Annotated in this window: 40 protein-coding genes, 1 tRNA gene and 6 pseudogenes; 32 read left to right on the top strand and 15 right to left on the bottom strand. The window is 57.7% G+C overall.

Features of this window, described 5'->3' with window-relative positions; genetic code table 11:
* Positions 1-276 precede the first annotated feature (276 nt).
* Complete coding sequence (locus I6F12_RS10765) at positions 277-561, bottom strand: Dabb family protein (RefSeq protein ID WP_225156178.1); 285 nt, start codon at positions 559-561, stop codon at positions 277-279.
* 306 nt (positions 562-867) lie between these two features.
* On the opposite strand from I6F12_RS10765, the gene bioB reads away from it, so the two are divergent.
* The 8 genes and pseudogenes from bioB to I6F12_RS10805 all read left to right on the top strand — a co-directional run bounded on the left by bioB (position 868) and on the right by I6F12_RS10805 (position 12,392).
* A complete protein-coding gene (gene bioB / locus I6F12_RS10770; protein WP_225156179.1) occupies positions 868-1,905 on the top strand; it encodes a biotin synthase BioB in 1,038 nt (345 codons plus the stop codon).
* 1 nt (position 1,906) lies between these two features.
* Positions 1,907-2,261, top strand: a pseudogene (gene panD / locus I6F12_RS10775) (aspartate 1-decarboxylase).
* 74 nt (positions 2,262-2,335) lie between these two features.
* Positions 2,336-3,490, top strand: coding sequence for an 8-amino-7-oxononanoate synthase (locus I6F12_RS10780; RefSeq protein WP_225156180.1), 1,155 nt, complete (start codon positions 2,336-2,338; stop codon positions 3,488-3,490).
* Complete coding sequence (gene bioD, locus I6F12_RS10785; protein WP_225156181.1) at positions 3,487-4,116, top strand: dethiobiotin synthase; 630 nt, start codon at positions 3,487-3,489, stop codon at positions 4,114-4,116. Before I6F12_RS10780 ends, bioD begins: the two co-directional genes overlap by 4 nt.
* A 1-nt stretch (position 4,117) precedes the next feature.
* The gene (locus tag I6F12_RS10790) at positions 4,118-5,380 is read left to right on the top strand and encodes an adenosylmethionine--8-amino-7-oxononanoate transaminase (protein WP_225156557.1); all 1,263 of its coding nucleotides are present in this window, start codon (positions 4,118-4,120) and stop codon (positions 5,378-5,380) included.
* Positions 5,381-6,839: 1,459 nt separating this feature from the next.
* A pseudogene (panB, locus tag I6F12_RS10795) lies at positions 6,840-7,707 on the top strand (3-methyl-2-oxobutanoate hydroxymethyltransferase).
* A 1,489-nt stretch (positions 7,708-9,196) separates the two neighbouring features.
* Positions 9,197-10,924, top strand: coding sequence for a methyl-accepting chemotaxis protein (locus tag I6F12_RS10800; RefSeq protein ID WP_225156182.1), 1,728 nt, complete (start codon positions 9,197-9,199; stop codon positions 10,922-10,924).
* A gap of 880 nt (positions 10,925-11,804) precedes the next feature.
* On the top strand, positions 11,805-12,392 hold the full coding sequence (locus I6F12_RS10805) for a GNAT family N-acetyltransferase (protein ID WP_225156183.1): 588 nt from the start codon (positions 11,805-11,807) through the stop codon (positions 12,390-12,392).
* Between the two features lie 687 nt (positions 12,393-13,079).
* Here the strand turns inward: I6F12_RS10805 and I6F12_RS10810 are convergent.
* On the bottom strand, positions 13,080-13,316 hold the full coding sequence (locus I6F12_RS10810; protein WP_225156184.1) for a hypothetical protein: 237 nt from the start codon (positions 13,314-13,316) through the stop codon (positions 13,080-13,082).
* Positions 13,317-13,971: 655 nt separating this feature from the next.
* Between I6F12_RS10810 and I6F12_RS10815 the strand changes: the two genes are divergently transcribed.
* The 6 genes and pseudogenes from I6F12_RS10815 (at position 13,972) to I6F12_RS10845 (ending at position 19,534) form a co-directional block, all read left to right on the top strand.
* Complete coding sequence (locus tag I6F12_RS10815) at positions 13,972-14,172, top strand: hypothetical protein (RefSeq protein ID WP_225156185.1); 201 nt, start codon at positions 13,972-13,974, stop codon at positions 14,170-14,172.
* 2,312 nt (positions 14,173-16,484) lie between these two features.
* Entirely contained in the window at positions 16,485-16,703 is a 219-nt protein-coding gene (locus I6F12_RS10825; protein WP_225156186.1) for a molybdopterin cofactor-binding domain-containing protein, read from the top strand.
* Between the two features lie 509 nt (positions 16,704-17,212).
* Positions 17,213-17,325 (top strand): annotated as a pseudogene (locus I6F12_RS10830) (transposase); the annotation flags it as partial.
* Between the two features lie 247 nt (positions 17,326-17,572).
* Positions 17,573-18,355: a tonB-system energizer ExbB gene (gene exbB, locus I6F12_RS10835; RefSeq protein WP_225156187.1), complete on the top strand. Its 783-nt coding sequence runs from the start codon at positions 17,573-17,575 to the stop codon at positions 18,353-18,355.
* A 4-nt stretch (positions 18,356-18,359) separates the two neighbouring features.
* Positions 18,360-18,785, top strand: coding sequence for a TonB system transport protein ExbD (gene exbD, locus I6F12_RS10840; protein WP_225156188.1), 426 nt, complete (start codon positions 18,360-18,362; stop codon positions 18,783-18,785).
* On the top strand, positions 18,782-19,534 hold the full coding sequence (locus I6F12_RS10845; RefSeq protein ID WP_225156189.1) for an energy transducer TonB: 753 nt from the start codon (positions 18,782-18,784) through the stop codon (positions 19,532-19,534). Before exbD ends, I6F12_RS10845 begins: the two co-directional genes overlap by 4 nt.
* 25 nt (positions 19,535-19,559) lie before the next feature.
* Here I6F12_RS10845 and I6F12_RS10850 read toward each other — a convergent pair whose 3' ends face one another.
* Entirely contained in the window at positions 19,560-22,484 is a 2,925-nt protein-coding gene (locus tag I6F12_RS10850; RefSeq protein ID WP_225156190.1) for a TonB-dependent receptor, read from the bottom strand.
* A 461-nt stretch (positions 22,485-22,945) separates the two neighbouring features.
* Here I6F12_RS10850 and mntR point away from each other — a divergent pair, with 461 nt between their 5' ends.
* Positions 22,946-23,419 (top strand): manganese-binding transcriptional regulator MntR, encoded by a 474-nt coding sequence (gene mntR, locus I6F12_RS10855; protein ID WP_225156191.1) that lies wholly within the window; start codon positions 22,946-22,948, stop codon positions 23,417-23,419.
* 425 nt (positions 23,420-23,844) lie between these two features.
* Positions 23,845-24,303: a restriction endonuclease gene (locus I6F12_RS10860; RefSeq protein WP_225156192.1), complete on the top strand. Its 459-nt coding sequence runs from the start codon at positions 23,845-23,847 to the stop codon at positions 24,301-24,303.
* A gap of 740 nt (positions 24,304-25,043) precedes the next feature.
* Here I6F12_RS10860 and I6F12_RS10865 read toward each other — a convergent pair.
* The gene (locus I6F12_RS10865; protein ID WP_225156193.1) at positions 25,044-25,502 is read right to left on the bottom strand and encodes a hypothetical protein; all 459 of its coding nucleotides are present in this window, start codon (positions 25,500-25,502) and stop codon (positions 25,044-25,046) included.
* Positions 25,503-25,830: 328 nt separating this feature from the next.
* Here I6F12_RS10865 and I6F12_RS10870 point away from each other — a divergent pair, with 328 nt between their 5' ends.
* From I6F12_RS10870 to I6F12_RS10885, 4 genes are all read left to right on the top strand, one after another.
* Positions 25,831-28,173 (top strand): AAA family ATPase, encoded by a 2,343-nt coding sequence (locus tag I6F12_RS10870; protein ID WP_225156194.1) that lies wholly within the window; start codon positions 25,831-25,833, stop codon positions 28,171-28,173.
* On the top strand, positions 28,166-30,043 hold the full coding sequence (locus tag I6F12_RS10875; protein WP_225156195.1) for a UvrD-helicase domain-containing protein: 1,878 nt from the start codon (positions 28,166-28,168) through the stop codon (positions 30,041-30,043). The genes I6F12_RS10870 and I6F12_RS10875 overlap by 8 nt, the downstream gene beginning before the upstream one ends.
* Positions 30,044-30,632: 589 nt before the next feature.
* Positions 30,633-30,962, top strand: a complete 330-nt coding sequence (locus tag I6F12_RS10880; protein ID WP_225156197.1) for a hypothetical protein — start codon at positions 30,633-30,635, stop codon at positions 30,960-30,962.
* Position 30,963: 1 nt separating this feature from the next.
* Positions 30,964-31,383 (top strand): hypothetical protein, encoded by a 420-nt coding sequence (locus tag I6F12_RS10885; RefSeq protein WP_225156198.1) that lies wholly within the window; start codon positions 30,964-30,966, stop codon positions 31,381-31,383.
* Positions 31,384-31,776: 393 nt separating this feature from the next.
* Here the strand turns inward: I6F12_RS10885 and I6F12_RS10890 are convergent.
* From I6F12_RS10890 to I6F12_RS10905, 4 genes and pseudogenes are all read right to left on the bottom strand, one after another.
* Positions 31,777-31,854 (bottom strand): annotated as a pseudogene (locus tag I6F12_RS10890) (HNH endonuclease); the annotation flags it as partial.
* 80 nt (positions 31,855-31,934) lie between these two features.
* On the bottom strand, positions 31,935-32,183 hold the full coding sequence (locus I6F12_RS10895) for a hypothetical protein (protein WP_225156199.1): 249 nt from the start codon (positions 32,181-32,183) through the stop codon (positions 31,935-31,937).
* 494 nt (positions 32,184-32,677) lie between these two features.
* Positions 32,678-32,753: transfer RNA gene (locus tag I6F12_RS10900), tRNA-Ile, on the bottom strand.
* 641 nt (positions 32,754-33,394) lie between these two features.
* Positions 33,395-33,883: a hypothetical protein gene (locus I6F12_RS10905; RefSeq protein ID WP_225156200.1), complete on the bottom strand. Its 489-nt coding sequence runs from the start codon at positions 33,881-33,883 to the stop codon at positions 33,395-33,397.
* A 242-nt stretch (positions 33,884-34,125) separates the two neighbouring features.
* Here I6F12_RS10905 and I6F12_RS10910 point away from each other — a divergent pair, with 242 nt between their 5' ends.
* Entirely contained in the window at positions 34,126-34,302 is a 177-nt protein-coding gene (locus tag I6F12_RS10910) for a hypothetical protein (protein WP_225156201.1), read from the top strand.
* A 229-nt stretch (positions 34,303-34,531) separates the two neighbouring features.
* On the opposite strand, the gene I6F12_RS10915 is transcribed toward I6F12_RS10910, so the two are convergent.
* Positions 34,532-34,720: a cold shock domain-containing protein gene (locus I6F12_RS10915; protein ID WP_225156558.1), complete on the bottom strand. Its 189-nt coding sequence runs from the start codon at positions 34,718-34,720 to the stop codon at positions 34,532-34,534.
* 849 nt (positions 34,721-35,569) lie between these two features.
* Positions 35,570-35,962 carry an avidin/streptavidin family protein gene (locus tag I6F12_RS10920; protein WP_225156202.1) on the bottom strand — a complete coding sequence of 131 codons (393 nt, stop codon included), beginning with the start codon at positions 35,960-35,962 and terminating at the stop codon, positions 35,570-35,572.
* A 749-nt stretch (positions 35,963-36,711) separates the two neighbouring features.
* On the opposite strand from I6F12_RS10920, the gene I6F12_RS10925 reads away from it, so the two are divergent.
* The 4 genes from I6F12_RS10925 to asnB all read left to right on the top strand — a co-directional run bounded on the left by I6F12_RS10925 (position 36,712) and on the right by asnB (position 41,470).
* Positions 36,712-37,251, top strand: coding sequence for a hypothetical protein (locus I6F12_RS10925; RefSeq protein ID WP_225156203.1), 540 nt, complete (start codon positions 36,712-36,714; stop codon positions 37,249-37,251).
* A 661-nt stretch (positions 37,252-37,912) separates the two neighbouring features.
* Positions 37,913-38,524: a CDP-alcohol phosphatidyltransferase family protein gene (locus tag I6F12_RS10930; RefSeq protein ID WP_225156204.1), complete on the top strand. Its 612-nt coding sequence runs from the start codon at positions 37,913-37,915 to the stop codon at positions 38,522-38,524.
* Positions 38,525-38,553: 29 nt separating this feature from the next.
* Positions 38,554-39,339 carry a formyltransferase family protein gene (locus I6F12_RS10935; RefSeq protein WP_225156205.1) on the top strand — a complete coding sequence of 262 codons (786 nt, stop codon included), beginning with the start codon at positions 38,554-38,556 and terminating at the stop codon, positions 39,337-39,339.
* A 238-nt stretch (positions 39,340-39,577) separates the two neighbouring features.
* Positions 39,578-41,470 carry an asparagine synthase (glutamine-hydrolyzing) gene (gene asnB / locus I6F12_RS10940; RefSeq protein WP_225156206.1) on the top strand — a complete coding sequence of 631 codons (1,893 nt, stop codon included), beginning with the start codon at positions 39,578-39,580 and terminating at the stop codon, positions 41,468-41,470.
* A 384-nt stretch (positions 41,471-41,854) separates the two neighbouring features.
* Here the strand turns inward: asnB and I6F12_RS37150 are convergent, their stop codons facing one another.
* From I6F12_RS37150 to aepX, 5 genes are all read right to left on the bottom strand, one after another.
* Positions 41,855-42,367 (bottom strand): peptidase C39 family protein, encoded by a 513-nt coding sequence (locus I6F12_RS37150; protein ID WP_346656309.1) that lies wholly within the window; start codon positions 42,365-42,367, stop codon positions 41,855-41,857.
* A gap of 2 nt (positions 42,368-42,369) precedes the next feature.
* Complete coding sequence (locus I6F12_RS37155) at positions 42,370-42,798, bottom strand: peptidase C39 family protein (protein ID WP_249786942.1); 429 nt, start codon at positions 42,796-42,798, stop codon at positions 42,370-42,372.
* 805 nt (positions 42,799-43,603) lie between these two features.
* Complete coding sequence (locus tag I6F12_RS10950; protein WP_225156207.1) at positions 43,604-44,137, bottom strand: ABC transporter permease; 534 nt, start codon at positions 44,135-44,137, stop codon at positions 43,604-43,606.
* Between the two features lie 1,141 nt (positions 44,138-45,278).
* Positions 45,279-46,052 carry a phosphocholine cytidylyltransferase family protein gene (locus I6F12_RS10960; protein WP_225156208.1) on the bottom strand — a complete coding sequence of 258 codons (774 nt, stop codon included), beginning with the start codon at positions 46,050-46,052 and terminating at the stop codon, positions 45,279-45,281.
* 318 nt (positions 46,053-46,370) lie between these two features.
* Positions 46,371-47,228, bottom strand: a complete 858-nt coding sequence (aepX, locus tag I6F12_RS10965; protein WP_225156560.1) for a phosphoenolpyruvate mutase — start codon at positions 47,226-47,228, stop codon at positions 46,371-46,373.
* A gap of 629 nt (positions 47,229-47,857) precedes the next feature.
* Here aepX and I6F12_RS10970 point away from each other — a divergent pair.
* From I6F12_RS10970 to I6F12_RS11000, 7 genes and pseudogenes are all read left to right on the top strand, one after another.
* A pseudogene (locus tag I6F12_RS10970) lies at positions 47,858-48,016 on the top strand (helix-turn-helix transcriptional regulator); the annotation flags it as partial.
* A gap of 831 nt (positions 48,017-48,847) precedes the next feature.
* Positions 48,848-48,961 (top strand): annotated as a pseudogene (locus I6F12_RS10975) (PLP-dependent transferase); the annotation flags it as partial.
* A gap of 431 nt (positions 48,962-49,392) precedes the next feature.
* Positions 49,393-50,121, top strand: coding sequence for a hypothetical protein (locus I6F12_RS10980; RefSeq protein ID WP_225156209.1), 729 nt, complete (start codon positions 49,393-49,395; stop codon positions 50,119-50,121).
* The gene (locus I6F12_RS10985; RefSeq protein ID WP_225156210.1) at positions 50,111-51,640 is read left to right on the top strand and encodes a hypothetical protein; all 1,530 of its coding nucleotides are present in this window, start codon (positions 50,111-50,113) and stop codon (positions 51,638-51,640) included. Before I6F12_RS10980 ends, I6F12_RS10985 begins: the two co-directional genes overlap by 11 nt.
* A gap of 2,305 nt (positions 51,641-53,945) precedes the next feature.
* Positions 53,946-54,221 carry a winged helix-turn-helix domain-containing protein gene (locus I6F12_RS10990; protein WP_225156211.1) on the top strand — a complete coding sequence of 92 codons (276 nt, stop codon included), beginning with the start codon at positions 53,946-53,948 and terminating at the stop codon, positions 54,219-54,221.
* A gap of 756 nt (positions 54,222-54,977) precedes the next feature.
* The gene (locus tag I6F12_RS10995; RefSeq protein WP_225156212.1) at positions 54,978-55,760 is read left to right on the top strand and encodes a class I SAM-dependent methyltransferase; all 783 of its coding nucleotides are present in this window, start codon (positions 54,978-54,980) and stop codon (positions 55,758-55,760) included.
* A gap of 62 nt (positions 55,761-55,822) precedes the next feature.
* On the top strand, positions 55,823-57,073 hold the full coding sequence (locus tag I6F12_RS11000; RefSeq protein ID WP_225156214.1) for an MFS transporter: 1,251 nt from the start codon (positions 55,823-55,825) through the stop codon (positions 57,071-57,073).
* The last annotated feature ends 598 nt before the right edge of the window (positions 57,074-57,671 follow it).

Here is a 57,671-nt window from a genome sequence, read left to right on the forward strand (position 1 = left end):
GTCTTGCTCTTGGCGCCGGCACAGGCCAGCTGTTTGTGAGCCTAAAGAGCTTAGAGGAGGAAAATCAGCCGAGACGAACTCGCCATGCATATATTGGGAAGTTTTTCTTCTTTTGCCGCAGAACTTCCTCAGGAGGCGCCTCGTCAGAGCAATGAACTAGCTAAATCCGGACTTGCCCTTCGCCCGAAGACCGAAAAACCAACTGTTTGACGCCCTCCTCCTGTGTGACACCCCTAGTGTGCTTTCGCCCAGCCGTCTTTCAGGAGCCCGTATCCATTAGACACTATAGTCCGCCGCGAACCGTAGCTCCCGAAGAGGTCGCACACGCCTGATTGATTCCTGGTATAAATGATGCCCCTTGTAAGCTGCGAGTTCGGCGTCGCTGTCGAATTCGCCGTAAACGATGACATCGATATCGTTCCCGAGTGCATCGCTCTTGCGATTGCGAGCAATCTCCAGCCGACGCGGATGTGGGATTTTCGTGAGGATCGATAGACCTTCGATTATGCCCTCAATTTGAGCTTGGTCCTTGGCGGTGAATAACACGATGTGACGAATCATGGATAATCGGCGGTCCCGGGGAGTGTAGCTGGGTTTACTATCTCGAACGTGAGCTCGCTGCAATGGCGGCGCTGGCGCGCAGCCCGCGGTTGGTGCTCAAGCCTTTGCCGACGAACGGCCGCAACATGTTCTCGCTCAGAGTCGAAATCGATATTGCGTAGGGCTCTTTTCGCAGGAATCATGCAATTTGGATGCATTTCCGCCGTCTTTGATCGAGAGCGCGCCCTTATACCTTTGCCCTCGAAAAAAAAGCGAGCTCCAATCGAGTTTAAGAAGATTTCCTACCAAGCTGACAATGATGAATGCATGAATCCAGCCGCACAAGTCAGGCACTACAATCACGATAACAAAGGGCTTGTCCGCTTTGATTGGACGGTCGTCGAGGCAGAAGCTTTGTATGGGCTGCCGTTTGCAGACCTGATATTCCAGGCGCAGAACGTTCATCGCGAGAGCTTCGATCCAAATCACGTCGAGACCGCTAGCCTACTTAGCATCAAGACAGGGGGCTGTCCGGAGGATTGCGGCTATTGCTCCCAGAGCGCGCACTTCGCTACAGATCTGAAGGCCACCCGCCTGATGGATGGTGGCGATGTACTGGCCGCAGCAAAGCGCGCCAAGAATGCAGGTGCAACTCGCTTCTGCCTGGCTGCGGCTTGGCGTAGTCCAAAAGAGCGCGATCTTGATCAGGTGTGCGACATGGTCAGAGCCGTGAAAGGTCTTGGCATGGAGAGCTGCGTCACGCTCGGTATGCTGACCGCGAGCCAGGCGGCAAAGCTCTCTGAAGCTGGGCTCGACTTCTACAACCATAACGTCGATACCTCGCCTGAATTTTACGGCAGCATCATCAGAACCCGTACACTAGCAGATCGCATCGATACCCTAGCGCACGTTCGCGGCGTCGGAATCAAGATCTGCTGTGGAGGCATCATTGGGATGGGCGAGCGCATCGAGGATCGTCTCGGCATGCTCGTGCTGCTTGCAAATCTGCCAAGCCATCCGGAAAGCGTGCCGATCAACCTATGGAATGAGGTCAAGGGCGTGCCGGTCAATGAAACCGCCCAGCGTCCTGATCCGATTGCCGTGGCGCGCCTGATCGCGACTGCTCGAATCATGATGCCAAAGAGCGTGGTCCGGTTGTCGGCCGGACGACAATATATGACGGACGAACTGCAAGCTCTGTGCTTTTTGGCTGGCGCGAACTCAATCTTCATCGGTGATACGCTGCTGACGACAGAAAACCCCAAGTTGGATCGCGACGCGCACTTGTTCGCGCGGCTCGGCATCACGTCTGAGCTTGCCGAGCGAAACAGCGCAGACGATCGAGGCGCTGACGGGCGAGTGTGAAGTGAACATCACCCTCATGAAGGGCAAAATCCATCGTGCTTCCGTGACCGAAGCCGATCTTCACTATGAAGGATCAATCTCGATTGATCGTGCGTTGCTGGACGCGGCGGGGGTCCTGCTCTATGAGCGCGTTGAGATCTGCAACATGGATACGGGGGGCGCGCTTTGCAACCTCTGTCATCGAAGCACCGCGTGGGTCCGGTATCATCGGCTTGAATGGTGCTGCGGCACGATTCGCGATGCCAGGAGACAAAATTACTGTCATTGCTTATGCATCCTTTGACGAAGCCGAAGCAGAGGTATTCCAAGCGCGTGTCGTGCTCGTTGACCGCAACAATGGCATCCTCATCCGTTAAGACCTGAGTGGCATGTTCAAGATCGTCGTCGGCTGCTATCGCCAAAACGCCGGCAGCATGGGGTGGAATGCGCAATGAGCTCGTCGCGAATGGATAAATTCGGACCCTATGTCAAGGAATTGCGCGCGCTGCAAGATGACAACCGCTTGCGCGGTCTCAATTCGCGTGCGGGAATTGATTTTTCATCTAACGATTATCTGCAGCTTGCGAGTGCATCGCGTATGAAAAAGGCCGTCTTGGCGGCCATCGAACGTGGCACGCCGCTCGGTTCGGGCGGTTCGCGACTTCTGCGCGGCAATTGTGAAGAGCATGAATGCCTCGAAGCGGAAGCCGCCCAGTTCTTTGGCGCAGAGACGGCGCTGTTTTTTGCGAGCGGTTACATCGCAAACTTTGCGGTACTGACAACGTTGCCGCAGCGCGGCGATCTGCTCGTCCTCGACTCTCTGGTTCACGCCAGTATTCATGAAGGCGCGCGAGCTGGTAGGGCCGAGTTTCGCCTAGCTGGCCATAACGATGTCGGAGCCATCGAAAGTGCGATCCGCGACTGGCGTGCGGATGGAGGAATGGGACGTGTCTGGATCGTCACGGAAAGCCTCTACAGTATGGACGGCGACTTCGCCCCCCTGGATGATCTGGTCGCGCTCGCCGATCGCCTCGACGCTTTCCTGGTCGTTGACGAGGCCCATGCTACGGGCGTTTACGGTGAGCAGGGCCGAGGGCTCACCAGCCAGTACGGTCGCCGTGAAAATCTCCTGGTGATACATACCTGCGGCAAGGCCTTGGGAGTGGCGGGAGCGCTTGTCACTGCTTCCGGTGTACTACGCGACTTTATGATCAATCGTTGTCGTCCGTTCATCTTCGCGACCGCGCCATCACCCTTGATTGCCGTTGCCGTCAGCGAGGCACTGCTTATCTTGCAGCGGGAGCCCGAGCGTCAGCGGCGCCTCGCAAGGCTGGTTGCACTCACGCATCGGAAGATGGAAGCCCGCGGCGTGCGATGTCCGTCCAGCTCGCAGATCCTCCCATACATGGTCGGCGACAATGCTCATACAATGCGGCTCGCCTCTGCGATGCAGGATCGGGGCTTCGATATTCGCGGAATTCGGCCGCCCACAGTGCCGGCGGGGACAGCGCGGTTGCGAATTTCACTGACGCTGAACGTCAACGAGGATGATGTGGTCTCAATGGTCGATGCGCTCGCTGACGAGACGAAGGGAACGGCTCGATGAGTTTGCGGATCGTGGTGACCGGAACAGATACCGGGATTGGGAAGACTGTGTTCGCCGCAGGCTTGGCCGATCTTCTCGGCGCGAGTTATTGGAAGCCGATACAAGCCGGCCTCGACGGAGAAACCGATACCGAAACGGTCACAAGGTTGGCTCGTCTCTCAGACGATCGGGTCGTGCCGGAGCTCTATCGGCTTCGAACGCCCGCATCGCCCCACCAGTCTGCCGAAATGGACGGGGTTCGCATCGACCCAGCTTCCATATATCCGCCAGACACGGAAGGACGGCCTCTTGTCATTGAGGGCGCCGGCGGACTTATGGTCCCGCTAAGTGGTGAAACACTCTACATCGACGTGCTTGAGAGGTGGCAGCTTCCGGTCGTGGTTTGCGCGAGCACAAAACTCGGTACAATCAATCACTCGCTGCTGTCGATCGAGGCTCTTCGAAGGCGGCAGATCACGATTCTGGGTATTGCGTTCATCGGCGAGCGCAACCCGGAAACTCAGACTGCCATTCGTGAGATCGGCCGCGTGCGCTGGTTGGGACGACTGCCTCTGCTTTCGCCTCTCACGCCAGAGGCGCTTCAGACGGCATTCAAGTCTTCATTCCGTGCTGACGATTTCAGTTGAAATGCCGAACCCGAGCTCGCCAATTTGGCATCCGTTTACGCAACACGCGCTTCAAGGCGAGATGACAAGGATCGCGCGCGGTGAGGGGGCTTATCTTCACACTGCCGACGGCCGACATATCATGGACGCAATCTCGTCCTGGTGGGTCGTGACCCACGGTCATTGTCACCCACATATCGTCAGTGCCATCCAAGACCAGGCGGGCAAGCTCAATCAGATTATCTTTGCTGGTTACACCCATGAGCCAGCCGAGGAGCTTGCGGCGCAACTCCTGCAGCTCACGCCGCCTGCTCTTGAGTACGTCTTCTTCTCAGATAGCGGTTCGACGAGTGTCGAAGTCGCGCTGAAAATGGCGCTCGGCTATTGGAATAACATCGGCAGACAGCGGAGTCGCATTGTGGTGATGCAACACTCCTACCATGGCGACACGGTAGGAGCGATGTCGGTCGGAGCCCGTGGCGTGTTCAATGCAGCCTATGAGCCTCTTCTCTTTGACGTCACATCAATCCCGTTCCCGGCAACAGGCCGCGAGCGGGACACGCTCAGTGCGTTATATTCAGTGTGTCGGGAGCAGATGCCGGCGGCCTTCATTGTTGAGCCGCTGATTTTGGGGGCGGGCGGAATGCTGATGTACCCGGCCTGGGTGCTACTGGAGATGAAGCGGATCTGCGAAGACTGGGGCGTTCTCTTCATTGCAGATGAGGTCATGACGGGCTGGGGTCGAACCGGAACGCTGTTTGCGTGCGAGCAGGCCGACGTCACTCCAGATATCGCCTGTTATTCGAAAGGGCTCACTGGTGGATCGCTTCCGCTCGCAGTGACGCTCTGTCGCGCTGATATTTTCGACGCGCACTATTCGAAAGATCGCAATTTGACGTTCTTCCATTCGAGTTCATATACGGCGAACCCGCTTGCCTGCGTCGCCGCAAAGGCCAATCTGGATCTTTGGCGGAGCTCCGATGCGCGCACGCGCGTGTCAACCCTCGCATCCATGCAAGAGGACGCAATCCAGCCGTTTCAGACAGATCCGCGCTTTGCGAACGTTCGTCGGACCGGCACCGTCACTGCGCTTGATCTGAAAACAAATGACGCCGGCTATCTCGCCGGCATCGGTCCGAAACTTCAAGCCTTCTTCAAGGACCGAAATCTCCTCCTGCGTCCGCTCGGGAATACGATCTACGTGATGCCACCTTATTGCGTTACAGCCGCTGATATTGATCAGATTTATGCGGCGATCAGGGAAGCTGCCGATAGGTTCGCTTGATGTACGGCGAGCAAAAACAGCGAAAGATCCGGAATGATCTCTTGCGGTGGATACCCTCAAGTAGAGCCGAAATATTGCAGGATTTGCGCGGCCAAATGCCATTCTTGCAATATTCGGGATCAAAATAACAGTTTATAGGTGGGGAAGTTTGACGCAACTGCTCTCAGAGGCCCCGCCAAGAAGGTGCGCATCAGGATCATTTTGCTGCGCCTGCTGGTTCGTGCATACCCGAGAATCGGAATTGGCGACGCCGCACATGATGTGCGGGCGCTGTGACGTAGAAGTGGAGAGTGCATGGGACTGATCTGGTGGCGCCGATAGGAGGCAAACATGCGCAATAACTCTCACGCTCTCCATGGTGGTTCAGGAAGGTGCTGCGCTATTTGTGGCGGGAAGTTCGGTTGGCGCGACATCGCCCGACAGGCCATCGAGTCGAGCGAGGCGCTTTCAGGGGTGGTGTGGAAAATTAAGTGACACGGACCTCGGCAACAATCGTTGAGTTCAATGCTTACGGGCTGAACATTGGCGCTACGGCTATGCTGTCATCTGGCCGACCTTGCGCGACCGCCTCCAATGATGCGCTCACATCGTACTATTTCTTTTGGCTTTCTCTCGCATGGATTCCGTTCGCCAAGATGGGTCTGTCTGCAGAACGGGACACTTCCTGACCAATCGACAGGGACGGGTGTGATGCTGGAAGCAGCTTCCGACTCATTCTTCGGCATTTGCCGCAGACAGGCTGCGGGTTGAGCGCTATTATGGTATTGGCCACGAACGGCTTGCGAACTCTAGCCTGCCGCCCACGCTCTCCGGAACTCGCATCGATCAGCCTTGCCGAGGTGGGCGGGCAAGGAGGCCACAGGAACTACTGCTGAAGCGGCAGAATCGGTTCTTCGAAGTTGGTCTGGCCGCATAGCGCAGTCTGTCGGATGGCAATCATCGACCGCCTTCGCTTGCATTCAACACTCGGGAAAGGCATGGCGGCCTCCGGTGAGCTCCATGCGGATGAGATAGATGGTGGGTAGAGCTATGGCTTGAGCGGGGATGCCATGTCCGATCGATTTTCAACTTACGAAGTCTCGCTTGAGCGTTGCCGTCGAAGGTGGTCGTGGTCCATCTCCGCGGCGAATGGCTCGTTGGTCGTGGCGGGAACGCAAAGCAGCCGAGCCGCGGCGCGCTATGAAGCCAACAAAGCTCTCTTCCTGTTGTTGCAAAGTGCGGCGTATCGACGGCAGCTTCCGTGTGGTTCGAGCAAATAAAACTGTATCGTCGCGCTTTGGAAGGTGCCTTGATCGATGCTCCCGCGTGGAGGTGAAGGCGCTCTCCTCTTCTATCAACGTTTACGGTCCGAGATCAGTGTCGCAGGATTTCCACGCATGAGCCACACTTAAGAGTCGCCTTTGCAAGCGTCACCGTTCCAGTCCTGCAGCAATGGAAAACGGAGGGACGTCCCGTCGCGATGACGACAGCTTACGATGTGGTCACGGCGCGCATCGCCGACACAGCGGTCGACATCATTCTCGTCGGTGATAGTGTCGGCAATGTCTACCTGGGCGTCGACGATACGCTTCCCGTCAGCATGGCAATGATGAATCATCACCTGGAAGCAGTCTCGCGCCAAGGCCTCGTGCCTTGATTGTGGCCGACATGCCCTTTCTCAGTTCTCTTCTCAGCCTCGCTGAGACAGTACGCATGCCGGAGGTTTCCTGCAGCGGGGGGCGGCGCCGTGAAACTCGAGGGCGGCGCCAAGCTTGTTGGGATCGTGCGCGCTTTGGTGGATTGCGACATCCCGGTGATGGGGCATCTTGGTTTTACCCCTCAGAGCGTCAATGTCATGGGCGGCTTCAAGGTGCAGCGAAGGGCAAGAGCCGAAGCGTTACGTCTGCTCGCTGATGCTCACCGTCCAGGAGGCCGGCTACTTCGCTTTGGGCCTCGAGGGCATTCGGGCCGAGCTCGCGGAACGCACAACCGATGCGCTGACCATACCCACCATCGGGATTGCAGCCGGGCCAAGCTGCTCGGGCCAGGTGCTCGTGCTCCACGACGTCTTAGGGCTGGTCGAAGGTAAAAGGCCAAATTTCGTTGGCGCCTACGCGAATGGGGAGGTTCTACAGGAGGCGCTGGTACGCTGGGCGGTCGATGTCCGTCAGGGCACATTCCCTGGGACCAGGAATGCTACCGGGTTCCCGAGGAGCTCCGCGAGACCATCGCGAACTGAAAGGCTCCAACACGAACGGAGTGAGGACGAAATGCAAACAGTAGAACTGAGTAGGGTCGACGAAAATGCAATGCCAAAGACGCCACCAATGCCGGCGATCAAGTCCTAGAGCCCACTCAGAAGAACCCCGTGATGGGGAAATTGGATGATAACCGGCGCGCGCGCGCGGAAATTTGAGCGTCGATAGGTTATTGATTGCACCAAATCAGTACCAAGAGCGCACTAATGTGCAGCATTACACCCCGATCTTCGCTGGTCGGATAGTGTGTCTGGAAGCGGCACGGGGGAGAAGGACATGGTTCGCCATTTGTACCGGCTCCGAATGCGCACATGCGCAGCTGCATTGCGGCAGCACAGCAGGCGCGAAATGCTGCAAAAAGTCCGGTTTCATTATAGTCTCGTGCAGCTTGGGAATGAATTGAAATCCTCGGACAAACGCTGTACCGCGGCCGGACATCCATCTTAGAGCTTGAACGGGGCGCGATCGAAGTCGTTCCTCACAGCCTCGCTCCCCAAGATCCCGCGGAGCCCGATGGCATTGCCGTCTACTGGAACGCGGATCAACGCCCTGACCTTCACCAGCTCTCCAGCCCTGCGCTGGAGCGGCCATTCGCCTGGTCGACAACGCCCGCAGGCGTGTGAAGCGCTAGTCTGTACGCGATCGCCTCCTTGACATGGCTGCGTGCGTTCGCCACCCGCCCCAGGGCGGCCTGGCTCACTGACGCCCTAGCAGCTTCCGCAGTGGTTGCAGCACGATCGTGGGCTCCAACATCGGGCCACAACTTAGGTCGAAAATTGTGCGATTGACGTGAGCGATCTGCTTTCGTCGGATTGCGAAAAAAGGCCGTGCGAAAATTCCGCACGGCCAAGTCAGGGAGGAAAACGCCCCAAAGGGCGGCTGAAGAGAGCATCAAGTGAGTGCCCACACTCACTGGGAGCTCCAAGCTTGCGCCTACGGTCAAGTCGCGCAAGACGGATGTTGAAATATCCGTTTCTTGCGCTGATTGAGCCCGAATTTAGCGCAGGCGTCGCATGTTTTATGCGAATTTGATCGTTTAGATGCAGTTATTGCGTGAGACGCTCAATTCAAAATGATCATGTCATCCCGCGCTCTGTGTTCGTCAACTAACGCAACAGCAGTTAGGTCGTGCACCGGCACGGGGCGCGCGCGTTTTGCGCACGAGTTCATGATTCGAAAATCAATCTAAATTAGGCAGCGCTCTTTGTTGATTGGCGAAGCAGGTTGAGCCAGTCCGATCAACGTGCGCGTTACTTGCTGACCTGCGATTGTCAGCACTGCTCAAACAGATCAGGTCACATCGAGGGACAAAAAGTGAGCAAGAATTCCTCCGGCACTCGCGAACGTCCGTCCGTCCAATGGGGCTTTCGAATCGGATTGCGCGAGCAGATGGCAGTGCTCGGGATTTCTGGTGTGCTGGTCATCGGCGTAATCTGCGCCGCAGCTCTGCACTACGCGAGTATCGTTCAACGAGAGGCGAGCGCGAGCAATGAATTGAAAGCCCCGTGTCGTTTCATTGTCACAAAGCTTTCTGGAGTCTGGCCAAATCGCGACCGAGTTCCTCCGCAAGCCCACTGAAATGTCGGTCAAGACACATGCGGATCTTCTTGATCGCCAGCTCGAAGATTCAGGTCGGGTCGAAAAGCAGATCGGGGAGTTGCCCGACGATGATGCTGCGGCAGGCGCCTCCCTGCGGCCGGTAATTAATCTCTATGCGACCCGCTTTGGAAACGTCGTTTCAGCGCAACGCAACCTAGGCTTCAATGAGAATGACGGATTTCAGGGCAAGTTGCGCACAGCCGTGCACGCCGTCGAGGAGCGATTGAGCCAGGTGAAGCAGCCGCGCCTGACGATCTTGATGCTGATGATGCGCCGCCATGAGAAGGATTGTATCTTACGGGGCGAAGAAAAATACGGCGATCAGCTTTCCGCCAGACAGATGGAGTTCCAAACCGAACTTGCTCAGGCAAGCCTGCCTACGGAGGAAAAATCCCAGCTTCTCGAGCTGATGCGGGCGTACAAGGCAAATTTTATCTCATTCATGGTGACGCAGCAGACGCTCAGCGATCAGGTGGATGATCTTCGACAGATTTACGGCCGCATTCGACCGGCAACCGCAAAGGTCATGTCCGCGGCAGACGCGCATGCGCACGCTATGGAGACCCGAGCCGGAGAGATTCGGCAGAGGCTGGTCTGGCTCATTCGACTTGCAACGCTGCTCGCGGGCCTGTTCAGCATGCTCTTCGGACGGCGCATTGCCAAAACCGTCGCCTCGACGACCGCGGCCATGCGCCAGCTAGGTGAGAGTCGGTTCGATGTAGTTTTGCCGGGCCTTGGTCAAAAGGATGAGCTCGGCGATATGGCCGAAGCGGTAGAAATGTTCCAGCTGAGAGCTCGTGAAAAGCTGCAGGCGGAGCTTGATGTTAAGGTCGAACGGGACCAGGCTGCTGCTGACCTGCGTAAGGCCGATATCGCTCGGCTTGCTGGCGAATTCGAAGCAGCCGTAGGGCAGGTGATCGAAGCCGTTTCGGCCGCCTCGACGGAGCTGGAAGCCTCGGCCCGGAGCCTTACCTCTTCCGCGGTTGAGAGCCGCCAACTCTCGATGGAGGTTGCCTCATCATCCGACGACGCGTCCGCCAACGTTCAACGCGTAGCGACCTCGACAAGCGAGATGGCTATAACTATCGTTGATGTAGGGCGGCAGGTCGAGGAAGCAGCGGAAATGTCGCGCGAAGCGGTCCGTAAGACCGAGCTCAGCGATCAGCGCATGGTTGGTTTGGCGTCCGCGGCAGAGCAGATCGGCAGCGTCGTTCAACTTATCGCGGCGATCGCGCGGCAGACCAATTTGCTCGCGTTGAACGCGACAATCGAGGCTGCTCGCGCGGGCGATCTCGGCCGAGGCTTTGCAGTTGTCGCCGAGGAAGTCAAATCCCTCGAGATGCAAACCGCTCAAGCGACCATCGAGATTGGCAAGCAAATCAACGATATTCAGGCTGCGACAACTGAAGCCGTCGGCGCGACTATCGAAGCCGGCGATATCGTCGCTCGCATTTCCGACATCGCTATGACTTTTGTCGAAGCCATCGGCGAGCAAAAAGAGACCAGCAAGAATGTCGCGTTCAACCTGCAGGAAGCTGCGAGTAAGACCACTCAGGTGGCGGCGAGCGCCGGTGAAGTCACGCATCGCGCGAGGGCAACAGGAGGGGCTTCGATGCAAGTGTTGAGGTCTGCCGAACTGCTGTCTGAGGAAAGCTCAAGGCTGAAGCGCGAACTTGGTGGTTTCCTCAGAAGAATCCAAGCGGCATAGTTGGATCAATCGCAAGCTCGCATCTTGCTCGGTGACGTAAGCGCGGTACGGCTGAACCACCGAGACGGCGCCGCGGGGCGAAGCAAGTTCGCAGCGGGCTTCTCCAAGGGAGACGAGTCTCTTTCGTCTTCATGATGCGGCGCGATCACAGGTGCCTAACAAATCCACACGACCTGACGCTACAGCAGACGAAGGCGTAGAGTATAGTCTCGTCAACCTGCGTCAATAATTGCCGCGCCACTCGGGCTGGCGACCTAAATCCTCGCGCGAGCGCGATCTTCCGGGTAGGCTTAGCAGTACAGCGAATTCCTGTCGCCCCGCGATCAGCTGCGGGCTTCGTAACATTATTTGGCGATCTAGATTTACAAACGGATCGAGGGAAAATCGACATGGAGGCGAGAACGCTCTCGGAGAGGCGGATTGGCTCGCCCTGCAAAAAAAATCTGCACATCGTGAATCTTAGAAAGCTGATTTTCCGGTTGCGCTGAAAAAGAGTTCGTCTTCGACTGGCTTGGCCGGTTAGTCTCTGTGACTCTTCGTTCGTCATAGTGCTCTCCTGAGAAAGCGCTGATGAGCTGGAATGAGGTCGTTGACGAATCCGTGTAGGCGGTAGGCGCGAGCAAAACTATGGTTCGTGTTGTCACGAGTACACAATCGGGTTGAACGTTCGGATGAATGAGAAGGCGTCGCGTTCACTTTCAAGCCTTTCGTTGTCCTTACAGCCGTCGGCGACATCAACGCTTATTGTCTCCCTGTTGTGAACAGGGCGTCATCTGAGCGTCAATATGGAGGCATATCTGCACAAGCACGTATGCGGCGGCACCTTTTGGTCTACGCCGGCGGTGCGGGGCGTGTTCTGGTTGATGAAGGAGCTTGTGAAATGGTGAGCACGCGTGAAGTTTCTGTCGATGACGCCACAACCGTGAGCCAGATGGTTGGGGCTCTACTTACAGAACTCGGCGCTAGCGACGTGCAGGCCGAACTGGATGCTCGGCTGGTGGCCGACCTGCTTGCCACGAAAGAGCGCATTCATGGATTTCTCGGTTTTGTCGAAGAGCGCGCTGTGGGCATTATCATGGTGGCGGAAAGTATCTCGCTTTTTGCGCGCGGCCCCTACGGAATCATCACTGAACTATATGTCGTGCCGGACCACCGCTCGTCTGGGGTGGCGATGAGCCTCATCGAGGCGGCCGTGGCCCTCGGTACCGCAAAGGGCTGGGGGCAACTTGAAGTCGGGGCTCCCAAGCAACCGGTGTGGAGTCGCAGTCCGAATTCAGCGTTGTATTTGAAGGCCGGCTTTGCTGAAATGGGTCCGCGCCTTAAGTTGCCCCTCCACGACGTAACTGGTTCACGAACTCCGGCGAAACCTCCGCCCCCTTCGCGATTAGAGCGTAGGCGACGACATGTGCTGCGCCGCCAAAATCCGGACACAGCTGTTGCACGGGCGGGTTGGCCTGCGCCCAATTAACGTGGTGAGGCTTGCAAGGCAGGGCCGACAACTAGGGCAGGGACCGCTGCCAACCTGCTACATTCCATGGTATGGAGTTCGCCGGCGCGGGGCCTTAGGCGCCGCGGCTGGCGTCTGTTGTGTCGCTCCTATACGGAGAACCACCATGCGGGTTGCAACAAGCTGGAAAACGTTCTCCTATGGCACGATCGCATGCGCGTCGGATAGCGGACCTGCCATCCACGCAGGTCAATAGAGGGGGGCCAGAGCCCCTCTCGAAGTGGCAGCAGGGGCTTGGCAGCGAAGTCGGGACACCCGATTAGATTATGAGATTGCGGAGCAATAGCCTTCAGGAGGATGGAGGAGGACGGTGCTCGGACTTTGTGAATTTCAGGGCACGCCTTTTCATGGTCGCGGTTTCTTGGTTTTGGATCTTTCCGGTAGTTTAGGACGTGACCGCTCAGACGATCCAATTGACTCTCCCTCTTGATTCCTTTTCATCGGTCCCTCTCTAACAAGGGGCTTACGCCCGAGTGAATCATCAAAACATCAGGGGCCGAGATCGCGCAAAGAATACGCCGCGCATTCAGAAGATTGTCGGACTACACCCAGGATCCTTGTTGGTCTGCCAGGCAAGCGTTCTGCAGCCGGTGCCTGATCGCGCTAAGTCTGTTGCCCAGCTTGCCCACCTCCTGAACAGCAAGGTCTCTAAAAACAAACCGATCGAGCTTTTCCTGTTTCGCGGCGATAATCGCGCGACGTTTGCTGGCGTTGTCTGCCAATGAAAGATGTATGACCCGGGCATCTCGCGTGCATGGCCTGATGACGCAGCAATCTCTTCCTCTCCAGCAGCTTCGATTGCATGGTGACGAAAGATGAATCATCCTTCATCAGCTTTGCAAGCACGTTGACCGGAACACCCTTGTTCTCGTCCAGGTCCGCCAACCATCAAGAGCATCATTTGCGTCCCGGTAATGCCAAGCGCAGCAGCGCGCGGCGATGAAGAAGATCATTCAGGCACGCATTGATCAACCGGATCTCGCGCGTGAAGCGACGGACCTCCTCGCCATCCTCCGCAGGCCTGTTTCCGGGTGTCTTGTAGGGCGGACGAGATCGGCGCCATTGTATGCAAGGTGCTCGATCCTCAACTTTGTTTGGGTTCAGAATTCGACAGAGACCAGGCTGTTGGGCCGACCGACTGTGAGCTGGGAGTACTGGGCGTAGGTCACTTCCTATTGCTCCGCTCCCGGCAGTCGCCGTTTCGATGCACATGCGCCGCAACTTCGCACGATCGCCAAGGTGGAATTCTCCGAAGATCCCCGCTCCAGCGCAGAATTTTGGCGTTTAGGGACGCCGCGCGTGCGATGGCCGTCTCGCTAGGGCTGCAAGACTACAAGTGAAGAGTGAAGCATCGGAATTGGCCCAGCAGGCCGTAGCCACATGCCGTGAAAGGGGAGGCGGAGGCACAGGGAGCAGGGAGCAGGGAGCTGAGGCAGACGATCGATCGAACGAAAAAGCGGTATTGGATCTTCGATTACTCGATCAATTCAACTAGGAAGCGCGCTGTGCTATCATCGCCTTCAAGTTGGGGGATTCTCCGATGTTGGACGCCACTACCACAGCACTTCTGCGGGAGATCCTCGAAACCGTCTGTGTAAACGTGCCTGGGAGTGATGGTGGCGTGCGGGCACATGTCGCCTCGAAGCTTCTGGAAGCCGCCAGCAAAGGTGAGAGGACGCGCGAGCGTCTCGAGCAGATTGGCCTCGATGCGCTTCGCCACGCGCCGAGCATGTGGCGGTAGGCGACTCTAATGATGCTGTACATCAGGGGAACATTACGAATCTCAGAGTTGACCGTCTCCGAGGAAGAAGGCGCTCCACGCAATCTTAGGCCAGACCGCTTACAAGAGCTCATTCAGTGAAAACTTAGCGGCGTGGGCAGATTAAAGGCAGCCTTGCACTCAACCGACCAGGCTCCGTGCACTCGGTACACTTAGTACCCTGTCGATGATGTGATATGGCGTCAGGAAGTCGAACTTGTGAGAGTTACCAGAGTCTCAGCTCCCACGTGCTGTCATCTTGCTCCCGTTCCGGGGATCACCGCCGCGATGAGGTCGGGTTCCCGCAAGCAGGCCGGTTTCGAACGAGTTGCAACTGCCATAGACGGCGGCCATTCGGAAAGTTGAGCTTAACAGGAGCTTAGAGGCCAAATGCTTCGACGTGGGGCTTAGGTGCCGCTGCGCCAGTTCTGCATTCGTAAAATGACCTGGCTGACCCAGGCGAGGGCGGGCCGAGTGCTCGCGACGAAAGCTGCGGTGCAGATCGAAAGTATTGTGTCGCTATGTTTCCTCGGAAGTCCAGCGCGTAAGTTGCTGCGGCTCCAGACGTCGTGGAGCTATGGTGCATTGGCCGGTGGCATGGGCGCAGTCGGCAGCGGCACGAAGTCAGTATGGAGCTGAACGCGTGCGGACACCAGGATCGCAAAGGTCACAAGAAGAATGAAGAAGCCGCGCATTTGACGAAATCAATCCGAAAGCCATGTAGCAACTATGAAACGGCTCGCTCCGATGCTTTCACAAGGGCCGCGAAGCGATAACTACGAACCCGCGGCTCGTGAGGCGCGAACACCTTCGGTTCGCAAAAGCCGGTAATGGTTATGCTGGTAGTCCTGCCGCGAAACAGCAAACTCGTCCCTGAGAACGACGAAAACATGCATCACCAATCGAGAAGCGAAGGAATTTTGCATCGGATTTGAACAAAAATGCTGATCGGGCGGGAAAGCAGCGGTGGCTGTATTTTTGCTTCTTGGCGCAATCGAGGAACGGCTCCATGCGCGATCACGACTTTGTTTCGGGTAGCCTCTTGGCCCTGACCGCTGTCGGTATCGCGCTTCTCTGCTCTAGCTTGCTCGCATTTGCCTTGATTTAGAGCGCCGTAGCTGCAGCCAGGGAAGCCGCAGAGTTCTGGCTTCCGAGCGAGGCAACAAGCGGATCCTGGAATACTCGTGCTGGACACAGCACTGCCTCCAAGAAGTGCATGGACTGCTTCGGACACGACGAGAGCGCGATCGCTAGTTCGATTTGAGCTAGCGGCGGCACCTCGATGGCAGCAGATCTTTCTGGAGCCGCAAGAGCTGTTTGAGTGACCCCGAAAAGAGATTTTTTCAATATTCGCGACGACGGCCAATTCATCCGCCACGATGCAGGTGCGGAGCTACCCATATCAAGGCTGCGCGCGAAGAGGCGACCACTGCTCTCGGAGATAGCCCGCCAATGGGCTAGAAGCAGGCCGCATCACTGCATGCCGGTTGAAGTATGCAATGACATTGGCCCTGTCTTGCAGCTGGCGTTTCCAGCGTCCAAGGGGACGTGGATGAACAACACGTTCCCATCCGGAGCGTTGATGCTGTATCAACGAGACAACCACAAGGGTGTTGTCTCGTGAATTGCCGGAAGCGGCAGCGCCAAGGCGTTTTCTGCTGCTGCGGCGGCTGGAAGATCAAAAACAATATCCCCGTCGTGTTACGCTAGAGGAAACCGAATTGGATGGTTCGAGACTGAAATTGACGAGTGGCTCGCGGAAAAGTTAGCCGGCAAGAAAGTGGCCGGCTCGATGAGCAGAAAGACGGCGAGGGGTCGGCCATTTTCGCCGCTAATCGTCATGGACGCAATACTAAGTTGTTCCGCCGCGACGAGCTGGGGGAGCAACATGGTCAACGCATTTCGCAACACAGTCATTGCTGTCACTTTTATCGCAGGCGCCAGCGTCAGCATTTTGTGGGATTTTAACGGCTACATCGCCTGTGGCCTTGCGCTAGTAGTCTCATTCGCGGCCGGCTATTGCGTCGAGCGCGCCTTCATCAATCGGTCCCATGCGAGAGCAGAGGACCGACACGACGGTACATGATCTATCCAAGCTTGTCCGATGAGCGACTTGAGACACGTCGGACGGTTCCCGCTGATCCGCCTCTATACCGGTGCGCGTGCCGGCGCCATAGCCACTGCTTCTCCGCTTCGGGCCGAAGGGAGATCATTTGTTGGCCTAGAAAGCGGATTTTCAACCGCGCAAAGTCAAGCAAAAGTACGGCAGCGCCAGGCTTTGGAGGCGAGCGCGCATGCCGGTCGTCGAGGTTGATGTTGAGACCGGCAAGGTCAAGTTTCTCGACTATGTCGCCGTGCATGATTGCGGCCCGATGGTAAACCCGATGACACTCGCAGGCCATGTCCGCGGCGGTACGGCGCAGGGAATCGGTTCAGCAGTCTGTGAAGAGTACAAGTACGGCGACGATGGCCAGTTACTGAACGCAAACTTCGCCGACCCATATCCTGCCTAGTATCAACGAAGTGCTTCCAAATGTCCGGGTTGGCCACGTGGGAACGCCATCCCCTTTACCGAATACGGGATCAAAAGGCGGTGGCGAGGGTGGCAGAATGGGCGCTCCGCCCGCCATAGTCAGCGCAATCGAGGACGCGTTGAAGCCCTTCAGAGTCAAGGCGGACTTCTTGCCGTTGACGCCGGCGAAGCTGCGCGACCTAATTCGTGAGGCGACGGTGAGCGAGTAGCGCTTCGAACGTTGCCGAGCAAGTCCGAACCGCGCAAGCGCGCAAGTAGATCGCGCACACGGGCGGCTTTTAGCGGGGCATCAAAGCCGCCGGGCCAGTTTACGCTGCCCGTCGATGGGAACAACGTCGCTCGCAGATTGCCCGCAGTCAAACACGTACAAAAGCCGACGACAACTCGACCTGGATCTCCGCGGCCATCTACGCTGGTCGTAGCAACGAGGGCGTGACCTTGCCCGCGGCTTAATTCAGTTTGAAGCTGGCCCAAGGCAAGGACCAGAGCATGAAGCATAGTTGCTTTTCGGAGGGCAGATCATCGGAATCTTAAAGGAGCATGAGGGCAGCGTTTCGGTCGCCGATCTGTGCCGGAAGCATGGCGTCAGCGACGCCAGTATGGACCTTGGCCACGCAGCCATGGCCCGGCGGCGGAACGCGATGAGCGCGAGGTCGGTGAAGTCGCGTCGTTCTTCTCCCATCTTAGCATTTGCAGCAATACGTAGCGGATGCTACATGATGATGTAGAAGCATCATCGCAGTATCTTCCTGGAGGCCTGGTTCAATGCGGTTGTTGACAGTATCGCGCGGTTGCGCCGGTCCAGCTGTGCCGGTAAGGAGGCCTCGAACCAGCAGTCTTGGCCGCGTCATGATCGTCATGCTCTGTTTGGCCGCCGCCATGGAACCGATATACGCGCAGAGCCCGTCCGAAGGCGCGGCAATCGGAAGCGCCGTCCTGCCTCGCGACCTCAGTCCCTGGGGCATGTTCTTGCAAGCCGACGTTATCGTAAAGGCGGTGATGATTGGACTGGCTTTTGCCACCCTTGTGACTTGTACGGTATGGCTGTCCAAGACGATTGAGATTCTCAGTGCCCGGAGGAACGTGAGGCGCTCGCTGCACGAGCTCGCGAAGGCCAGAAGCATCGAAGATGCGGTGCGGACGGTGCCCCCGGGGCCCATAGCGCGGTTGCTGGACGGCGCTGTCGCGGAGCTGGGCCTAAGCACCGATCGCATGGACAGCGAGGGCATCAAGGCTCGCATCACGTCCCGATTGCAGCAAATCGAGGCTGGCGCAAGCCGGCGCATCGCATTCGGCACCGGCGTGCTGGCGACAATCGGTGCGACCGGGCCCTTCGTTGGCCTGTTCGGCACGGTCTGGGGCATCATGAACAGTTTTGTAGGCATATCGAGGTCCCAGGCCACTAATCTGGCAGTGGTCGCGCCCGGCATTGCCGAGGCGTTGCTGGCGACCGCGCTCGGGCTCGTCGCGGCGATTCCGGCGGTGGTGATCTACAACCTGTTCGCCCGTCAGATCGCTGCCTACCGGGCACTACTCGGTGACGGCGTTGCGGAGATCGTGCGGCTCGCAGGCCGCGATCTCGACGGCGGCGCGATTGTCGTGCGACGACCGCAGCTCGCGGCCGCGGAGTGATCCCGTGGCGGTTAATCTCAGCCAGTCCGGCACCGAGCTCGCCGAGATCAACGATATCAACGTGACGCCGTTCATCGACGTCATCCTCGTATTGCTCATCATCTTCATGGTGGCGGCGCCGCTCGCCACCGTCGATGTCGCCGTGGACCTGTCGGCTTCGAACGCGCAGCCGCATGCGCGTCCCGATAAGCCGGTCTATCTCACGGTGAGGCCCGATCTTTCGCTCTTCGTCGGCGAGGCGACAGTGAGCCGCGCGGTGCTTGCCGCCGCGCTCGATGCCGCGACCGAGGGCCGGAAGGACAGCCGGATATTTTTGCGCGCCGACAAGGCCGTTCCCTATGGCGAGGTGATGCAGGTCATGAATGGCTTGCGGAGTGCCGGTTACCTCAAGGTTGCGCTGGTCGGCCTGGAGCAGTCGGCTGCGCCATGACGGTTCTTGCGGCTGAAGACGCCTCGGAGCTGAGGCGCTGGACTTTCTCGGGGCTTGTCGTGGTCACGCTGTACGGCGGTCTCACGGCCTCGCTGGTCGCATGGGGCGAGCCGGACTATCTGGAGCCGGACGAATCCTCCGGCGCGGTTGTTGTGGATCTTGCGCCGATGTCGGCCGCGCCCTTTACGATGCCCACAGATGTTGCGCCAGGCCCCGAGCAGACGCCTGCCGAGGCCCGACCAGAGGCGAAGCCCGACACGCCGGCACTGGAGGACACGCCGGAGGTGCCGCCGGCCCATAATCCCGAGGCTGTCGTCGATGCGCCGACCACGGCGCAGCCCGAAGCCGTGCCCGAGCAGCAGGCCGCCGCCGCCACGACGGCACCGGCTGCGGTTGCAGACCGCGTCGGGCCGGTGACCACGGCACTGACGCAGGGGCGGCCGGACCGCAAAGCGGAGCAGGCGATCGCCACCTGGCGTTCGCAGATCCTCGCCTTGATCGAGCGCAACAAGCGCTACCCGGAAGCCGCACGTTCCCGCCATGAGCAGGGGATCACGCAGGTCCGGTTCATGCTGGACCGCAAGGGACTGGTCAGCGATGCGCTGGTCACGCAAAGCTCCGGCTCCAGTGCGCTCGACAGCGAAGCTATCGCCTTGCTCCAGCGGGCGCAGCCGTTTCCTGCGCCGCCTGATACGTTTGCGGGCAAGTCGGTCGCCGTGAGACTGCCAATCCGCTTCACGGTCAAATAGCGGCCGGTTCAGTCTAACGGAGCCGTCAATTCCTCGCGAACAGGTGATCGGCGGCACCGAAGCGGTAGTTGACGCCGAGGCGCACCGCATCGGTCCTGACTCGCCCGTCGGTATCGATCAACGTCACCGCACCGTCAGGCAAGGTCGGCGTCGCACGGAGCGCTCCGAGATCGGAATGCTGGTAGTCCATCGTTCCGGTCCAGTTGCCCGTCAGCCTCATCTCGATGCCCGCGCCGACGGCCCAGCCGAGGCGGAACCCATCCACGCTGTAAGGTGTCGTGAAGCCAATGCCGGCAGCCGTCGTACCCGACACTGAGCCGGAGGCCGTGACGGTGCCAAAGCGAACGCCGGCTGAGACATAGGCGAGGGTTTCCGGGGTGACCGCAACGCCGATGCGACCCCGCACGGTTGCGAGCCAGTCGAATCGGTAGGAAAGTTCGGCCGACATCCGCGCCTCAAGCGGAGCCAGCGCCGGATTGCAGACCGCGCCCGGGCACGTGCTGGCGGAACGGCCGTGCTGGTCTGCGTAAGTGAAATCACCCTCGATGCCTGCGACCAGGCGGCCCGCAGTCCAGTCGTGGCCGGCCAGGATGCCGACGTTCGCATGATCGAGTCTTGCGACCGGCGTGTTGCCGAACAGCGGCGTCTCCGTCGCGGTTTCGATGAAGCCGGCATTGGTCTTTGCCGTGCCCCAGGCGTAGCCGGCATGACCGCCGGCATAGAAACCGCTCCAGCTCCATGCGGGCGCAGGAGTGGCCTTCGTGAAGAACGTTGCGTTCTGCCCGCGCGCCGCGCCGATCGGCGCATCGGCCGGCGCGTCAGCCCCGTACTTCATATTGAGGAACAGCTTGAAGGTTCTCCCGGGCAGCAGGATCTCGTCCTTGTGGAATTGCACTGAGTTACGGATGTTGGCGTTCAGCAGATTGTCGCCGACCAGGCCGGTTGCGATTTCGACCGGCCCCCAGGCCGACATCCGCCATCGCTGCCGGTGCTCGATCTGAACCTTGAGCAGGTCGTAGCCGTCAGTCGGCGTGTCAAACTCTGCAAGGTGGTTCTGCCTGAACGCATGCAGGTAATGGAGCCGCGCGTACCAATCGTCGTTGCGCCAGTAAACGCCACCGCCAGCCCGGATCGGCGGGATGCGCGGCACGTTGGTGCCGTCGGTGAAGGTCGCGCGCACGACATCGAACTGTCCCTCCACGCCGAAGATGCCGTTCGCGAGGGGCGCCACGTCCCATTGCCAGGTCAACTCGCCGCCGCGGAAGAGTGCATCGCCCTGCGAATAGGCGACCTGGATGTAGTCGCCGCTGCTGGCGGGCGCGCAGCTCGAAAAATCCGCATCGCAGAAATTGCCCGTCGCCCGGCCGTAGATGAAGTTGCTGTAACGGGTGTAGTAAAGATGGGCATCGAACCGGACATCGCCACGCGTGCGCGTCAGGCCGACTTCCACGGTGTTGGCGGTCTCGAGCGTCAGATCGGGATTGCCGATTTTGAAGGTCTTCTCGGAATCGTCGGGCCCGCCGGCAAACAATTCGAGCGGGCGCGGGGCGCGCTGGATCCGCTGCAGCGTGAGACTCGCCTGAATGTAGGAAGGGAGATCCTTGATCGTCCCGAAGCTGATGCTGGTCGGCAGGAAACTCGATCCGGATGGTGTGCTGCCCGGCTCGTTCGGCGGGGGCAGGTAGTTTGACGGGAATGCGAATGCCGTACCGGTTACCTCGACATGTTCGAGGCGGCCGGCGAGCTGCGCACGCAGAGTGTCGGTGAGCTTCAGTTCCTCCAAAAAATAGGTGGCGGCCGTCGTGGTTTGCGCCGGGCGCAGGATCGCCTGGCCGACCGTATCCAGACGCTGGTAGGCTCCCTGGGTGCCGACGATGCCCGTCAGAGCGCCGAACGGCGTCGCGAGCGGCTGCGTCTCGAACTCGAGCTTGCCCTCCGTCTGGCGATTTTTGAACGTTGCGCCGATGCTCTGGAAATCGCCGAGGACCGCGCTGTTGTTGACGACCTCGTCGTGCCGGTAGTCCGAAAAGCCAAGCCAATAGCGCACGGCTGCGAGGGCTGCTGCGTCGGGGCGGTATTCGCCCTTGCTCGCGATCTTGGTTTGCTCGAGCTGGTTGTGCTGCTTTGCCTCGGAGGTGGCGATGCCGGGGATGTGGTAGTCGCTTGTGAAGCGCGAGACCGACAGGCCGGCATAGCCGCCATCAAACAGATAAGAGCCGCCGATCGATGCGACCGCACTATGTGCCGCGGAGTTAGGTTGGCGTCCGTTGAATGTCGGCGCGGGATCGGGAGGAGCCAGATAGGGGTAGCTGGGGATACGATAGTCCTTCGCTCCGCGGCCGTAGACATCGGCATGCACGGCGGCATTGCCGCTTCCGGCGTCGAGCAGCAGGCCGCTTTCCCAGCCGCTGTCGACCGAGGTGATAGCCGATCGCAGCTCGGCGGCCATGCCTCCGATCGGCGCGGCGGTCGGGATGCGATTGTTGGTCACGTCGACGACGCCGCCGACCGCCTGCGACCCAAAGCGCAACGCGGCCGGCCCGCGAAGCACCTGCGCGCGCTGCAGCGCCAGCGGATCGATCGGCACGGCGTGATCCTGGGCGATGTCGGAGACGTCGACGGCGCCGACGCCGTTTTCCTGGATGCGGACCCTGGCATCCGACAGTCCGCGCAGGACCGGGCGCGAGGATTGGGTCGAGATACCGGCCGACGTGGCGCCGGGCGCGCTGAAGAATAGATTGCCGAAGCCCTGGGTGGGGCTCGACTGGATTTGACCACTCGTGATGGTGGAAGGCACGAAGGGCGGGTTGCCGGAATCCGGCGTCGTGGATTGGGGCGCCGCCGGCGCTGGCGGTGCCTCCGTCACGCGCCGGTCGATGGTCTCTCCGCGATTGGCACGGCGTACCAGCCTCTTCTGCCGGCCCTCGACCGTCACCAGCGGAATGTCCACATCGGCCGGCGAGCCGGATGACGCAGGCGAGGCGGCGGTGCTTGATGATTGGGAAGCAGGCGGTGCGGCCGCCTCGGATGGGGAGGATGTCGCGGGAGCGGCGGGCGCCTGCTGGCCTGGTCTCGCTTGCTCGGCCAGTGGAGCGGGCGTCGCCCCAGGTGAGGTTTGCTGGGCGTGAGCGAATTCGCTCAGACACATTATGACAATCGACGTCGTGCTCAGAAGAGCCGAGCGAGTTAAGCGAATGTGCATTTTCTATCCCCGCGGCAGCACCGCGGGCAAAGCGGCACTTAGTAGGTACACCAAAATGTAGTTAAAGCTACAAATGCGCAGCAAAAACTACAATGTCAAGCCTGTTGCAATTGCGAGGCTGTTGCAACAAGCGCGAAAGCAACTGCGTGAGCTTGCAATGTCGCTAGCGAGGGCTCATGGTCGGAGCTCTGAGATTCCGGATTTTTCACATGCGTCCAAAGCCTTCCGCGGCCGCGCCATCGCGTCATGCGCTTCCCACCGAGCAGGCGCAGGCGCGGCGTTTTGGCAAAGCTCGTTCGGCGCGTTCGACTGCGATCCTCGAGGACTATGTCGAACTGATTGCCGACCTGATTGATTCGACCGGCGAGGCCCGCGCCACCGATATTGCGCGGCGGCTCGGGGTGTCTCATCCGACCGCGATCAACACGATCACGCGGCTGAAGCGGGAAGGCCTCGTGGTGGCTCGTCCTTACCGCGGTATTTTCCTGACTGAGAAGGGTGAAGCGCTCGCCAAGCGGGTGCGCGCGCGTCACCGTCTGGTCCTGGAAATGCTGCTCGCGCTTGGCGTGCCTCGGGAGACTGCGGAGGCGGACGCCGAAGGCATCGAGCATCATGTTTCAGAAGCGACCCTGAAGGCATTCTCGGAGTTTCTCAAAGGGCCGCGGGTGAGGAAGGCTAGCTGACGGTCCATGACCCGCATCAATCGGCAGGCTTGCGGCTCTGCCGATGTTGAGACGTGGGCGCCGCGCGTCGGAGGAGCCGCCCGCTGCTGCAGCCGTGCCCGCATAGTGCTTTGATGCGTGGCCTGCAACAAAGCTAGCGCGTTGGCCACCCTTGCCGCGGCCCGTTTGATTGGCAGCTAAAATTTAGGGAGTGTTGATAAGAACCTTAGGGACGAGAACGACCAAATGCCCATGTACGAGCAGCCCTCATTTCGCGCCAGAGCGGCGGAGTTGCGGTAGAAGACATCCGCTCGTCCATTACGCTTCCTCCGGCCAGAGGGAAGGTCGTGTCTGGGGCAGACAGAAGGAGAAGTGGGGCGTGGCGTTGACGCCGCAGCGGTTGATCGACGCCAACGCGCTGTGCGACACTGATCCGGGAGGGTTCAATGGGCGCATGGAAGCAGTATCAGGAACACGCGGCAGCACTCTTTCGCGAGTTGGGTTGTGAAGCCACAACTGATCTCGAAGTGCAGGGTGTACGCGGGAAGCATCTCGTCGACGTCTCGGTCCGATTTTCCCGATTTGGTCTTCACCTACACTGGATCATCGAGTGCAAATTCTGGAAGAGTGCGATACCAAAGGAGAAGGTTCTCGCGCTCAAATCCATCGTGGAGGATGTCGGCGCCGATCGCGGGATTCTGGTATCTGAATCGGGCCACCAGTCCGGCGCAATCGAGGCCGCCCGACTGACCAACATTACGCTCATTTCTCTGGAGGGGTTGAGATCGGCGGCCCGTGCTGATTTGCTAGTGCTCGGTCTGGCGGACATTCAAAAGCGTGCGGCCCGGATGAGGGACTACGTCTTTTCTCTCCGAGACGACGAAGCATTCGTCAGGCTATTCTGAGAGTAAAATGCGAGCGGGTATCCACGGTAACCTGGCTCTTAGTATTGGCGGTGCTGTTTCGATTATTGGCATGAGTCTTGAGCAGGCCATGCTTGGAAGATTTCCGGCTCCGTTACCGGTGTTGAACGGTGGGGAGAGGTTAGTCCGCGCGAACAATCGGGACGAATTTGTTGCTGCAGCGTCAGACCTTCTTGACAGGCTCGATGCTCAGATTGCTGAGCTAAAGGGAGAAGCGTCGTCAAAATAGCGGGTCGTGGTGGACCGGCCTTTATGGCTTCGCTCACCGAGCCCTCGGTCGCAGCGCTTTGGGTGACAATCCTTCGCGCAAGGTTATGTTGAGCGCTTCGCTGGGGCACTCGCTGAAGGGCCCCCTCCGCAAACCGACGTAGCATCGCCGCAACACCATCCGGGAAACGATCCGACGTCCAAGTCATGCAATTCGGCGTGCTTCGCGCGTCCCATCAGGTTGATCGCGACGGACGCCCGAGATGTGAAAATGGATGCAGCCGGATGATCATGAAGCAGGTGACGACCGTAAATTGGGGCCAGCCGTCAAGCCGAAATCGTCGACATGAGCCGAAGGTCTTAGAGGGCTGGAACATTTCGTTGTCAGGGTGGCGTATTTGCGTGCTGGACGATCCCGTAGTTTCTTCATGAGCATCCAAAACTCAAAAGCCTACTCGGATTGCTAGTTCACTCTGCTCCTCGAATCGATGGCGGCGCCTAGGTCAGCCGCTCGATCATATCGGCCGCCACAGTGATGTGGCTGCTGCATTGGCTGAATGCCATATCATTTGCGGTTCGGTCATCGCTTCGATGTGCTTTCTTTGCTCGGGCGTGTTCGCTTCGATAAAGGCTTTGCGGAGCTCGATAATCCAGTTTTCGATTGTGCCCTGCTTATCGCCGTGAGCGATAGAGTTGCGCAAGTCGTTTCCGACTGCGAGCAACTTCCAGAGTTCCTCATTCATCTCTTTCACGAAGAGCTCTTTGGCAACGTACATCTTGCCGGCAAATTTCCGGCCTCGCTTTCGTCGCTTGCCCGCGGTCAGCAAATAATTGAGGGCCTGTTCGGCAGCCAAGTGACCTTTGAGGACGGTGACAATCCGCTCCTCGTACGCCTTGATCCGTTCTGTGGCTTGCCGATGGGCTTCCTCAAACATCGTCTCTTGTTCGGTCGGTTCTTGCTCTTCCAGCATCACTCAATTTTCAACGTGTGCCACGGCACGGAAACGAGCCTCCCGCGACCGTCGGCAATCAGCGTCTGTGACGCGTCTATCATCTCGCGCAGCATTGATGCGAAGGTGGTGTGCTTGCTTCGATGGACGCCGGCCGTCGAATCTCAGGCGATCAGACAACATGCCCGAAGATCACCCAATCTGACATCGGGAGGTCCATCAAGGCCTTCGGCGGTCCAACACTATTCGATGGTTGATAGCGTATCCACAACTATTCGGATACAATGGGCGAGTTGACCTATTATAGATAGTAGACATCAGAATATGCTGCCCCCTTAGGAGGGACAGCGACATGTACTTGAGTCTCATCGAAGTCGTCAATTTCAGAAAGCTGCTTTCTGTCCGGATCGACCTTGCGGAAGAAAAGACCCTATTCGTTGGGGCAAACAACAGCGGTAAGACGTCGGCCATGCTGGCGATGCGGCGTTTTCTCATTCCAAGGCAACGCCAATTTCAAGTCCATGACATCACACTTGTGCACTGGGGGGCGCTGAACAAGATCGGGGCAGATTGGATGGCGGCGCGCGCTGGCGGAACCACACCAAACCTCAGCCTCGATATCTGGACACCGCACCTCCCCGCGATCGATGTTTGGCTACGGGTCGCTCCAACCGAACTTCACCACGTCAGCAAGCTGGTGCCAACGTTGGATTGGAGTGGCGGTTTGCTTGGCGTCCGATTGAGACTGGAGCCGAAGGATCCCGTAGAGTTTCACAAGGCCTTCGTGCAGGCGATGACGGACGCGGCTGCCATAAGAGGGGCTGGCGCAGGGGCTTCGCCGGAATCTGAAGGGGACGAGCTGAAGTACCTTACAGTCTGGCCGGCCGACATGATGGATTTCCTGGCGCGTCGGTTAAATCAATATCTAACTGTAAGATCCTATCCGCTCGATCCATTGAAGCTTGTCGAGCCCGCGAACTCCATTGCCGTACCTCAGCAGCTCGCGCCGGTCGTTCCCGCGCTCGACGGTGATCCACTCGCCGGCCTGATACGAGTAAACGAGATCAACGCTCAGCGAGGATTTGGCGGCACACAGAATGAGCGAGAGGACGAAGATGGTCTTACGACACGCTCGCCAGGACGCTTATCCGAGCAGCTGCGGGCCTATTATCGAACGCATCTCGATCCCTCTGAATACCCGGAAGCGAGTGATCTGGATGCGCTTCGAGCGATCGAAGCCGCCCAGCAAGCGTTCGACCTCCGCCTCACCGAAAGCTTCAAAGGCGCCTTCATGGAGGTCGAGAGGCTTGGATACCCCGGGGTCACGGATCCCAAGCCGCGGGTAGCGACCCGAATACATCCTGTAGACGGTCTGAACCATCAGACCGCCATTACCTTCGAAGTGGACGTGGTACGCGAAGGCGGTGAATTGGTGCCGATCGCAAGATTACCGGAGGCAAACAACGGCCTCGGCTATCAGAACCTTATCTCCATGATTTTCCGCCTGATGAGCTTTCGCGACGCGTGGATGCGGGTTGGCAAGGCTGCACGTAACCCCAACGCGACTGAATTCGAGCCCTTGCATCTCGTGCTTGTTGAAGAGCCGGAAGCGCACCTGCACGCGCAAGTCCAACAAGTATTTATCAAGAAAGCATACGACGTTCTCCGGGCGCATGAGGATTTGCGTTCCAGCACTTTGCTGAGGACTCAGCTAATTGTGAGCACGCATTCCAGTCACGTCGCTCACGAAATCCAGTATGATTGCTTGAGGTACTTCCGACGCCTTCCTGCGGGCTTGAACGGCATTGCGGTTCCCGTCTCCATCGTCGTGAACCTCACCAATGCGTTCGGAAAGTCGGATGAGACATCGCGCTTTGTCGCTCGTTACCTGCGTGCCCAGCACGCGGATTTATTCTTTGCCGATGCTCTTATCCTTGTCGAGGGAACTGCCGAGCGCGTTTTACTTCCTCACTTCATTCGCCGCGGCTTCCCAAGGGTGGACCAAGGGTATGTCACCATTCTCGAGGTCGGCGGTAGCCATGCGCACAGGCTGAAGCCGCTCGTCCATCACCTAGGGCTCACCACATTGGTGATCACAGATCTCGATGCCCAGGGGAAGAAAGTGACTCCTGCAACGGAGTCGACCAAGGAGAAGATCAGCTATCACGCCGCCCAGCCGAAGCTGGGCGCCGGGCTTACGACGAACAACGACACGCTCAAAACCTGGTTGCCGCAGAAATCGAGCCTTGATGAGTTGCTGGATGGAACCGTAATCAAGAAGCTTCCGGGTGATCTGATGCACGAGGTCTGCGTGGCGTACCAAACGCCGGTCCAGGTCATTTGGCCAGAGACCGCCACGACTGCGCAAGCTGCTCTGCCTTACACATTCGAAGATGCGCTCGCGTTTGAGAACATGGCGTTCTTCGGGCGCTTGGAAGGCGCGGGCTTGGTCCGAAAGTTCAGAGAGGCGATTGCGGGAGCAACGGACGTCGCAAAGATCGGAGAACAGCTGTTTGAGGCTCTCCGAAACAATGCGGACAAAGGAGCCTTTGCACTGAATATTCTGGTGGCGGAGGATTTCGAAAGTCTCAAGATCCCGCGCTACATCGGAGAGGGGCTTGAGTGGCTGGATACTCAACTGAGAAGAAAGCAGGTTGAACTGCTCTCGACGGAACCGGAGTCCACAGATGCCTGACCATCTACGCAGCGAAGATGATCATCGCGATTCAGACGCCGATCGGGTCATTGCGACGTGCTTGGACTTGGACCATCCCAAAAGCTTCTTTCTGTTTGCCGGTGCTGGCTCGGGAAAGACGCGTTCTTTGGTGGAGGCCATCAAGCACATAAGACAGAGTTCTGGACGGCGTCTGGCGCTGTCCCGGCAAAAGCTCGGTGTCATCACCTATACCAATGCGGCTTGCGACGAGATTCTTCGCCGATTGGATTATGATCCGCGCATTGACGTCTCGACGATACATGCCTTCGCTTGGTCCTTGATCTCCGGGCACAATGAGGACATCCGGTCGTGGGTAAGGACGTCATTGACGAAACGAATTGCGGAGCTTGAGACAATAGTCGCCGGTACGAAGAATCGGTCGACCAAGACCTACCAAGAGAATGTCCGTTCGCTTGAGAGCCGGAAGCGGCGTCTGACCGCTCTCGATGGAATAGTGAAGTTCGTTTACAGCCCGACTGGAGACAATCGGACCCGAGACGCTTTGAACCACGCTGAGGTGATTGGCATCACATCAGAGTTTCTCACGTCAAAAGGTACGCTTCAGCGTCTCTTGATTTCGCGATACCCGATTTTGCTGGTCGACGAGAGCCAGGATACGAACCGTCACCTCATGGAAGCTTTGCTGAAAGTTCAGCGTGATAATGCGGAGCATTTTGGGCTCGGCTTACTCGGGGACACGATGCAGCGCATCTACGCCGATGGTAAGGTGGATCTTGGCCAGGGCCTGGACGGCTGGGTCTTCCCGCGCAAGGCTATGAACCATAGGTGTCCTCACCGGGTCATCCGCCTGCTTAACCGCATTCGCAGCGAAGTGGATGACGTCACCCAGATTGGGCGCGCGGACAAGCCGGAGGGACACGTCAGGTTGTTCGCGGTTCAGGAAGCCGACAGCGATAAGCAGCGCGTCGAGCAGCATGTCGCCAATAGAATGGCGGAAGTCACAGGCGATCCAGCCTGGAAAGATCAGCCTCGCAACTTCAAAACGCTGACTTTGGAACACCATATGGCGGCGGTGCGGTTTGGCTTTGCCGAGATGTTTCGCCCGCTCTATCGCGAAAACCGCGTTCAGATCTCGCTTCTCGAAGGAACGTCTCCGTCGTTGAATTTCTTCAGTCGACAGGTGCTGCCGGCAGTCAAAGCGCTGCGGTCAGATGACGCGTTTGCCCTCGCCAGCATTGTTCGCCAGTCTTCACCTCTGTTAGCTCCGGACGCTCTCAAATCAGGGGGCAGCGAGCAGCTCAGACTTGCGAAGAACGCGGCAGATGCTCTGCTCGCGTTATTCGCTTCGTCGCACAAGCCGACGTTCCGGGAAGTGCTGGAGAATGTTGCGGCCAGCGGGCTCTTTGATGTTCCGGAGGCGTTGGCGCCGTTTGCGGCGCCGGACGATACTTTTTCGGATGAGAATGATGAACGAGAGCCCGGAGAAGTCTTGGCCTGGCGCGAGATGCTGAACACCAACTTCGAGCAAATTGAAGCCTATGACGAATACGTCAGCGGAAGATCACCGTTTGGTACACATCAAGGCGTGAAGGGGCTCGAGTTTCCGCGCGTCATGGTGGTTATAAGTGACGAGGAGGCGCGGGGCTTCCTGTTCAAATACGACAAGCTCTTTGGCGTTGAACCGCCCAGCGATACCGACCGCAAGAATCTGGCCGCCGGTTCGGAAATCAGCAACGACAGAACCCGGCGCCTCCTCTATGTCACGTGTAGTCGGGCGGAGGAGAGCCTGGCCATCGTATGCTATACAAAGGCGCCCGAGGAGCTGGTGCGCAACGTCGTCGAGCGGGATTGGTTCGCAAGTGGTGAAGCCGAGGTGGTTGTCATTTGATCTGTGAACAAAGTGATTTTGCCGATGCGGCCATCCGAGATTGCCTGGCGGGACAAGCCCAGCCGACGGCTGGGCACATCGGGCAGGGGCGCGGCGAGGCGTTTGCCGGCGCGGATGTAGACTCGGCCTCAAGCTAATCCCGATATGTAGTGTACTGTTGCGTCGATCGATCGTCTGTCCGACGCACGAGAATCAATGTGCTTGGGGGTAAATGCCCGCAACTGCCTTTTCAGTCAGATTCGCCCGCGAACTCGATGTAGACCAGCTCGCGGTGTTGATGACAGGCCAAAGTCCGAGCGGAACGAGATGGAGCTGAGCTTCTCAGCGCGTCAGGCGACGCGATCTGCGCCGACATCCAGTGCTCATCGTGCGGTAAGTTCGGTGCTCGTGTGGTTCGCTCCGCAAGGTCGCGCGCATCGAGGGCCATTCTCCGGCAAGCGCACTTCAGGTTCGTCGATCCCAATGGCGGCAACGCCCACCACCCATTCTGCGAGTTCTACGGCGATGACGAGGATCGATCCGCGCAGGTAAGCCTCCTCGACTTTGGTTCGGAGAAAAGCACAGAAACAAGGGCCGTGAGGCTGCTCGTATGCAAGGTATCGAGCAAGGGTTATTTGACCAGCGGCGTATTCGGGACATGCGCCAATGGTTTTTCGATCTCAAGTCTGCCAGCCGCTTCACCCTCACAACATCGCCGGAGGCGATTTCCTGGACGCGAGCACTCCATCGTCATCCCAGTTACCAGCGTTGGACATTTCACCCATCTCAGGCGGAATTGCCCGCATTCAATTGGAGAGCCGCCGCCAAATATCAGTTCACCGAAGATCATCAGCATCTGTTCGAACTGATAAAGTTTGTGCCAATCGACGACGGGATTTGTCGACACGCGAGAACTACTTCGGAAGCACTATCAGCGTGAGGTGTTCGATCCGACTGTACTCCAGCGCTACTACGACGCAGCGATCTCGCTTGCTGCCTTCGTCGCGGTGAATGGCGGAATCGATATTGGTAAAGTCCGTCCTGAGTCTTTTAAGTTAAAGGTAGCATCGGTCGCATTGCTTGCTTTGTGCGCCTTGGTGCTGTTCGTCTCGAATTGGGATATGAATGCTGCCATCACAGCCTTCTCCAGGCTGTTGTTGGCGCGGGCGGCGAGTGATCTCACGGTCGGTAACGTGATCGGCCTAAACCCTTTTCACGAGTACGCGGCGTGGCGGGTTCTTATCCTTTCTGGGCAAGTGGCTGCCAAAAGCGCCGGCGAACTGGACTACAATCGCCAGCTTGCCGCAACCGAGGCTGCGCTTCGTGAGCAGCATCGTCGATGGAAGGCGCAGCAGTCCTGAACAGGAGCAGGGCCGCACCCGAGTGGGTACCATCAGCGCAGCCCGATTGTGATCATTTTCTCGGCGAAGCAAGCGAACGAGCCGCGGATGCGCGTCGCCTCACAATTTTTCCGATTTTGGTGATCGGGCCGATGGCCTGGTGGAACCTCGATTAGGAAGTCGGCTTTTTCACCAGTTGACACAGCCGACCGAGCGACTTGGAACCTTCTTCTTCATCAACGATTAACCAAGGTCGGCCGTTGAAAGACGGAGCGGCGCCCGACACCAATATGACAAGTTGGGCTCGGTCGCATGGTGTCGTCCCGATATGCCCGATCAGGCTTGCAACACGAGACCCTATGAGTCGCACCCCATCACAATTCAACAACAACAACAAACAACAAGCGGCCTCGCTTACGGATCCGGCTCCGTATCCCAGTAGAGATAGTCCAGCCAGTCGCCGTGGAGGTAGCGCGGCGGGAACATTCGGCCGGCGCACGGTGCCGGAATACGCTAGTGATGAAGGCTTTGCTGGGGCAATCGGCGCGCAGTCCATCGCCGATCGCCCCACGTCATGTCGCCTGTCGACAGGGGCGCGCTTGCTCCTCAGAAGCCACCTGTTCGGCCCAGTTGTCCAGGGACGCATCGGCCTTCCGGAAAAGCGCTGCGTGGATCGGGTCATGGAGCATGATCTGCTTCAGAGTTTGGCCTGCGATCGAATCCTTGAACGCGACCTGATGACCGAGGGAGTCTAGGCTGTGCAGGCCGAATTTGTGCCTGAGGAGCCGTACATCGTCGCTGTGGAGGTGACCGAGAAACATCTGTGGCTCTCGCGCGGTGTCGTGGCAAACCGCCCAGCCCGGCGGGCCTGAGGGCATTCCGCGTCGCTGCCATCCCTTCTCTGAATAGAAGACAGGGAAGGGCGAATGCTTCTCCAATGAGGTCCTCACTGGACTCGCGGCTGCTCAAATTCACCATGTGGAGAACGACGCGCCCGGCCTCCACCATCGCGCGAAACGTGATGTCGGCGACCTCCTGCTCATGGAATACGAACTTCATCGGAGACTTCATCACAGCTTCTTCCTCGAGAGGTCTTTGAGTGGGATCCGGGATATGCAAGGCACGGGATTTGGCTGAATTGACCCCCTCTCTTTTTTCGAACCCCAGAATTGGAGAAACAATCGAGGCAAAATTCGAAAGTTCTTTGAGGAGGATCTTCGATCGAGTCGTTCTCAAAACGAAATCGAGTGGTTCTTAAAGCGGAAACCGAGTCGTTCTCAAAGTGTCCGCACAAAGGAGTAAGTAAGAAAAAAGTTGGTGGGCCCGGCAGGACTCGAACCTGCAACCAGACCGTTATGAGCGGCCGGCTCTAACCATTGAGCTACGGGCCCCGCTGCGGGCGACCGCTGAAAGACAGCCCGGAACGGTGCGCGGGCTCCTTTATAGGGTGACAGGCATTCTGGCAACGCCAAAGAAGGGCTGATCGAGGTCACGCGAACAGGCTGACTGACCGGGTGAGCTTCTCGTCGCGCTCCAGCGCAAGTGCCGGCACCGCCTCAGCATGGCATGCCGATCCGATATCCCATGCGTCCGGTATCGAATCTGACCAAAACCGTGGTTGCTGTGCCGCCCTTCTTCGCCGCTCGTTAGGTTGCGAACAAGGTCGCGGCAGGAGCGCTCACGGTCACCGGAGATTACGGCTATCACCGGGGCCCGATCAGGGCCGCTTATCAGCATGGATCGGCTTTTTCGGCCGTAAGCCTGCGCCCGGAGCTCTTCGCCTGAGGTCCATCAAATAGGTTCGCCAATCGCTCTGGGAGGAAAAATCATGCACGTTGCACATCAATCACCGACGTGTGATTGGTGCTTTGGTCTCCTCACGCACCTCAAATCCCGGGGATGTCGTGTTAACCTTCCCTTTTCGGATCTACGTCTTATGGCCATCGGCGATGATGTTTTCCGACATACACTCGCGGCGGCGCTCTTTTCTCTCGTCAAGGTCCCCAGCGTTCCGAAGCCAGTAGAAGCGCTTTCAGTCTTGCGTGAGCCCGAACTCGCTCGCCCGGAACCGATCTTGTGTCCACTGCCTCAGCGCATCATCGTTGAGTCTCGAGCTAACCAGGGCGTTCCATTTCTCACCTGCCTCTTTCCACTTTACTCTCCGATCCGGAAGAGTCCGCAGCAACCGGAATGCGCTAGTTGCAATCTTGCTTGGCTCCTTATCTTCAGCTGCGTCGCGGATCACGTCGAAGACTTGCTCCGGGAAGATCCATCCAGCACCCGTAAAACGGTCGGCAAATATGTACTCGAATGAAGCGCGAAACGCGACGGCGCCTAAAGCATCCTCGTGTTCCGTGCCTGCACTACGCACGTCAAACCATTGCAGCAGTCTTCGAACAGCGGCTGCGGGGGCAAACTCGCGATCACCTAGAGTCAGAGATACGAACATGTACGCGATGTCCGATTGCAGTTCGTCGTCCAGGGAAAGATACCAATGTTTAATCGCCTCAATAGGTGACATGAAACAGCCGCAAGAATAGTGGAAGAATAGGGCGCACGATCTAGCCCGCTTGTTCCAGTGCTGCCATGACTCTCAATTCAATGTCTGATGATCTGCGTGCGACAAAGTCGCTAACATACTCCTGCGACTAGCCGTGCCGCATCGAGGGCGCTATCCGCAGCCCCATCGCGCTTCTTTGCAAAATCACAGCCTCCGAACACAAAAGGATAGGAAGAGACGGGGAACAGGTGTAACTCCGGTCGATGAAAACATTTCGGGCGGTTGTCCTCACACTCGAGGGCGAAATCATTCTGACGATTGGTTTAGTTTGTGCCACCGAGGACGAAGCCAAGGCACGTGCTGAGGACCTGCTCGAGCACGATCCTGTAGAACTCTGGGATGAACCGCGCAGAATTGCGCGCTTCGAGCCCGAGCACTAGCCAGCCTCGCACGGGCACGGCTTCTCATCGTCTCTCCGAACAAGATGCAGAAAACGATCGGCGAAGCCTGGAGATTCGACGCAAATATGCGTTCTGTGCTTTTTGTTGCGCAGACGGCATGGTCTGTAAGGCGCGTGCAACATGGCAAATGCTTGAGATGGACTTCACGCGGGCCGAATGGAGCGGCTGCAGCGAGAGTTTTCTTCCGGCCGCAGCTGAAGGGCTAAAATCATCCGATGCGCAGATTTTCTGCGGACACTTTGCCTGAGCTGGCTGTCTTGAACCCGAAGCTGATCCGGGCGTAGCCGGCCTTCTCAACCGCCTTGATTTGCACGAATAAGTCGACTCCACCATGATCAGGCTTGATGATGCCGTAGCCCTTCGTCGCGTTAAACCACTTTAACGTGCCAGCCGCCACGTCAGTATCCCCAGTTAAATGACCGCGATGTAGCTGTTGTTTGCGCAACGATCGATTCCTTACCTGGTGGGTGCACGTGACAATCGCAATCCGCTTTGCGGTCTATGGCGGGTGGCGTTCGCGCCCGGCCGGCCGATTGCGGCGGCGATGTCTGCGACTGGCATTGCGGCGTCCCGACGTCAGAGGAGACGCGGGAAGTTTACTTGGGAGAGGCGTCTCGATCGTGTCTTCGAGCGCTCGCTCCTGAGTGATCGTCACCACCGCACGTTCCAGTGAAGCAAGAAAGGCGCGTCCCCCTTCTGTTATGATCCAGTGCCCGGAGTCTCGCTCAACCAATTTCTGCCCGAAAATATTGAGACCTGGTGCCCGCTCGGCCAATCGCTTCATGCGAGCCGTCCACTCCGGGCCGCTGGTGTAGAACACTGTGAGGTAATTCTTTAGGACGGCGAGACTGGCGCGGCCCTCCGGTTGGCCGGCGAGAATTTTAAGTATCGAGAGCTGAAAACTCACATCCGTCAACCAAACGCCGCAACACGAACGCCGTATATATATTAGCGGCACCCCTTCTGGGCCCCGCGCTCCGTTTCAAAACGAGAACATGAAGAGTAATGCTAAATGCGCGGAACGTCCCACAGTCTGGATACAAGCTTAAACTGCCGTTTCGAATCCGGGAAGGGGCCTTTTGATGTTATTCATCGGCTACGCCGGAACATTGGGCTGCCAAGCATCCAAGCTGATTGACGCTGGACAGCCCAGAGCTTTACGAAAGGCAAGCCTCAACGTCTCACAGCGACCAGCCAAATTCGCGAGAGCGCCAGTCGAAGGTCGCGACGTGCAAGAAGAGTGAGACTACCATACGCGCGTGAATGTATCCGCGCCCTTCAACTTGCCGGGCTTGCCGTTCTGGTCAACGTAGAACAGGGTCCATGACGTTGGCATTCTGGAGCCATTAATTTTGCCAACCCAGCGGGTAAAGGAATTGCACTGGGCAAAAGTGACAACAAAATACAACCCCCTGGGACTAACCGCTCCGGATGCTGGATAGGAGATGCCTTGGCACGCAAAACCAAGCGCGTGGTTTGTGAAAGTTCCTTGTATTGCCCCGCTGTTGGCGGACAAAACGAACAGGTCTGAACCCCGTTCATTCTTCCAGAATGAAGGAGCAGGAAGACCCTGCGCGGTGGCCTCGCTCGATACCATGAAGCATTGGGCAAGCAGCAAAAGTCCTAGAAGTCTTTTCATATTCAAACCTCGGAAGAAGTCGCGTAAGGGTAGCAACATAGATCGTGTAATTTGGTACAACTTGAGGTGACATTCGCTGCCTTATCCTGCATTCGGCAGTGGAATGCGGCGCATATACCCGAAATCGCGCCGGATCCCGGCGCCCTACGGCCTGAATCCCCCGAATGATTGGTCGCGCCGGCGGCGCGGTAAGCCGATGCTCGGCTACTTTGATGTGAGGCAAGCGCTCCCGGTCGCCGAAACGGTCGGCGCGGTGCGGAACCAGAGGATGAGAGCGACATCGGTTTTTTTGCGATCTTCGCCAATTGCGCGCCGATTTTCTGATCATCGAAAGCAAGTTTGAAGGTCTCCCGGCGTCTCGCAAGCAACCGGCTGACTTCCACCACCTCGCATCAGTCCTCGCTGGGTGCGTTAAGCCCCCCGTATCCATCCGTTTTCGCCGCTGGATCGGCAAAGCCATAAGAAGGTTTGCGTTTACAATAGAACACTCCGCGGGGAGAGATCGTGGGAGTCCCGAGGAAAGTCATCCGTCATCTTGGTGTGTCAGTGCTCACTTAACCCCGCCGATTCATGGAGTTTCAACGGCAAGGAAGTTGCCGTAACAGCAGCAAGGTAGCGCTGGCTCTCGGAGCACGCCGTGAACTGAGCTTGAGCACTGGCAATATTGGGCAAAGAGGTGCTGTCGCCGACAGTACCACTTGACGGTTGGCCGGTATGGCGTCAACGAGAAATGCCAATAGGAACTGGACATGGATGTGATTGATCAAGCGAACGCCTCGGAGTTGCCGCCCGACTTGCACAGGCCTTCAAGCCGCTTTTCTTGGATCCTCGTGCTTTTGGCCGTCTCCATCGGCCTGTGCGCTGGGGGTGCCTATTATTGGACTAGCGCCGAGACATTTTCCGGGACGTCATCGGCGCGTGAAGCTGCTCAGATGACAGGCTTGTCACACGAAGAAAAGGAAGCTCTCTGGGAGATCCGATTGGGACAACAGAAGGCGAGTGATGAGATTGAGAAGGCAAGTGATGGAATTGCAGAGCTCAATCGCAACATGGGTGCGCAGCAAGCTGATTTGAAGCGGATGGCCGACCAGATCGAGGCATTGAAGGCCAAGATCGAGTATTTGCAGAATTCACCGGTCCCTACATCTGTGCCCGAGGCTCCTTCTCCACCAGCAGCCCGTCCTGTATCGAGGCCGGTGAAGAGAATGGTCGAGCCCTCTAAGTCAGAAGGCCCAATCTCGGTCGGGGGTGCGCCGCTAATTGCTGATCCCGGCTCCGACCAGCGTTGATACACTCAGTGTTGTCGCGGGCGCTTCAGCCTTCCGGCCGGTCGGCCGAGCCTCAGTCGATTTTTCTGCGTCTTTTGAGTTCGAGAGATCAAAAGGTCGAGGGCTGCTTCAACCAGCAGTCCGACGAATGGCGTTGCCGTACAGTTTAGGTCGTCAGGCCGAGGTCGGCGCGTATCCGGCAGAGCTGTGCTGTGCAAGATCCGGGAGTCGCAATCAACTGCGCGAGCCGACTGGCGCGACGAGCGTGGGCACACGCAGGCGCCGCAAGCCGCACTCGAATGACCGAACCACAAGCTGAGGAGCGGCACGTTGATTTGGTCATCGCGATTGACGGCACCATCCTGGGGCGTTTCGCGGCATTTTGCGTCTTTGCCTAGGACGAGTCAGGGAGTGCTCCTCGCGGTCGGTCCTTTGGAGCGTTTGAATTTAACCCTGTATAGGTGAAGGGGCAAGCTAGCCGATGCTCGGATTCGTCTCGTCTCAGCTTCGCGCGACGGAAGAGTGGCCGTCTTAGCTCGAGGAACCATTAAGCGCGCCTGTTAGAACTGGTAGTTTGCGGACCTGGCGGACCTCGCCCAAATTAAGCGTAGTTGCGGTGCGCAAGCGGCCGCAAGGGCGTGATTGCGATCGCCTTCGGCAGAAACAACAATATCGAGGTCCGATGATCGCCTTCCTATCTGACCGCGCAAACGCCGTTACTGCCCTGGGGATCCTTTGTTCTGGAGCAGCGATGGGGTTAGTAGTGAGAGGGCACCAGGAGGCAGGAATAGCGCTCGGACTCTGGGCCATTATCGCTGATGATGTGGATGGCGAAATTGCCCGGCGTACCAAAAATCGAACGATGGCCACCAAAGCCATTGGTAAAGCTCTCGATGCGTTCTCGGACCTCATCTTTGGATCAGTCATCCCGGCAATTGTCATAGCATCTTTCATCGATCTGCCAGCATCTGCGGTATTCACAGCCTTCATGATATTGATCGGAGCTCTTCGCCTGGCATATTTTGACTATTTCGGATTGGACCATCGCGGTTATTCGACCGGTCTACCTCTCTCTTACGCTCTGCCAGTGCTCGCGGCGATCTTGCTAGTTGACCACACGGTTGCGCCGCTTGAGTTAGGCATCGTTCTTCCTGCCTTCTTTGTGCCCCTATCATTGCTCCACATCGCACCGTTCAAGATCAAAGCCTCAGGCACTCTTGTGCATGTGCTCACGATCGGCTCAGCGATCGCTGGGTCCGCCGGACTGCTGATGACGAGTAGAGTGGGCCAATAATCGGGTTTGCAACGTCACAAGGGCGAGAAATGGCGAGCCTAACTAACGGCGTGGTATTTGCCGGAACCAGGGGACTTGCGACCCGCTGTCTTCTGTTTGTCATTGAGACCTGCGGCAAAGACCGCATCGCCGGCGTTCTCGGCACTTCCCGGTACGAGAAAACATGGTGGCGGCATGAAACCAGTGAGGAGCTTTGGCAAGTCGCAGATCGCTTCGGGATACCGTTTTTCGAGTCGATGGACGATGTTCCTCCTCTCGGAAAATTTCTCGTCAGTGTCATGTGGAACAAAATCTTCCCCGCCCGAATCCTCGCGGGCTTTGATCGAGGAGGCATTAATCTTTATACGGGCCCACTCCCCGAATATCGCGGCAGTTTTGCGCGGACGCATGCCATACTCAATGGCGAGAAGAGCTTCGCGGTGACTGTCCACGATCTCTCGGAGCGAGTGGGCAGGGGCGATATTATCGGCGAGTTGCAATTCCCCGTGCTGCCTTCAGAGACAGCTCTTTCTTTGGATACCAGAGCCCAACTTTATGGCTACGCGCTGTTCTGCCAGGTGTGGCTGCGTTTGTTGGACGGATCGGCTACCCGTCGCTCCCAAGACGTGTTGATCGCTCAAGATAAGCGCAAGCCTTGCTTCTATCCAATGCGCATGATGACCGCACTCTTGGATTCCTCGGACGTTCCACGCAGCGCCGAAGAACTCGATCGGCTCTATCGCGCTCTATATCTTCCACCACGGATTGAGCCTCCGAAGTGGCTCGTGGAACGAGACCTGGCCGATGAGGTTCGGACGCGCGTTCGTGGTGTTTAGCCTCTAAGGGTCAGGTTTGACTTGGCGCGCAGCGCGGCAGGTAAACCTACTATTTGAGCTCGCGCTTTTCGAGGAGGTCAACGAAGGCCAGTTTGTTGCCAGCACACTGCGGCTCCGCGACCTGACCGTGATCTAAGCTCTGGAGGGCGTCTGGAGCATCCAGCCTATCGAGAGGTGCCGGCGAGCCGGCGACCCGACCGCCTGGGCGCCGGCTTAGCACGCATGAGGAGGGCTAGCTGTGTGTGGAATTTGTGGATTCATTGGACGCATTACCGATAAATCAGTGACCGAACGGAACCTCGCGCGTTGCGTTCAGAGGCTCGCCCACCGCGGGCCCGACGCGAGTGGCAGTTGCGTGACGTCCTCGTTTGCCTTCGCGCATCGGAGGCTCTCTATCATCGATCCGGACCCTCGGTCGAATCAACCGTTCCTCGATGATGAGCTCGGCCTGACAGTCACTTACAACGGGGAGATCTACAATTACCGAGACCTAAGGCGAGACTTGCTCCGGCTCGGATACCGCTTTCGGACAGAGTCGGATACGGAGGTACTTTGCAAGGCATTTGCTTGTTGGGGGATTGATAGTGTCAAACGTCTGCGGGGAATGTTTGCTTTCGCAATCCACGACCAAAAGACCGGCACAGCGTTCCTCGTCAGAGATCGGCTCGGAATTAAGCCGTTGTACTACGCTTGCGCAGACAATGGCGTTGTCTTTGCCTCACAGCCGTCAGCCATCCTGCATTGGCCAAGAGTTCGCTCAAAGCTCGATCCGGTTGGGCTATCAAGCTTCCTCTCCTACCGTGCCGTCTTTGGCGAGAGATCGCTGTTTGCAGATATTCAAAAGCTGCAACCTGGCAGCTGGCTGAAGATCACAGCGCAATCGCGCGAGCATACGCGTTGGTGGGATCCTGCGCGCCTCAATGATAATGGTGATTGCAGTTCTCTCGAAACGTTGATCGGCGGCGCCGTGGAGGAACATTTGGCCGCCGACACCCCAGTCGCCGCGCTGCTTTCCGGAGGGCTCGATTCCAGTGTCTTGGCCTTCGAGCTTTCAAGGCAATCTTCACAAAGGCCGACATGCTTCACTGGCGTCGTATGCGATGATGAGTACGATGAAAGCCCCTATGCTGTCGAGGTCGCTAAATCCCTCAAGCTCGCCCACGTCTTGGTTCGGCTGCCCGGGGCAACGAGCCTCGATGTCGTTAAGCGCCTTACCGCATTACGTGGTCATCCAGTCGGCATGCATAACGAAGCGGCGATGTATTCGCTTGCGCGGGCGGTCGGCCACTCTCACAAGGTTCTCCTGACCGGCGAGGGTGCCGACGAGATATTCCTTGGATATAGCCGGATCTTCAGATTGCCCTTCGACCTTCGCCGACAGGCATTGCTAGCCGCTTTGCCTGACGTCATTGGCCGCCCGGCGCGACGTCATATCGGCCTTCCCAAGTTCAAGGCGAGCGAATTCGAACTCTTTCTTGGGCGTTACACCTACTTCCCCCAATCAGAGAAGCTGGCACTGGCGACATCGGTATGGAGAAAGGACATCGCTTACGATGCCGAGCTGATCGATTGGATGAACCACGCCTACCATTCAGGCGGCGCTACTCCGGTCGATCGCATAAGGCAATTCTTTGTACGGCATCATCTATCGGCGCTGCTCGAAATGGTCGACAATACCACAATGGCGGCCGGGGTGGAGGCTCGAGTGCCCTTCACAGACCATCGTATCGTTGCATCGGCTCTGCGCATGTCGTTCTCAGAACATCTGCGTTGGAAGCATGCCTTCGCCCCGTTTCAGGCGGCCTTCACTTCGATTGAGAAATTTAGCGAGACGCTCGACGTTTCCAAGGCCGCTCTGCGCACTCTTTACAGAGATCGAATACCCGCAAGCGTGATCACGAGAAAGAAGCTCGGGTTTCCGTTGCCGTTAGGTAAGTGGGCGACAGACCAGCGCTCGGCGCCGTTTCGAGATTTAATCTTCAAAGACTGTCCCGCGATCGCCGATTATCTCGATGTTGGCGCTCTCCGACGATGGTATGCACGCCACTCTCAAGCGGCCAACGATAGATTCGGAAAACAACTTTGGTTGATCTGCAATCTAGAAGTCTTCCTTCGCGAACTATCTTCATAGATCTTTTAAGATCGGATGCGGTGGGGCGAAGGCAATGCGGAATTCCGTACCCATCAGCGGTAAGCCTCGAGCCGATCGGTACGGAGCGGGAGATTGCCAGAGGGCGAAATGGAGAATGTGTGGACGCGCGATCGTGCGATCCAGTGCGCATGATGCGTTCTGAGGGCAGCTGGAAGTGCGGTGAACTACGCGAATGAATTAAGACACGTGAAGGTAGTCGGCCACAATTGCGGCCTAACCGTTCTGCCCCCGGAAAACGCACATTAGACTAGCGCGCTGTAGGAATGCAGGGCAGGCCATCCTGACGGCTGGTTATGCTAATGTCGGACGCTGCGCATACCGGCGCTGCCGACCGATGGCACCATTCGAATCAGCTGATGGTGGCTATGTTTGGCTTTTAGCGGCTACCAAAAATACATCAACGTCCGGGACCAGAAACGCTCGGCGTGTCAGGCCGAAGTTGAGGGCTAGCATGAATCCTGGGCAGCGGAAGCGCAACATTCGCCAACTTTGGAGTCCAGCAAGAATGACCGCCCTTTCCCGGTCGGCACCGAACTCCGTCATGCTGGCAAAGCTCTCGTGGTCGACGCGCGTGGCAGCATCTTCCTCGGCGGGATCTTTGAGAGGATCATGGAAGAACACGTAATTGACGTCGGCCCCGGTCACAACCACCCAATGAGTGATGGTTTTACCTTCGAACTCAATGCTGACCATCGCGATGGGATACCACCCCACCGCCATCCATTTCGAGAGGTCGTCGGGGCTGTAAGTGCCAATATGGACAGGGATGCCGCGCTGGCATGCTTCGGCGAGATCTCGCTCCTGGAGAATCTGCATCACCTCCACCTCGCCGCCTTGTGAAGCGCGAGACTGAAGAAAAAGCTGATCATGGCTCACGACTACGAGGGTTGCGAAGCCCGGCGTTTGAGAGCTAATGCCAGACCAACCGGCCCGCAGCCGTCGTGAATGGTGGTTGCCTCTCGCCAGATCTCGAGCTCAGCTGTTTCATTCGGCTGATATCGCTGGTCCAGCGCGGACATGACCATCATCAGGGAAGATGGTCCACAGTGAACTTCCTCTTTTGCCGATACAGAGGAACGTTCCTGACCATTTGATTTGTTGAGCTTTCGAAGTCCGGACGCGACATGACGGCACCTCAGATGGATGTGAAGGAAGCTTAGCGAGGTATCATCTGGCGTAGCGACTCGCTGATTGTCATGAGTGCGATCGCTGTCGCTGCGATGACGAGGCTCGGCGCGAGCGCGATCCACCATGCGGTCATCAAATAGTCTCTGCCGAATCCCCACCATATTACCCAAGCTGGACATCGGCGGTTGTATCCCCAGTCCCAGAAAGCTCAGGGTGCTTTCCAGGAAACCGTCTCGGTGAGCCCAAGCGTCATGCCGACCACAATGGTGGGTGCACAGGCAGGCAGTTATGCCTTGCGTAGATATGGCCCCCCGAAGCGTTATAGGTCCGCGCCGCCGTCACATGGAGTCGATTGCGGGCCGTCAAAGCCAGTCCTCTCGCGATGCGGGCGTGGCGCTCCCAACCGTGCAAGCCCACAAGCCACACAAGAAGTACCAGGAAATTGCCAGATATTGTTACGACAAGGAGTGCGGTGATCATGAACGGCACAGCAGCCTCCATATCGACAAGTGCCATGACCCCCCTCGTCGATCACTCCGCCAAGCTCGGCAGCGAGAAAGCCCAATGAAACGCCGAGCAGCGTACTGATGAAGGTCCCGCCAGCCGCAACGAGCATGCTGATCTGGATCGAATATATCAAGCGAGCCAGCACGTCCCGGCCGAGCTCGTCGGTGCCCAACAAACGTTCCAGCGTGCCGCCGAAGAGCAGTGGTGGCGAAAGCCGTGCACCAAGGAGATCTGTGCTGGATGATAGGAGGAGATCACCTGGGCCAGTGCGGCAATCAACAGACATCCGATAATCCATATGGAGGCACCATAGAGTCCCAGCTTGGGTGGCCTACGTGGATCGCGTCCGGCTTTTCGGCGAACGAAAGATGTTCCAAGTCCAATCACGTGCCAAGACGGTACTCATCTATGTCTCCGAGGAGTTCGACCGCGGATCGGGCCAGGTGTAACCGAGATCGACGGCCAGGTTGGTCATGATCATCGCAGTGCCAGCAAGCAGGACAATTGCCTGTACCACTGGAATATCTCTGTTTCCGAGGGATGTGAAAGAGATTTCCGATACCCGGACCATGAGAAGACCGTCTCGACGACCGTCGAACCAGTTACCGCTCCGCCGATGAGCAGGCCAAGTATGGTCAGGATTGGCACCGCCGCATTTGGCAGTACGTGGTGGATCACTATCCGCGAGAACGGAATGCCTCGCATAAACGCAGCCAACACATACCGGCTATCCAGCGATTCACGAACGGCCACGCGCGTGTAGCGGGCAAGCACAGCCGAACTTGCGGCCTCCATGGTTACTGCCGGCAAGGCCAAGCCGCGCCAGCTGTCAGCGCCGCCAGTCGGCGACCAATTGAGCTGAATTGAGAACACCAGCATCAGGACGATTGCCAGGAAGAAACTGGGAACGCACAATCCCACGAGGCTCGCGATCGTGCACGCACGGCCTATGAAGCTCGATGGAAACACCGTGGCAGCTATTCCTCCCGCAATGCCCGCGACCGCCGCCAAGGTAAGAGCAGAGCAGGTGAGCATTAGCGTCAACGGAAGGTGGCTGAGGACGACACCAAGTGCATCCTTGTCGGTAGACGTAAAGAAACGCCTAAGCTGCCTCGGACGACGTTATGGAGATAGGCCAGGTACTGTCCCAGGATCGGGCGGTCGAGCCCCAATTCGCCCGAGTATGCGGCGCTCATGTCCGCGGTCGCATCCGGCCCGAGTAAGACGGTTACGGGATCGCCCTCGCAGCGGATAAGAATGAATACGCTTGTTACCGTCAAAACAGGCGTGACTAATGCGCGGGCAATTTTGCTTGCAAATACCATCTGCGCTTTTCGCCTCATGCAGCTATCACCTCTGCGCCGGCAAGTGCCGCCGCCCTATTGGCTGCGAACAAAGCTTTGAAGTTAATGATTCCATTTCCAGGCCGAGTTCAGAGTTGGGCACCGCCCTCAGCAGGGACTTCATGTAATCCGTCTTCGGGGCGAGCAGTACCTGTTCGCGTGAACCGCTCTCAACGATGCTTCCGCACTTTACACGGTGATCTCTGAGCAGAGATAGGCAACGGATCTGATATCATAGCGGATGAATAAGAGGGAAAGACCCCAGCAATGGGTGACGATTAGTGCGAGTCTGCCCTCCGCCCAGGAGGCGCGCCTGCTTGAAATGTCCACTTCGGCGCCGGTCTTCGTCAAAGAGAGCCTTGATTGCTCCGGCCGTATTCCGATCAAATTTGGCGAGAATGTACTTTGCGCGCCAAGAACCAGCTTCAGAGTCGACTTCAAAGAGATTAGTTCCACGGAGCAGTCGCTTGCAGGAAAGTCTCGATCCGGAAAAGCGCAAGCGAGCAAATCGAAGTCACCTGCCTCCTTCAAGGTCTAGGTCTCGTCCCATTCCCGCGGCCAAAGCGGCTGGGCGCAAAATGACTGTTTCGCTACCACCATCACTTGGGATGTTGTTTTCACATTCTGTGCCGGGACAAGCGCTCGCGTTCTGCTAAGACAATGGGCGGCCGCTTTGATTGCGGCCTCCGTCAAGCTTACGGTTCTTGGCCGTTTTTACCCGCCCGGCGTCAGAGGCAGTCGCGAATGTCGAAGACGCGCAGCGACAAACCTTCCGTGACCGTCTTGAACTTCACCCCTGGGCGATAGGATCAAACGTAGTCGGCTTCTGCAAAGATGCGCTTGGCGGTACGCAGATCTTCCGCGTCATCGATTTCGTACCACCTGAGGCCATCGCATCTCACCGCAGCCAGCAGCAGGCCTCGTGTTTCCACGAGATAGGAAAGAAGCTCCTCGGTGTAGGCCTGGGTAGCTCCGGCCCTGATCATATCGTCTAGGGCCGGAATGACCTCTGTCCGCAGAGTAGACGCGGACAGCCGTAACAGATTCATCGTCTTGTAGAGAGGGGGGCCACCCGCGATAAGATCTCGCGCTGTTTGTTTCAACCGAAATTCTGAAATGAAGCCAAGATCGGACAACAGGACCGCCGATCCCTGCATCAGCTCATGGAAGGGAGCGACAGCAGCAGCGTTGGGCGCTTCAGTGATGATCAGCTGCCGCAATACATTTTCCTCGAAGAAGACGTCGCCCTCAAGAAGGAAGTAATCTCCGGAAAGGAGTGCGTCACGCGCCAGCCAGAGCGAATAGGCGCTCCCAGTACGGTCGTAAACGGAGGATTCGACGTAGTTAATCGCAACACTGCCAAAGCGGCTGCCGCAGGACTCTTGGATCGCCTCTTTACGATACCCCACAACGATCGTTACGTGTTCCACGCCAAGACACCCAAGGTTATGTAGCGCGTTGTGCAGGATGGGGGTGCCATGGATTTGGACTAGAGGTTTTGGGCTTAGCTCTGTGAGCGGCCGTAGACGAGAGCCCACTCCAGCGGCAAGAATGAGAGCATGCTTGGGAACATTCACAGGCATTTCAATTCGCTTTCTTCATCCCGAGTGTTGCTCCGCAAGCGTCGTGAACGCCTCTGTACGGTCTTGCCGCGGACGCGTCAGGCAACCTCGCAGATTGAAAGAGGTAGGCATGAATTGTCCTCGATCATACACTTACATCAGTTGCTGTGCGTGCTTCCTTGAGCCGTAGGGACAGATGTTTAGCCCTGTCCAGAGCGTCTCCAGGAGTTTACGTCGCAGCGCGTCGGGTGACACGAAGCGGGAACGACCACAGGTGAGGGGCTCATCGGCAGGTTTTGACAAAGAAAGCTTTAGGTGACAAATCCATGCTGCCATGGACTAGCGGGGCTGCAGATATTGCTTTTCGGCCACGGCGAGTTCGTCATACCTCAGGAGCTCGAATATCTCGCTGAGCGGTGCGATCTGAGGTTCAATGCTCGCAACGCTCTCTTGAGCTGCGATACTATCGCAGACGCGCCGCATTGCAGCTGCCGCAGCTCGCATGGAGTGATTGGCCCAAATGACTGTGGAGATGCGCGCATCCCGATAGGCTGAGACTGGCGCTCGATAGTATGTCGTCGGAACGATTACGACAGGGAGCCGGTTCCGCCACTCGGTGACGAACGAAAGTATCTCGTCCGCGGTACTCTTTCGCGAGTGAATCAAGATTGCATCCGCTCCCGCGTCGGCATAAGCGTGAGCACGCAAGATAGCTTCGTTCAATCCGTGCCCGGCGATCAGCGCCTCGATCCTGGCCACGAGAACAAGATTTTCGGCGACTGCATCCTTTACAGCCCGCAGACGACCGGAGAATTCATCGATATCGGCGAGCGGATGCCGCTCACCAATGAGCGAGTTCAGCTTCGGGAAGCAGCTGTCCTCAAGCGAGACGCCTGCCGCGCCAGCCTGACGAAGTTTGCGTGCGAGCAGGCGAGCATTGTTGAAATTGCCGAAGCCGCCATCCCCATCAACGAGCACAGGTAGCTCTGTCGAGTCCACTATGCGCTCGACGCTCCGGACGAGCTGGCTCCATGAAGCTTCATTGGCGTCACGATAGCCGAGCGAGCTGGCAATCGACAGACCAGACGCCCAGAGCCCCTTGAACCCTGACCGCTGTGCGATTGTGGCGGACAGGCCATCATGCGCTTCCATCAGAAACGAGAGCTCATCATTCGAGCAGACCTGGACATGAAGCATTTCGGCAGGCGACGGCCGCGCGCATTGATGACCTGCGGTGGGCCGAACGGCTAGTGGTTGATACTGCATGCCTAAATCCTGGAAAACGAGCGATTGGCGACCAATGTGACTGCTCATATCGTTTCGGCGTGATGCCGCTCAATGACCAGCATTGGTAGGTTTATTGGGACCGCAAAGGCTTGCATGATCGGCGTAGGAGGCGCGCCGAACGCAAAGCTTTCGCTATGGATTGATTGGCGTCGTGCCCAAAAGCTGGAAGAAGGGTTTTGGATGCAAATGAATGAACTTTCGTTCGCGAGCCTGGTGCTGCGGCCCCCAGAGAGAATTGCCCCCCACTCCTCGGCGGGGAGGAGCGCTTAGTGAAAGGGTGATATCCGGCTCACATAGAGTTTGGCGCAAAATATCGAACAGGCGCGATTGTCGCAATGCTGCTGTCAGGTTGACGACATACGTCGCAAGCCTGTCGACAGGGCTGTGGCGGGATGGCAGGATTCGCGCGAATGGCGTGGCAATCGCCGAAGAACTTGTCCTGCCTCGCCGACAATTTGCTGGCGCCACTGAGTGGTATGCCATTTGCTGAAGCTTTCCTGTTCTCTGGACTACAGGAGAAATTCATGGCGGATGAGAAAGAGGTTGTGCTGTCGGAACGAGAAAGACAGTGTTTGCGATGGGTCGAGGAGGGGAAGTCATCCTGGGCTATCGGAGTCATCCTGAAAGTGAGCGAGAACACCGTCAACTTTCATGTCAAGAATGCGATGCGAAAGCTGGCAACGTCCAGCCGGACTTAGTGCGTCGTCAAGGCGCGACGTAAGCGTCTTATTGAGTAACGGCCGCAGTTCCGTTGCCGCTCATACAGATCTAGCTAAATGAAAGGGGCGACCGTGGTTTGCTCCGGCGGAATGCGAAGCGAATGACGGGCCCGCAGCTGTAGAGCCATAACATAGACGCTGTTACCATGAACGCGGCCTGCTTCTATTTCGTCGCCGATTGTCACGGGGCGCTGTGGACCACTAGGCGAGGTGAGATCACGGGCTCATGACGCTCCTGAAAGCTCAACGGCCGGTAGGATCCCTATGTTAACGTTGTGATCGGTCCGTCCGCCCTGCTGCGGACGCGGCGGTCGTATGCGGGTCGCAAATTGAAGAGAGGTGATCGTAGCGGCTTAGGTGCTGAAGTCGTGCTCATCAGAAAGGTGGTGTCGACGGCCTGGGCCGGACACGAAGACGGCAATAACAGTCCGTGAACCCATTCCCAAAAGCGTGCTGCTGGTAGACGTTGCACCATAGTCTAGCGCTCTGCGCGCTCAATCAAGTGCGGGCGATCCTCACGAAGCGTAGGTAGCTTATTGAACTACCTTTCGCGGACTGCCAATGCGAATGCCGTGTTCTTCCGATGATATAGCTGATCGAGATAAGCTGGATTTGTTTGCGGCGCACGGCGCGATCCGGGTGTTTCCGGAAAGGCGGACGGCTCCGAACTCGAGGTGGCTGAGTTGGGCCACGACCAGAGGGCGTCATCGATGATTTGGAAGGTTGGCAGTATGGGGACGGCGTTGAGGAGGAGTCGAGGCGCGCGACGCGACCACATTCAACGCGCCTTCGGCGCAGCGGTCGTACCCAGGTGCGCTCGCGACCATGGATAATACTTGAGCGACGCCGCTCTATTTAAAGCCCTTTGAGCGCGATCTTGACATCTTCATTCATGCTGCCACGAAGTATATCGTTGGTCACTCTTGCACCCAGCGCTCCAAAATGATCCCGGCCATAGGTTTGGAAACGAGAGTTTTCGGGTGCGAGCGGCCTGTTCGGACTGTTGTTGAGATCGATGTCCAAGGCCCAGCTTCGGTTGGCCGCCCCACGACCAGCCGATATCTGCAGCTTGTCGAAAAGGAAAGAATAATCGAGAGTTGTCGGGGCTAAGGTTCGTTCAAGGCGACTGGATTGATGATTGAGGACTATGCGTGTTTCGATCAATTCTGATGATTAACCCGCGCGATCGAGCCTTTGGGGTGCACGACAAACTGATGCAGGTCGTGCTGTGAGGAGGTATTCGCTTTCTCAATTTCGCGCGACCAACGGTGAACACCTTGTGGTCGTTAGGGCTCGCCGCGTCATGGCGCCTGCGTGCAAAGTTGTGCCGCCCGGTCAACTACTAACGCTAGTCATTGATCTGGATCACAGAAGCGTGTCACTGCTACATTGAAGAACATCACGCTGATCAAACTCACCTGCAGGTGTTTGGCATGCAACCTCAACCACTATCTGCTCTCCCCGTAGCCCTGATAGTCGCGCCTGCCTTGTCGCCTGCAGAATTGCTACCCGCTCAGATCTGCACCAAGAGCGAGCTCTCCTTCTTGACGGAAGCTCATAATGCGCTCTCGGGCGCGATCACCAAGCGCGGAGGTCACTCGGCGTCGGGCCTGTCAATTGCCTCCTCCCTCGGCTACGGCGAAGGCGACGGAGCATCATGGAACCAAGTCGTTGACGTGACCGAACCCATCGTGGACTGGACCGAACTGGCTCACGGTGACAGCGGCCGGGAATGTCAGCAATGCACATCTGCTTGCGAAAACTCGGTCAGCGCGGTGCTGCGGTGTCGCGTCTACGACAGCTGCTATACGAACATGACCTCGTCTGGCCAACGACATCCTCTAGTCAATCTTGAAAGCCTCTCGGGCCGTCTGCGGGAACTAAAGGAAACAGTCGCGGAGTTGCTAGGCCGCGTGGCCGGAATAGCAGCGCGGATCGCCGTGCATGGAATGGACAAAGCAATTTCAAGTGCCGGAGCCTCCGTTGTCTCGAAAACACATGGCGTCATTCGCCTCGTCGTCACAGCATTTTGCGTTAGGTCACCCATCGTACTTGCGACGAGGGGACATGACTATGCGGCCTGACATCCCACAGGCTGTCATTCTGTCCGAACGCGACCACGCGCGCGGGTGGATCTACCGAGAACTCGGCGTCGAGCCATTCATCCAATGCGCTGGCGTCCGCACGAATTATGGAGGAAGCAATCCGAGCGACGAGGTCATCGAGGCAATGAACGCGGCCGCCCAGGCGTTCGTCGACCTAGACGAGCTCGCGGAAGCCGCAGGCGAAAGGATGGCTAAACTCACCGGCGCCGAATGGGGTGTCATCACTGCCGGCACTACAGCCGCGCTAGCATTAGCCACTGCGGCGTGCATTGCAGGAAACAACCCGGAACTGATGTTGCGGTTGCCGAATACGTCCGGGCTACGCAAGACCGTGTTGATTCCGTCCGACCAGCGTTTTGCCTATGAACAGGCGCTCCGCGTGGCGGGCGCTGAAATCGTCAGCATTAGTACAACAGAGGAGTTTGCGCACGCACTGGATGGAAGCGTAGCGATGATCTGCTTGCTCGGTCGCATGGACATTGGGTCGGCATTGCCATTGAGCTCGCTCCTCCCTTTAGCACGAGCGCGCGGTGTGCCGATTCTCGTCGATGCCGCCGGCCTTTCTCCAGACAAGCCGGACAGCTGGATCAAGAAAGGAGCCGATTTGGTCGTTTACGCAGGTGGCAAGTATATCCGGGGGCCACAATCGACTGCTATCGTTCTTGGTAAGGAGCGGCTTTGCAGGTCGATCTGGTGGAACGGAACGCCTCACCAGGCATTTGGCAGGTCGATGAAGGTCGGCAAGGAGGAGGTGGTTGGGGCCGTAATTGCGCTCGACCGCTGGATCAATTCTCAGTCGGCGAAAGACGAGCGGGATAAGTGGCTTCCGCGATTGAAACGGATTGAGGCTTACATCATCTCGCTGCCAGGCGTTACCACGGAAGTGCTGCCCTGGGCGGGTTTTGGGGCAGCTGTTCGGTTGAAAATCATCTGGGATGCCGGCGTCATTCCTTTTAATGCGGAAGACCTAAGGCTTGCGCTCTTGCAACAACGACCGCGGATCCTGATCCACGATTTTTGGTCCACGCCAACGTCAATCATCCTGGATCCCGTGAATCTCTCCGATGACGAGGCGGATATCGTCGGCCGCGCTTTGGCATCCGCATTTCGTAGGCCCCTGTGCATCGTTCAAGTTACTCCCTACTTCCCAGCGGAAGTGAATTTCTCAGGGCGCTGGCGTGTCGAAATGCAGTTCCTTCATGGGTCTGCGACACACCAAATCAAGATTCAGCAGGATGGTGAACTCATATCGGGTGTCCACCACACTGCATCGTCCTCCGGAGTCATATCTGGTGAGGTTCATGGTCGCCATATTCACTTCGAGGCTGCGCACGAGCAGGTGCCGATTTCCTTGTTCTACGGGTTCAAGGGCGAATTCGCACAGGACGGCTCCGTCAGTGGACAAGTGCGTCTGGGCGGTGCCACCAAAGAACATCTCGGGCCGGTGTTCAAGGGCCAATACGGTTTTGCCAAGTGGCATGCAACACACTGCGCATAAGCGGTGGTAACTCGGCCGAGCACGCAGCTTGTCACGCGCGGCGCGAGCCCGGTCGACCATGTGGCTTCTGCAGACGAGGCACAACTCGGGGCGGCGGACACTAAGGATGGCGGAGTGCTCAGGTCGACAGGCGGACGCGGCTCTGGTGCTTCGAGGATCGCTCGGCTGTGTGCGAGCTTGGCGGCACGGCAGGCGTTTGCCATGAAAGATGACGGGTACGGCGGAAACCCGTTCGGCAACTTGTAGGGCAGAAAGCGCCGGCGAACTCCTCAATGGCGAGCGTGATCACTTCGAATTCGTTGCCGGCGCGATCAATTCTTCCGTCGCAAGCGGATGACCCTGCTCACAGCTGAGGAGCCGATTGTTAGCGGTCGCAACGCGATGGGGGTGTAGCTGCCCGAGATAGACAAGAACCTGCTCTGGTTCCGCCGAACGCAGCATGGCGTGACGACCCATTCGACTTTGCGAAGGCGTTGAGCTGGCGGCCGAATGCCGCCAGTTTCGCTCAGGAGCGCTGGGTGGCCGAACAACTGGAGTTTCGCGTCACCAGACGCTTCCTGCAGGCACTGCACGAACAGCCGCCGGTAATCGTAATCGAACCCGAACGAAAGGAGGAAGCCGGGGCGCTAGCCAACCCGGCTTCCATCAGGGGCAATCCCGCCCGCTGCCGGGCAACGAGGCAATGTGCATGCGGATGATGCGTCAGGGGCTGGCCCCGGGTATGGAAAATTGCGATCGTTCCGGTCTCGGCTCCGATATGCATCGGGTTGACGCCGATAAGAGGAGCGTCTTGAGCAGGACGTCATTGACCACCGCCTTGTTCCGAAGCGCGATGGTGGCCACTGCCGCCGGCACGTTGAAAAAAACTCGAAATAGGGCACAGGCAGCGGATCGGCCAGGCTCATCTCGATCACGACATCAAGCTTGGTATGCTGGTTATAGGCGGTGAGGGACCTGCTTGAATCAACGGGTAGCTTCATTTGGGAGCTCCGTCGATGGATGTCCAACATTGAGAGGGTGCCAGCCATCGCCGCTGACCCATAGCCTCCCGCGCGATCGAAGCCGCGCTTCGCAAGCTCCTTGTTCCGATTCGCAACAAGCTAGACCAAGAAGAAGCCAGTGATCCGCTTCTGTCACTTCATCAACGGAAGCAAGTAATCGAGCAGTGTCGCTTCGTACCTACCAGAGTTGGTAGTGTCAAAAGCAGACGAGGCTTGGTTTGACTGGCCGCATTCGGGGTGCTCAGCGCGGTTTGGGACTCGCTCCACGGCTTTACCTAGCGCGAGGTGTGCAAGATCCGCGTGCCTCGAAGCGCCGCACAGAATAAATGCGATGGCGAGCAGCCGTGGGCCTGCGATCGCCAAGAGGATAGCATGGTGGCTCGACACCTCAGATTCCCGACGGTGGCCTGCGGCAGCTGGCGTGCATATAGCCGTCTGGCTCTTCCGCAAGATACTATTGCGTGTGAGGGCGTTCTCTGTGCAGAGAGCGAGCAACCAGCCCGGATCATACTTGGCCCGTTGGTGAGGCGAGTGTCGTCCGGTCGAGTGGGGACACAGGACGAAAATGAGGCGTGCGGATGTGCTGGCCTTGGCCTTGTCGTTGATCTGCGCGTTCAGTGCGTGAGCCGGGACGGCCGACCGTTCGACGGGGCTGTTTGCATTCCGCCCGCCGCGTCATCTCCGTCGGAAGCATTCCCCCGCGACGAGCTTGTGGCTGCAGCACCGCGCGGAGCAGCGCCTATCGGCTCGCGAAAAGTCGACATTCAGTTTGCACGAGGCGGTCCACAGCAACAGCTCGCGTAACTAACCTGGCCGTGTCATTCCCATAGCTATCTAGTGGGCGTCCGGTGAATGATTGCTCAGCAGATGGGGAATCAGGTGACTTGATTAACGCGCCGCGTTTGCGCGGCCTCACAGCCTTAAGGGGCTTCTTGCGGTAGACGAGGTACAAATTGATGCCGCACAAATATGCAAAGCCGGTACCCTGTTCGGTCCGGTCAGTCAGATCAAAACTCGCCGTCGGCAAGAAGGAGCCGCATGCGATAGTAGAAGAGGAGTCTATCAGGTGCCATTCTAGTCGGCCAGAAGAAGGAATGAGCGTCGATGAAGCGGCCGAGCGGTTTTACGTAAGCTCCATACCTGTTCGACAGAATGTCGTCCGACTGTCATGCGAAGCCGCTGAGAGGATCGATCGTTATCGTAGAAGAGGAGAGATACGAGGCTGATAAGCACCCCATAACGAAAAGCCGGATTCCACAGGTATGGCATGTTCTCACTACAAGTTGGTCTTCCTAGATCTGGTCATGGATGTTCGTGCCCAACGTGTCAGCCGCAACGGGCGGCCAATCAAGGTAAGGCCAATGGAATTCCGCCTGCTCCAGCATTTCCTTGAACACCCGGAGCAGGTCTTTTCTCGGGCCGAACTCCTAACGATCATTGGGGGCCAGAACCTCCATGTCCGTTCGCGAAGTGTCGACCTTCAGATTAGCCGCCTGCGCAAGGCACTCAATGGAGACGGCCAGCGCAACTATATCCGCACCGTGCACTCGCGAGGGTACTCCCTCGATGCGCAGGAGTAGCGCTGCCGTCGGCTCGGCTGCTCATGATCGGGCACCGGTCCTTATCTCTTGGTCGCGATTAAGCCGAGGCAATCAATCATCCTCGCTTCTAACGTTTAAGCGCATCCTGGAACGGGATAGTACCATCATTACCGAGCTTGCAAACTTATTACGCACTTTGGTCAGCGGATTGCGGTGTGAGATAAACGATCTGACACCTTTTGTTGTGTTTGTGAGGTCCTCGACACAAGTTTGTTCATGCAAACACTGATTGTGCCTCTCTAACTAAATAGCTGAAAGCCATCACAAACGTTCGGCTGGGTCAGGCACTTGGCATGCGTTTTGAAGTCCTTCGTTGCGGGCCGCCGGAGCTGCCGATTGGCATCGATCTCTGGTAACCGCCATGAGAAGAGAAGGAAGCAACGTGTCGGGTCGACGTCAGAGTGTATTCGAGGGTAGCATCGGCAAGTCCACAACCTCGCGAAAATGCCCGCAGCCTTTGTCCACCTCGGGCAGAGCATCCTAATTGTCGGCGGCAACCTCAAACCCGACTTCACCGGTGCGTACGCGCTTGTTCTTTTGCAAGATCGCCAGACACTTACAGGAAGCACTTCGCTCCTGGATTTGCCTAGCGATGCGTGGACTACGAGTTCGAAGGGATCAACGACAGCAACAGCCTTACAGGGATTGCTCCCTCACATAGGCACAGCGGCACAAACGTTGAAGCGGGAATTCGGGCGCGCGACCAGGCGCGGCCGGCGCCTGATGGAGGACAAGATGCAAGTTGCTCAGAAGCGGTCCTTTGGAAGCTTTTCCGAAGTAGCGGAGACTTATCCGGGGCGCCCGCCCTATTCACGGCGAGTCCTTCAGATGCTTGTCGACCAAGTAAAGAACTTGACCGACAGTCCAACTTTCGCGGATATCGGCGCTGGAACAGGCGCGATCGCCTATGCCTTGGCTGGCATGGGGCTTTCGGGATATGCAGTCGAACCTGATGGTGAGATGGTAGCGGTGGGACAGAGGCTCGGCCCAGCTTATCCGGGCGTCTCTTGGATTAATGCACCTGGAGAGTGCACGGGTTTGGCCGACGGTTCGCTGGATTGGGTTTGCTACAGCACGTCGTTCCACTGGACGAACGCGAGCGAAGCGCTTCGAGAAGTCATGCGAATCTTGCGGCCCCGCGGGTTCTTCACGATTACGACTTTCCTTAACGATCTTGAGAACGATCCGTTTCAACTCGAAATCGAAGCACAGGTACGCGACATGGTACCGGCTTTGCGGCGGGCGCGTCTTCCATTAGTCGCCGAGATGGAAAGCTACGAGGCGCTCCTCAACCAATATCCGAACCTGCGCAACTGCATTTCTCTCGCTACCACCGAAGCGATCTCAATGAGTGAGGAGCAGTATCTCAACTATTGGGCTGGTTTTCACGATATTCCGAGTCAAGTGACCCCCGAGGTGTGGACTTCCATACTGCAAATGGTCGGGGCGACGTTTCGAAACAGGCGGCCGGCGAGCATACGATTTCGCTCTTTTGCATGGCATGCTCAACGAGCCTGAGCGGAGCGCCAAATTCGTAAGATCAGTTTTAAAAAGACAATCGCGAGATGCGACCACCAAGTATGGGAACCGAACCGAGGAGAAGGCTAGCGGCGGCGATCTGGAAGGATGATCGAATCGTTGTCGCGGCACTGGGCGGTATAGAAATCATTAGCTACGGCACACTCTACTACAGCATCGCCGTTGTAGCGAACGATGTTGCCCGCGACCTCGCAGTCACAGATGGGTGGATATTTTCTTGTTTTTCCTTCGCTCTGTTTGCGAGCGCGCTAATGTCGTTGATTGCCGGTCGCCTTATGGACCGATACGGCGCCGCCAGAACGATGGAAATAGCCTCAGTTGTGGCAGCTATCAGCTTAGGAGTAGCCGCAGTCTCGTGGAATGCGACCGTATTCGCTGTCGCGTTATTCGGCATGCAAATAGCCTCCGCGTTTCTTTTTTACGAAGCTGCAGTTGTGTTCTTGGTCCAACGAGGTGGAATCCAGGCAAAGCGGCAGGTCACTCTGCTGACGTTGGTCAGTGGGTTATCATCAACGCTATTCTGGCCGCTCACCTCTTTGTTGCTCACTTTGATATCCTGGAGAGAGATCTTTGGGATCTACGCGGGCTGTAATGTACTCATTGCCCTTCCGTTAATGGTATGGGCTCGTCGGAGGCCCGCCCTTGGCGCTGCAGGTCTAGATAAATTGCACAACTCGCGGGTCCGCTCGCAATCCGCTCGCAAGGCGGTTGATTTTGCGTTGATAACGCTTGGTTTTTCGCTCGCCGCATTTATCATCTCGGCATTCCTTGGTCAGATGATTCCAATCCTTTCATCGGTCGGCTTAGGTCCGGTGGGCCCTTTCATTTCAGCGCTCTTCGGACCGTCTCAGGTCTTAATACTGCTTTTTGCGGCTTCGCTCACCGAGAGAATGGCCGAAATTGATCTCACCCTTCTCTCATGCCTCCTGCTCTCCGCGGCTACGCTTATCGTCGCACTAGCTTCTCACTCCGTCCTTGGAGTTGCGCTTTTCGTTGTCTTGCTTGGGTTCAGCGCCGGTCTAAACTGCATCTGTCGTGGAACGCTGCCCTTGGCGACGTACGGGCAGGACAGATACGGAAGTCGAGTTGGGTTGATCAACGGCTTTCGATTGTTATCGACGTCTCTTGCGCCATTATTCTTCAGTTCGGTCCAGGATCATTATGGCATCACCGCTGCATTAGCGTCCCTTGCCGTCTGCGGAGCGGGAAGCATGCTCGCGTTTGGGCTCGTGAGCATCCGATCAAGGCGATCACTAGAGCCGAGTGGTGGTGTGGTAAAGGGAAAGAAATGAGGTGCGACGTCAATCCTCAAGCACGAGTCACTAGCGATGCGACCGCCAACGTATGCCTGGCGTGTCTGAGCTTGCTCGTAACGCGCACAGTTGCAGCAAAGGCGGTACGTAGGAGCAAAGCGGGGAATGCGACTGCCAACAATCGAATAAAACGCAGGTCGACACAGACGTTGGAATCTGATCGGCGCGCATCGCGAATTCACCTTATTGTTTCATGGGAGCCGCAACGCGATCTTATCACCGCTTTGGCGTCGTGGTCCGGCTGCCCGACGGTAAGCCGGCATCATAATCGATAGCTTTCGGCCGAAACCATCGCCATCATTTCTGCAGGCCTGGTTAGGCTAGAAGGCGCGGCTTGTCGCGGAAAGATAACAGCGGACATTCTAGCTTTCGATCGTTGGGGGAAAGGCGATCGACTAAAATCCAGGTGCCGCGGGCGGATTGAGGTCGGCGAACTGCTCAGGGGCCTCTTTCTAAAGCCGGCAGTGGTCGCCGCCGTCGCGGGGCCTGTGAAATTGCATTTGTCCAGCGCGCAGGTCGCCGCAAAAACTGCAACAGCGATTTCACCAACGTTACGGCGATCACCGAGGACCGGCCT

Origin of the sequence: Bradyrhizobium sp. IC4059 (assembly GCF_020193615.1) — a bacterium.
In the GTDB taxonomy this organism is placed as follows: Bacteria; Pseudomonadota; Alphaproteobacteria; order Rhizobiales; family Xanthobacteraceae; genus Bradyrhizobium; species Bradyrhizobium yuanmingense.

Coding starts and splice junctions, on each gene's coding strand:
- I6F12_RS10925 (WP_225156203.1), top strand. CDS start 36,712: ATGGATGTGATTGATCAAGCGAACGCCTCGGAGTTGCCGCCCGACTTG.
- I6F12_RS10805 (WP_225156183.1), top strand. CDS start 11,805: ATGGTGAGCACGCGTGAAGTTTCTGTCGATGACGCCACAACCGTGAGC.
- I6F12_RS10825 (WP_225156186.1), top strand. CDS start 16,485: ATGCCGGTCGTCGAGGTTGATGTTGAGACCGGCAAGGTCAAGTTTCTC.
- I6F12_RS10800 (WP_225156182.1), top strand. CDS start 9,197: ATGTCGGTCAAGACACATGCGGATCTTCTTGATCGCCAGCTCGAAGAT.
- I6F12_RS10990 (WP_225156211.1), top strand. CDS start 53,946: ATGGATGTTCGTGCCCAACGTGTCAGCCGCAACGGGCGGCCAATCAAG.
- I6F12_RS10960 (WP_225156208.1), bottom strand. CDS start 46,052: ATGCCTGTGAATGTTCCCAAGCATGCTCTCATTCTTGCCGCTGGAGTG.
- I6F12_RS10910 (WP_225156201.1), top strand. CDS start 34,126: ATGAAAACATTTCGGGCGGTTGTCCTCACACTCGAGGGCGAAATCATT.
- I6F12_RS10880 (WP_225156197.1), top strand. CDS start 30,633: ATGCAAGGTATCGAGCAAGGGTTATTTGACCAGCGGCGTATTCGGGAC.
- exbB (WP_225156187.1), top strand. CDS start 17,573: ATGATCGTCATGCTCTGTTTGGCCGCCGCCATGGAACCGATATACGCG.
- I6F12_RS10895 (WP_225156199.1), bottom strand. CDS start 32,183: ATGTTTCTCGGTCACCTCCACAGCGACGATGTACGGCTCCTCAGGCAC.
- I6F12_RS10845 (WP_225156189.1), top strand. CDS start 18,782: ATGACGGTTCTTGCGGCTGAAGACGCCTCGGAGCTGAGGCGCTGGACT.
- I6F12_RS10860 (WP_225156192.1), top strand. CDS start 23,845: ATGGGCGCATGGAAGCAGTATCAGGAACACGCGGCAGCACTCTTTCGC.
- I6F12_RS11000 (WP_225156214.1), top strand. CDS start 55,823: ATGGGAACCGAACCGAGGAGAAGGCTAGCGGCGGCGATCTGGAAGGAT.
- I6F12_RS10815 (WP_225156185.1), top strand. CDS start 13,972: ATGTTGGACGCCACTACCACAGCACTTCTGCGGGAGATCCTCGAAACC.
- I6F12_RS10930 (WP_225156204.1), top strand. CDS start 37,913: ATGATCGCCTTCCTATCTGACCGCGCAAACGCCGTTACTGCCCTGGGG.
- I6F12_RS10905 (WP_225156200.1), bottom strand. CDS start 33,883: ATGTCACCTATTGAGGCGATTAAACATTGGTATCTTTCCCTGGACGAC.
- bioD (WP_225156181.1), top strand. CDS start 3,487: ATGAGTTTGCGGATCGTGGTGACCGGAACAGATACCGGGATTGGGAAG.
- I6F12_RS10870 (WP_225156194.1), top strand. CDS start 25,831: ATGTACTTGAGTCTCATCGAAGTCGTCAATTTCAGAAAGCTGCTTTCT.
- I6F12_RS10935 (WP_225156205.1), top strand. CDS start 38,554: ATGGCGAGCCTAACTAACGGCGTGGTATTTGCCGGAACCAGGGGACTT.
- aepX (WP_225156560.1), bottom strand. CDS start 47,228: ATGCTTCATGTCCAGGTCTGCTCGAATGATGAGCTCTCGTTTCTGATG.
- I6F12_RS10995 (WP_225156212.1), top strand. CDS start 54,978: ATGCAAGTTGCTCAGAAGCGGTCCTTTGGAAGCTTTTCCGAAGTAGCG.
- mntR (WP_225156191.1), top strand. CDS start 22,946: ATGCGTCCAAAGCCTTCCGCGGCCGCGCCATCGCGTCATGCGCTTCCC.
- I6F12_RS10875 (WP_225156195.1), top strand. CDS start 28,166: ATGCCTGACCATCTACGCAGCGAAGATGATCATCGCGATTCAGACGCC.
- I6F12_RS37155 (WP_249786942.1), bottom strand. CDS start 42,798: ATGTCCAGCTTGGGTAATATGGTGGGGATTCGGCAGAGACTATTTGAT.
- I6F12_RS10790 (WP_225156557.1), top strand. CDS start 4,118: ATGCCGAACCCGAGCTCGCCAATTTGGCATCCGTTTACGCAACACGCG.
- I6F12_RS10780 (WP_225156180.1), top strand. CDS start 2,336: ATGAGCTCGTCGCGAATGGATAAATTCGGACCCTATGTCAAGGAATTG.
- bioB (WP_225156179.1), top strand. CDS start 868: ATGAATCCAGCCGCACAAGTCAGGCACTACAATCACGATAACAAAGGG.
- I6F12_RS10765 (WP_225156178.1), bottom strand. CDS start 561: ATGATTCGTCACATCGTGTTATTCACCGCCAAGGACCAAGCTCAAATT.
- I6F12_RS10920 (WP_225156202.1), bottom strand. CDS start 35,962: ATGAAAAGACTTCTAGGACTTTTGCTGCTTGCCCAATGCTTCATGGTA.
- I6F12_RS10985 (WP_225156210.1), top strand. CDS start 50,111: ATGCGGCCTGACATCCCACAGGCTGTCATTCTGTCCGAACGCGACCAC.